This is a genomic window from Domibacillus sp. A3M-37 (genome assembly GCF_024213455.1).
Lineage (GTDB): Bacteria > Bacillota > Bacilli > Bacillales > Domibacillaceae > Domibacillus > Domibacillus tundrae.
Window position 1 is genome coordinate 1 of record NZ_JANAVL010000013.1, and the last position, 56,650, is coordinate 56,650.

The following is a 56,650-nucleotide window of genomic DNA, read 5'->3' on the forward strand; positions in this document are numbered from 1 at the left end:
CCGAACACGGCAGTTAAGCTCTTCAGCGCCGATGGTAGTTGGGGGTTTCCCCCTGTGAGAGCAGGACGCCGCCTGGCACGACAGGACAACTTGAATATTCAGGTTGTCTTTTTTTGTTCCAAACAAATCATTATGGTAATTTCGTTTATATGAAAAGGCGGTTGAAGCCGTGAATATGAAAATAATGATTAATGAAGCTTTATAATTTATAGAACGGATTTCGGCTGCACTTCGGCAAATAAATGAGCGTGTCGCTACGTTCAAGCGGACAGCAGACGTGATTGCCGAAACGGCAGAAGAAAGTGCCAGAAACACAGAGGGAGTATCAGCCGCAATAGAAGAGCAACTTGCATCGATGGAAGAAATTTCAGCTGCGGTTAAATCGATAGCGCAAACGGCGGATGATCTTCAATCGATGGTGCATCAATTTAAAATATAAAAACGATCCACCTTTCTGAAAAGACGGGTGGTTTTTTGTGGTTTGGCTGGTTTTTATTTAACGCCGTCCGTACTTTGGATGCGTCTAAGACATCACTTGCGTCAATTGCAATTAATACGGTACTTTCTGGGGCGAGCGGTTGTGCGGTTGTACTGTTCATGACACTGAAAAAGTTTGGCAAAACCGATCCAAGTATGACGATGAATGGTGTTCTGGCCGGGCCTATTTTCGATTAAAGCAGCCTGCGCGTTCCTCCCGCAGTGAAAAAACTCTCTCCCTTTTAACGGGGACAGGTTTTTTTGCGACAGAAAGTGTTTAAAGGTTTTTAGGCGTGGAAAACTCCTTATTATTGAGAGGAAGGAGGAGTTTCGTGATTATCCTTAGTTTAGTGTTTGCGATTGGTTTTGCGGCCATCCATTTTTCAGCAAAGTATATGGCATTTATTAGCCGCGTTTCAAGAAGCCGATTTTTATCCTTTGCGGGCGGCATAGCAGTTTCTTATGTGTTTGTACACCTTCTGCCAGACTTAAATACACACCAGCAAGTATTAGAAAAAGCTGATAATGGTGTGCTTCAATTTGTTGAAAATCACGCTTATTTGATGGCGCTTTTTGGACTTGCTCTGTTTTATGGACTTGAAAATGCGGTATCACGCGCTACAAAAGACAAACAGACGCATGTAGGTTCAGGCATCTTTTGGATTCATATCGGAATATTCCTTTTTTATAATATGCTGATTGGTTATCTGCTTATTCAAGAAGAGTTTGAGCATGTAATGGGGATGGTATTTTATTTTCTAGCCCTATCCGTTCATTTTGTGACGGTGGATCAAAGTATGCGGGAAACACACCAGCATGTTTATGACCGGTATGGACGCTGGATCCTCACGGCTGCGGTTTTGGTCGGCTGGAGTATCGGTGCTGTTACGCAGCTTGAGGAAGCGTTAATTTCTATGATGTTTGCTTTTTTATCTGGTGCACTCATTTTGAATGTCCTGAAAGAAGAGCTGCCGGAAGAAAGCGATAGTAGTTTCGGCGCTTTTGCCACAGGATTAACCGTATATTCTATTTTACTTTTAGTTGCATGATAAAGCTCCGGTGCTGACTGACCGGGTTTTTTCTTATTCATATGTATCGAAACAGACTTTTTCAAGTTATAAAAGAAGAGAATGGCAGGGAGGAGTTCATAAATCAGTATAAAAAGGAACGAAGGGGGAAGGGTAAAGAAAAAGAAAAGTGGGATGAGCATGCCGATTATTGTATCCATTAGTACATTTAACCCTCCGAATATAGTGGAACAAAAACAAACAGCCCAATTTGCCCATGAATTATTTAAAGATGATTTTCGAGATATCGAGCGGCTCTTAGCTGTTTTTCAAAATGGGCAGATTCAAAAACGTCATTTTGCGATGCCGTTAAAATGGTTTGAAAAGGATCACAGTCTGCAGGAGCGAAATTATTTATATGTTAAGAAGGCTGTTGATTATGGAATTGAAGTCATTTCGCGGTGTCTGGATAATGATCGATTTTTAATGAATCCACTGTCAGCTGATGAAGTTGAGGCTGTTTTTTTTATTTCCAGTTCGGGTATAGCGACCCCAAGCATTGAAGCGAGAATCATGAATCATCTGCCGTTTTTGGATAATACAAAACGCATACCGATCTGGGGGCTTGGATGTGCCGGGGGGGCAGCGGGTATTAGCCGGGCTTATGAGTATTGCTTAGCTTTTCCTAAAGCGAAAGTACTTGTTTTGTCGGTTGAGTTATGCAGTTTAACGTTCCAGCGAAACGACCGTTCTAAAAGTAATTTAATTGGCACATCGCTATTTGCGGATGGGGCTGCATGTGTATTGATGGCTGGTGACGAGGCGGGAGTAAAGACGAAAAAACTCATGCCTTCCGTTTTAAAAACAGAATCAAAACTACTTCCTGATTCTGAGGACGTTATGGGATGGGATTTGAAAGACAGTGGTCTTCATGTTGTTTTTTCCCGGGATATTCCGATGATCATTCGCAACTGGCTCGGGCATTTTGTGAACACTTTTTTAAAGAATCAAAAGCTATCTATTGAAGAAATTGCACATTTTGTAGCACATCCAGGCGGTAAAAAAGTGCTCGATGCCTATGAGGATACGTTGCAGCTTTCAAAGGAAAAAACATCACATTCTCGTGCTGTTCTTTCGGAATTTGGCAACATGTCGTCCCCTACCGTTTTATATGTACTTGAACATTTCATGATGGATGAAATGAAGAAAGGGGATTACGGATTAATGGCTGCTTTAGGACCGGGGTTTTCAGGAGAATTAGTTCTATTACAATGGGGGAAGGGAATATGAGAGAGTTGTTTTGGCTTTTTATCCTATTCGTTTGTGTACAGCGGATTTCAGAATTGATTATAGCCAAGCGAAATGAAAAATGGATGCTTAGTCAAGGCGGTTATGAAACGGGTGCGCGCCACTACCCGTTCATCGTCGCTCTTCATATTAGTTTTTTTATTAGCCTTATCATCGAAGTGGAACTCCTTCATAAGACAATTATTTCGGACTGGCCCTTGTGGCTGACTTTGTTTTTGCTTACCCAGCTAAGCAGAGTGTGGACTCTTCGTTCACTTGGAACCTTTTGGAATACGAAAATCATTGTACTGCCCGGAGCAAAAATTGTTAAAAAAGGACCGTATCGATGGGTTCGTCATCCAAACTATATCATTGTCACAATGGAATTTATCATTATTCCTTTTCTGTTCCAAGCATATTATACGGCGCTAATTTTCACTTTGCTTAATGCGTTCATGCTCACTGTGCGAATTGCGGCGGAAGAACAAGCGTTAATGAACGCCACCGATTTCAAGAAAGGGTATTAAGTTTACCTGGAAGTTGGACATTGATTTACAGGAGTGATCATTAGTCACCGCCACCGCCTCCACCGCCGTCGCCACCTCCACCATCGCTTCCGCCGCCGCTGTCTCCGAAGAAACCGCCGCCCCCATCAGATGAAGAGGAAGAACTTCCGGGAGGTGCGCTCCATTTCCATGTGTGTGCAACATAGTTGACTGGTTCTTGATCAGTCAGCATCAAATAAGCGAGCGGGGCTGTAGCAGCCATGGCCGGTTCTACTGGTGTTTCGGGTGCTGATCGTTTAGCGCGCAGCAACAGTGAACGGACCATCCATTTTTCTAAATCGCCTTCCGGAATTGACTTCATTTTTTGAAACTTATTTATATCTGATTTTGTGATGGCTGCTTCACTAGAAAGTAAAAAGCGTGGTGTCAGAGCATACAGCAGCGCATTCAGTAAAATGAACAAAAGGAGCCAAAGTGCGGCATCGGTATCGTACAACATGGCGACAGCAATGATAGATACGATATAAAAAAGAATGACCGGCCACCGTTTTTTCGGCTTCCGCCAAATGACAAGCAAAAGCACAAGGCCGATCACGCCGTAAACAATGCTTGTTGAAGCGGCTAAGGAGTCTACGGCGTACGCGTATAAAATAAAGGCATACACGGTTAGCAGCATCAATTTTTTTAAAAAGGATGGGATCCCGCTGCTGAAAAAGCCATCATTTTTTAATTCCTGTACAATGCAGTCTGCCCATTCTTCTTGTTGCTCTTGGTAATAACGGACTTTCTTGTGCAGATGGCTGCCCTTTTTTAATATTTTTTCACGTTTTGTCACCCCAGCAAGATCATGTATGGTAAACGTTTTTCGGTTTTTAAACAACATCTTTATCAATTTCTGGTCGCATGCCGGAACTTTTCTCAGCTTAACGTTTAGTGTAAATTGAAGCGTTTCATCCGGCGCTTCCGGGTCTTTTTGGAAGCGTCCTTTTGATTGAACAGTCTCCACTGTTGCCATTCCTCGTTCAACCAGTGAATAAAGACCGGCCAGAAAAGCATATTCATCAGAACGTCCATTGCGGTCAATCATATATAAATAAAGTGGATCGTGGTGCAACAAGGAAGAGGAATCGCCCGGACCGCCGCGAAAGCGCAGTAAAAAAACAACAAGAATGCCAAGGGAGGCAGCGGCCGACAGCACTTTCAAAATCGTTTCCAGCTTCTGTTTTTGGTCTTCTTTTTTATAAAATGACTGGGCCAATGTATTTTCTTTTTCCACCGCTTTTGTCAATGTCACAGGCGCAGCCGGTTTGTCCTGTATCATCATCACGGAAGACGGAAACAGGACACGCACTTCCGTTAAAGAATAAAACGGCGACTTCGGCGTTATAAAGCGGACTACTTCCGCTCCTTTTTCCTCCACAACTCCGAACCGGTCATGCATAAACGCATAATAGCGGGAAGGTTCGATAGACTCTGGAAAAACGACGTCGATTGTGACGTTTTCGAGTGTTTTATCATGGTGGTCGTCCGTTCCGAAAAAAGGAATCGTTAAATCGCTGTAAGCTTCATAAGAACGGACGGCATTGACAAGTTCATATGTAAAAAAAACGGACTTTTCTTCGTCCTCTGAGAGAAGGTCGGCACTGTACGTGTTTTCATCCCGGCTGACCGTCAGTGATTGCAAATCAGCTTGATTAACGAAGCCGGGCTCCGCTGATTTGTTGGTCAGCTCATAAGCTTCAAAGTTCTGTACACCGTTATGCCCGTCTGTATGAATAGATCGAATTGCATGGTCGTATTTTCCGTTAAATGTATAATGGAAAATTTCGTTTACTAGAACATTGCCATTTGTCTGGATCCAAGCGCGGATCTGCACTTCATCAATATTGTACGACCTGGCCATAGCCGGTGTGGCAAACGTAAAAAGAAAAAGAATAAAAAATAGCAATTGTTTTTTCATTATTGCAACCTCCTTTATTATCCATACGAATAATAAAAAAGAAAAGATTCGAAAAGAAGGGAAATAATACAAAAGACCCGCCATTTATCGAATTGTGGCGAGTCTTTCATATACTTGAGAAAGGGTCGTAACACCCATTTTTTGAAGTTTTTCAACATATACAGCCCAAAGAGCCGCAGTAAGGCGTGCATCACCAAGTGCATGATGGCGGCCGACAACGGGAATCTTGTTATGTTCGCAGCAATCTTCGAGGCGGACATAAGGATTGTCCGGTTCGGCAATCCGATACATAAAAGACGTATCAATTAGACGATGTGAAAAAGGCGCACGGAAATATTTACGGCTTGCGTACGTCATAAACGCTTTTTCATGGCTGGCATGATGGGCAACGAGCGGGGAAGCGCCACTGAACTTAAAAAACTGTTCAATTGCTTCAGCAGGCTCTGGCGCGTTAACCAATTCTGATTCATCAAGGCCGGTCAGTTCTTTGACGAGAGGCGGAATTTCTTCGATAAAGCGAACGAGTGAATAATATTCATCTTCTACGCGGCGGCCCGTTACCTTCACGGCGCCAATTGACAAAATTTGATCGCCTTTATCCGGATGAAACCCTGTTGTTTCCAAGTCGAACACAATTACCTGTAATTCATTGAGCGGAATCGATGTTGTTTGTTTCGTTTTTAAGTCCCGCTGAAGACTGCGCATAAACGCCATATCGTGGCGGCCGCCTTGCAGCCCTGTAAAACGGTTCCCGCTTAAATTTTTCATAAAATCGTTAAAGCCCATTGTGCATCATCCCTTTGCTGTAAATCGCTGCACGTAATGATGAAGGGATTCCGCAGTTTTTAAAATATGGCGCAGCTCCCGCTTGCGTACCGGTCCGAGTGAATCAATATTCACAAAATGGGAACTGTCATAATCCGGTGCATTTTTTAATGCGCGGAGCCTGAACTCGAGCAGCGTCCGGAAAGCTTCTTCATAATCATCGATGCGGCCGTCATAAGCAGGAATCTTTTTTAATGCTTTCATACGCATTAACGTGGAGGAAGGTTCGATTCCTTCTTTCATTGCAAGTACCCGAATAGCATTGACATATGGCAGGAACGCAGATTGTTTTAAATTTAACGACCCCGCATGCTGTCCGTTTTGTTCAGTGAAAATCTGTCCGAATAAGCCGACTGACTTTTTCATGAATTGAATGTTTTCGAAAAAACGTTTCAGCTTGTGCGAATCTTGTTGTAGTGCAGTGGTTATTTGCTTTTTCAAAGCGGAAACCGGTGCTTTTTTTCCGTGCAGTACCCGGGCGTCGCAAATCATATGAAGTGAGCGGATCGTATCTAGTGTTTCGGCATCAATCCATGAAGCAATCTGTTCTTTCCAGCCCGCTGACGAACGGCACCAAACAGGATTAGAACTCATGACCTTCCCTTCGCAATACGGGTAGCCGGTCTCATTTAAGCCATCTGAAAATGTTTGGCCTAACTTGAGAAAATAGCCAGCAGCTTCTTCTGTATCCAGCTCGAATACGATGCCATGGTCCTGATCGCTGATTATGCCCTGTTCAAAACGTCCGGCGCTGCCGAGCAAAAACAAGGAGTATGGGCAGGGGGGGGAACCATATTGATTTTCATGGTTCTGCAGGGCGATGGTGAACACCTGCTTCATAATATTGTCATGAAAGGTATTCAAGTGCTGTGTTGAATGGAGATGCTGATCGATCGTTCCATCTTTTTCCTGGCGGATGTCCGCGTATATCTGTTCTCGGGTCGTCATCGTACTCACTTCCTTTTTACATTAATAATACGCAAAGCGGCTTCGCTTTGCGTATTATTAATATTATTTTCCTGCTGCTTTCGATGGATTATCAGCGAATACTTCCGGATAGCCATAAGTACCGTGTTCGCTGATGTCGAGACCCATGATTTCTTCTTCTTCAGAAACACGCAGTCCGCCAAGAAGCTTTTTGATGATGAAAAGAATCACGAATGATGCAACGAAAGCGAATGCGCCTGAAACGAATACGCCCATTGCCTGAACGCCAAGCTGTGCAAAACCGCCGCCATAGAAAAGACCAGGCTGTCCGACTGTTGCAAGTTCAGGTGTTGCGAAGAAACCAGTTGACAACGTACCCCAAATTCCAGGAATACCGTGAACGGAAAGAGCGAAGATTGGATCATCAATACCGAGTTTCTCCATTAGTTTCGCACCGTAGAAAACAAGAACACCGGCGATTAAACCGATCACAACGGCTGCCCATGTATCAACGAATGCACAAGATGCTGTGATTGCAACAAGGCCGGCAAGTGCGCCGTTTAAAATCGTTGGAATGTCTGATTTACCGAGAACAACCCATGAAATAATCAAGGCCGCAACAGCACCTGCACCAGCAGCAAGCTGTGTATTTAATGCAACGAAGCCGAAGAATCCAGCATCAACTGATACTGTACTGCCTGCGTTAAAGCCGAACCAGCCAACCCATAAAATCAATACACCGAGTGATGTGAAAACCTGATTATGTCCGTGAATCGCATTAGCAGAACCATCTTTATTAAAGCGGCCAATCCGCGGTTTAAGCAAGATGGTGGCAGCAAGAGCAGCCATCGCGCCGGTTAAGTGAACAACGGTTGATCCGGCGAAATCCTGCTTGCCGTGTTCTGCAAGCCAGCCGCCGCCCCAAATCCAGTGTGCGACAACTGGATAAACAAATGCTGAGAAAAGAATTGTGAACAAAACGTATACAGATAACTTTGCACGTTCCGCGAAACCGCCAAGAGCGATCGTGATCGCGATCCCTGCGAATGCCAGCTGGAATACGAAAAACACAGTGGATGAAAGGCCTAAATCTAATTCAGCACCGGAATAGAAAAAGTTCGATAATCCAACGAAAAAGTTTGCGTTATCACCGAAAATAAATGCGAATCCGACAGCCCAGAAAACGAGGGAAGCAAGTCCGAATGTGAAAGCGGTTTTCCCGGCAATATGACCGGCGTTCTTCATGCGAGTTGATCCAGCCTCTAGCATAATAAATCCGGCAATCATGAAAATAACTAAAATAGCACTAACCATGACCCAGAGGCTGTTCATCAAGTACAACATATCTTCCATGTTAAAACCCTCCCGAACGTTATTTTTAGTAACTTTTAATGTTATGTTTTATAACATGTACTTATCTTATGCGGAAAAAGAAGATTCGTCAATAGTTTTTTAGGGGTTTTTCAACTTATGTAAAGAAATATGACATTAAAAAAGCAGAACAATCATTTTGAAAAGAGGATTAATGTACGGCTTAGAAGGGTTTTGGAGTCATTAGACCTGTGACATTAGCCTGCTCATGTTTTGCTGAAAAAGTTCATAAAATGAAAAAAGGATGACTAAATCTATGACAAAAAAAGGATGATTGCACCTCAAATATGATACACTGGCAAAAAAGAGGGGGGCGGGAAGATGAACTGGTTTGGCGGAAGCTATGAGGAATATGATTTCAGCATGTTTTCAGGAAGCCACCTTAGTGTGTTAGCAGTTATTTGTGCCGCGCTCATTGGAATATATGCCTTTCGCCGTCAATTAATTGCACATATCGGTCGGAAAACAGAAATCAGTATCGCTTTCTTCTTATTATTAATAGAAGCACTCTATCATATTTGGATGCTGACAACCGACAGCTGGAAGATCCGGCATGCCATTCCACTGGAGCTATGCAGCATTAGTTTGTTTTTAGCTGTGGCACTATTACTAACGCAAAAGAAAGTCATTTATGAAATTTTATTGTTTACCGGTTTGCTCGGAACATCGCAGGCGCTGCTGACTCCTTATTTAAATTACGATTTTCCGCATTTTCGCTTTTTTCATTTTTTTACAGTCCATGCATTTATAATGATTGTGCCGCTTTATTTTACCTGGATAAAAGGATATAGACCGACCATTTATTCTATTCTGAAAACGATGCTGTTTTTAAATCTATTAATTCCTGTCGTCATAAGTGTGAATAAGTGGACAGGCGGCAACTACTTATATTTAAGCCATAAGCCGGATAGTGCCAGCCTGCTTGATCTGCTCGGTCCGCATCCTTGGTACATTTTTTCACTTGAAGCGTTGGCACTCGTACTGAGTTTGCTGATTTGGCTGCTGTTCCGTGAGAAAGAGACCGCCGGACAGCTGTTGGAAAAGCCATTTCGACGCAGAGCATGAAAAAAAGCGGATTATAACAAATCCGCTTCAGAGTGTAGACAAATAAAACCTTTTGTCAGCACATTTGATTTTTCTTCTTCATCCTTGTTCTTTGGTGATGGCGGTGTATAGCTTTCTGATTGGAGCCAAAATGCGGCGGGCTCGCGACTTCGCGTTCCGCGGGCAGGCGCTGAGCTCGTTTCCGTCGCTGCGCGCCTCCACCGGTCTCACCTGGCCTGCTAGTCCCGCAGGATTCTTCGCCGCAAGCCCGCCGCCGCTGTTTCTATAAAAACAGCGGCCGGTTCATGGGGACATGCTCTGCTGGCGACAGCGCCAAAATGGGACCGTTACGATGCCCCATTCGTTTTCGTGAATAAAAGCCAGCCAAAAAACGGCACGAACATTCGCAGCTCTTTTAAAAAATGGTGTGAAGCAAAAAGGACGCAGACTCCTGCGGGAACAGCGGTGAACGTGAGACCCCGCAGGAGCGGTGAACGTGAGACCCCGCAGGAGCGGGAGCAACGAGGAGGCTCACGCACTGCCCGCGGAAAGCGAAGTCCTTTTTGCTTCACCTATCAGCCCCTTCAAAAAAAAGACTGACGATTTTGTCGACAGCTTGAAGCGGATTACAACAAATCCGCTTTTTTCATTCATCAAGGTCTTTGTTTCAATAAAAAGAAAAAGAGACCAATTAATAGTAAGAATGCCGCCGATTGCAATGAACAGCGGCAGCCCAATGGAACGCTTCTCTATTACCGTTCGAACAGCTCAATCCATTCGCCGTCCGGTCCGTAGAAAAAGATGTATTTGGATCCGTTCGGAAGTGTTGTCACGACTTCATCCACAAATATGACATTATGTGTTTTCACCCGCGCAATTTCCTCTTCGATATTGTCCACAGTAAACGCGATATGATGCACTTTGCCTTCTGCGGGCAAGGCCGGATTGTATCCTTCAATTAATTCAATTAATGTTTCATCTGTCTGATGAAAACCGAGAAAAGCAATTTTTAAGCTTGGGTCGGGGTGTCCTTGTTTTTCAAGTAATTCAAGTCCGATTACCTTCGTATAAAAATCAATTGTTACATCTAAATTTTTCACTTGAATGCCAACATGCTCAAGTTTTGAAATAGCCATTATGTATGTCTCCTTTTTTCTTTATTATCACCCTGCCTTGACAAATTCACCAGCAAAAATAATGATAAAAGGAAAATGCAGAAAAGAGAGAAGGATTTTTTTGTTACTCTACATATTGATTGGATTGGCCGGAATGATCGGCGCATTACTGCGGTACACAGTCTCTATTACAACAGCCTTTTGGTGGGAAGGGAATTTTCCGCTGGCTACTCTTTTGACGAACTATATCGGCTGCTTTTTATTGCCGTTTCTGACGCTTCAATTAACTGATCGTATGATTGTATCGATGCAAAAAGCGATCACTGCGGGCTTAATTGGTTCGTTTACAACTTTTTCTACATTCAGTGTCGAAACAATAGCCCTTTTGGAAACAGGTGAAACGATAACAGCGTTTGGTTATGTTCTGTTAAGCATTGCCGGCGGGCTTTTTTTTGTTCACCTCGGTTATAAAAGGGGGCGCGGGTTATGATGTTCGTTGCAATTGGCGGTTTTTTCGGCGCGATCGCCCGTTTTTGGGTAAGCAATCAGCTGAATAAAAAACCTTTCCCATTTGGGACCCTTCTAGTGAATGTACTTGGAGCTTTTTTACTTGGGCTGCTTATTGGAAGCGAAACAGGTGAAAATAGCCGTCTTTTATTCGGTACTGGATTTCTTGGTGCATTCACGACGTTTTCAACGTGGCTTTTTGAGGTAAAGAAAATGGATGTGAAAAAGGCGGTGTTTTATACAGCGATTACAGTGGCTGCAGGTTTTTTGGGCACATGGATCGTCATGTAAGTCGTCTGAAAGGAAATGAAAGTATGGACTATGCTATACTTTCAACGTGAATAATTTACCAGGAAGGGAAGCGGGAGAATGCAATTTGTTACATTAAATAATGGACTCCAAATGCCACAGCTTGGCTACGGCGTCTGGCAGGTTGAAGATGAAAAAGCAACGCCAGCTGTGCTAAAAGCAATCGAAACAGGCTACCACTCCATTGATACGGCGGCTGTGTACGGCAACGAGCGTGGTGTCGGACAAGCGATTAAAGAATGCGGCGTGCCGCGTGAAGAGCTGTTCATTACGACAAAAGTGTGGAATGCGGACCAGGGGTATGATGCAACATTAAAAGCATTTGATGAAAGTATTGAAAAGCTTGGTCTTGATTACGTTGACTTGTATTTGATTCACTGGCCAACGCCGGCGGAAGATACGTATGTGGACACGTACAAAGCACTTGAAAAATTGTATGCGGATGGACGCGTGAAAGCGATCGGCGTATGTAATTTTGATATCGACCACTTGCAGCGTTTACTGGATGAGTGCGAAGTGAAGCCAGTTTTGAACCAGGTGGAGTGCCACCCACATCTTGTACAAAAAGAATTAAAAGCGTTCTGTAAGGAAAATGATATTTATGTGGAAGCGTGGAGCCCGCTTATGCAGGGTGGCATCGTGCTTGAAAACGACATCGTAAAAGCAATCGCCGACAAGCACGGTAAAACACCGGCACAGGTAATTTTACGCTGGCACCTGCAAAACGACTCCATCGTGATCCCGAAATCAGTTACACCATCCCGCATTGAAGAAAACTTCAATGTGTTTGATTTTGAATTAACAGAAGAAGACATGGAGCAAATTACGTCGCTTGATAAAGGCGAACGCACAGGTCCTGTTCCAGCTGAATTCAACCGTAAATAAACAGAAACTGCCGGCGGCTTTGCCCGCCCGGCAGTTTTTTGATTTTTTTGAAGCGGAATGTTCACGCTCAAGCACTTCCACGCTTGATCAATCGAAAGGGCACTTCCATATGTGAGATTTCGACTGAAATGACTTGCTGAAATGCGATTTCCCCAAGCTGCTGCAAGGGAAGCTCAACCGTAGTCATGTTGAGCGCACTGGAAATCGGATGATTGTCAAAACCGACAACAGACACATCTCCCGGCACGGAAAAGCCGATCCGGCGGCATTCAAGCAGAAATCCCGCTGCCACAAAATCATTGGTAATAACCATGGCGTCCGGGCGGTCATGGAGTGCCGCCCACTCTCCAGCGATCCTTGTTCCATCCTCAATCGTCAGCGCCTGGTCAAAGACCCAATGACGGCGCATTTCACCAAATTGTTCTTCATACGCTTTCTTCCGGGCAGAACTGCTTTTTCCTTCCATTCTTAAGGTTGTGTAACCAATATTTGTTTTTCCTTTCTCTTTCAAAAAAGACAAAGCAGATTTAAATGCTTCATATTGATTCACAAAAACGGAAGACAAAAGATTCCCAGACAGCGCTTCACACAAGACGATTCGTCCATATTCGCTGTAATCTTCTACAAGTTCAATCGGGCATTCGCGTGACGTGATGATCAGTCCATCCACTTGCTTCAGTTTTAACATGTCAAGCGCGTCCATTTCCTGCATGACATTATAATTGGTCTGCACAATCATCAGCTTATAACCATTTTTTTCGGCCGCTGACGCAATCCCGCTTAAAATGATCCCGAAATACGGATGGCTTACAAATGGTAAAATAACGCCGATAGTTTCGGTTTTGCCGCGAGCTAAATGGACAGCGTTAATATTTTTTTCATAATGCAACTGATCAGCTGCGTCTAACACAGCTTGCCTTTTTTCATAGCTTACATATGGATGACCATTTAGTACTCGTGAAACAGTCGCGGCGGAAACACCGGCGACCCGGGCAATGTCGTGAATATTTGCCATTATCATTCCTCTTTTTTTAACAAATGCTTGCACTGAAATGGGTTTCATACTTTACATTGTAAAAAATGAATGGAGGGGTGGCAACTATGTCGGGTATTTTATCAATTCTCTTTTTATGTGCCGTAGAAATTTTGTTGGCCAATGCCGCGGTGAATGAGCGGGAAAAGCATTGGCACTGGGAATAAATAATATCGTTTGCTTAGATTGAGCAGGGGGAATATAAAAATAATTCAGAAAAACCGGCTGGATAAAGCCGGTTTTTTCTTGCAAAATAAACAAGCAGTCGATATAATTAGTAATTATAAAATTAGTAATTAGAAAAGAGGGGATAAAATGAATCAATATGACTCCTCGAAATACCGAACACCCGACGGATACACTGCGGATATCGCTGTTTTTACAATTTTGTCTGAAAAAAAAGAAGAAAAAGCGCCGCCGGATATGAAGCTGCATATGATGCTTATTCAGCGGGCCGCAAAAGACAGGGAAGGAAACCCTAATATTGAAGCAGAAAAGTGGGCGATCCCCGGCGGATTTATACAGCCCAATGAAAAGGGAATCGAAGCAGCAGCACGGGAACTGGCGGAAGAAACCGGCGTTAAAGGGCTGCATATTCGTCATTTCGGTATGTATGATACACCGGGACGCGACCCGCGCGGCTGGATTATTTCCAATGCTTTTTATGCCATTGTACCGGAAGCAGCTCTTCTTAACCGGACGGCTTCGGATGATGCGGCGGACGTTCAGCTGTTTCCAATAGAAGATGTGCTGAACTTGGATCTTGCATTTGACCATCGGCAAATTGTCAACGATGCACTCGTTCTTATTCAATCAGATATGCTGCGGACGACGATGGCGAAAAACTTTTTACCGGCTGAATTTACACTGTCAGAATTGCAGCGGGTGCTCCTGACTGTCACAAATGATGCAAAAATCGCGTCTGACCCGGGTTTTTTTTCCCGAACGCCGAAGCTCCCGTTTCTGGAGCTGGCGCTTGATGAAGCCGGACAGCCGAAAAAAACGACGCGGCATTCATATCGGCCGTCCCGCTTGTACACATTTAACGACATTGAAGTAATCGAATCCATTTACGGATAAGAAAGGCGGATGTTTTATGAAAGCATTGCTAAATATCGATTATACGTATGATTTTGTTGCCGATGACGGGAAATTGACGTGCGGCAAGCCTGGCCAAGTGCTTGAAAGAGAAATTGTGAGGTTGACAGAACAGTTTATTGAAAACGGCGATTATGTTGTGTTTGCGATTGATGTGCATGACGAAAAAGATCCGTACCACCCTGAAACAAAGCTGTTTCCACCTCATAATATTCGTGCCACTAAAGGGCGCGATTTGTACGGGAAGCTTCAATCTGTGTATGAGGAAAATAAAACACGTGAAAACGTTTATTACATGGATAAAACCCGTTATTCGGCGTTTGCCGGAACGGACCTCGACATGAAACTGCGGACGCGTGAAATTACAGAAGTGCATCTTGTGGGTGTGTGTACTGATATTTGCATTTTGCATACAGCAGTTGATGCGTATAATAAAGGATATGATATTGTCGTTTATGAAAAAGCGGTCGCATCGTTTAATGAAGCAGGGCACGAATGGGCACTCAGCCATTTCGTGAATACGCTTGGGGCCAAAGGGGGGAAATGAAGAATGACGAAACATCAAGACGACAGCTTAATGTTGCACACTGATTTGTATCAAATTAATATGGCAGAAACGTACTGGCGTGATGGCATTCACGACCGCAATGCTGTTTTTGACTTGTATTTCCGGCGGCTGCCGTTTGGAAACGGGTATGGTGTGTTTGCCGGTCTGGAACGGGTCATTTCCCTTGTTGAAAAATTCGGCTTTACAAATAGTGATATTGATTATTTGCGAGAACTCGGCTACGGGGAAGATTATTTAGCATTTTTAAAAGAAATGACATTTACAGGTACTATTCGCTCGATGCGTGAAGGGGAAACCGTCTTCGGCAATGAGCCGATAATGCGTATTGAAGCGCCGCTTGCTCAGGCACAGCTGTTAGAAACGCTTCTGCTAAATGTCGTCAATTATCAAACGCTTATTGCGACGAAAGCGTCGCGTATGATGCAAGTCGTCGGGAGTGGAACGGCGCTTGAGTTTGGTACAAGACGGGCACAGGAAACTGAAGCAGCCATTTGGGGAGCGCGGGCCGCTTACTTGACCGGGTTTGCCGGCACGAGCAACGTCCGTGCAGGGAAACTGTTTGGCATTCCCGTATCCGGCACGCATGCCCATGCGATGGTACAGGCTTATCAGGACGAATATGTTGCGTTTACAAAATATGCCGAGACGCATAAAGATTGTGTATTTCTTGTGGATACATATGACACGCTTCGGTCCGGTGTGCCGAATGCGATTCGTGTCGCCAAAGAATTTGGGGATGAAATAAATTTTGTCGGCATTCGTCTCGACAGTGGTGACCTTGCATATTTATCTAAAAAAGCCCGTGTGATGCTTGATGAAGCAGGATTTCCAGATGCGCAGATCATCGCATCCAATGATCTTGATGAAGAAACCATTATGAGCTTGAACGCACAAGGCGCAAAAATCACCGTCTGGGGCATCGGTACAAAACTCATTACCGCATTTGACCAGCCGGCACTTGGAGCAGTGTTTAAGCTGGTTGCCATTGAAAATGAACAGGGCGATATGGTCGATACCATTAAAATTTCCGGCAATCCGGAGAAAGTGACGACCCCGGGGAAAAAGAATGTCTACCGTATTATTAACAATGCGAATGGAAAAGCAGAAGGGGACTACATCGCCCTGCAGGAAGAAAATCCGCGGGAACAGGAAAAGCTGAAAATGTTCCATCCTATTCATACGTATATCAGCAAATTCGTGACTGATTTTACAGCCGTTGACCTGCATGTGGACATTTTTGCAGATGGGAAATTGGTTTATACACAGCCGCCGCTCGCGGACATCCGGCAGCATGTGGAACAAGGCTTGTCGGTTTTATGGGACGAATATAAACGGCCGATCAATCCGGAACAATACCCGGTCGATTTAAGCCCGTCCTGCTGGGAGCATAAAATGAAAAAAATTGAAGAAATGATGCCGCCGTCTGCGCGGTGAAAAAAGCTTGCCTGAAAAGTGACGAAACACTTCTTGGGCAAGCTTTATTTATTGGCCGGATTTTTATCCATGACAGTAAAAAAAAGAAAGAATTCGACCGTCAGCCATTTTTTTGAATTTTTTTGTATTGAATATAATAATTACTGGATATGAATATTTTAGAAGAGACGTGCGGAATCAAAGTGGCTCAGAAAATTCGAATCGCTTAAAGATGCGGCACCTTTTCAATGCATTGATTCAGCATATATCAGTAAAAACGCCGCCATTAAAGCTGCTTTACGCGGGCAGTATGGCGGCGCTGATAAGACAGTTTAGCACAGCGGGAAAATGCTCCTGTTTAAAGCTTGCTGTAGGCTTTTTCATCACAAATAATAAAAAGCCGGGCATTTTTTGGAATCGGGTCATCGAGTTTTCCCATAATGGAAAAATCATGATGATTGGCGACGAGAAGAATGCCTTTTTCATCAAGCACCCGTTTCGCATCGCGGTATGTCTGCCAGCCGGCTTTGTTGTCAATATGATAAAGATCGTATCCGTCGTGACACGTCAGCTGTCGGATAATTTCGCTTGAACCGTTAAATAAAATCGAGCGGGCGGCTAAATGGGCAGCCGTATCATTCGGTGTAATAAATTCCTCTACATTTGCGTGCGAAAATGCATTTAAATGGGTGGAGTCGGCCACTTCGCAAATTGTGTACACGTTCCGGCCATATTTTTGTGCAGCGGCTTCGATGCCGGATGCAATCAAAAGTGTCAGCCCATCAGCTGTTGATGCATTCAAAGCGTGATCCGGCGAGAAAATCATGATTGATTTCACTTTTAAAAAATTCGCTTGCTTTAGCGTTTGCTCAGAAGCCGGGGCTCCTTTCACAAAATCAACTCGTTCGTGTAAAAAAGGGATTTTTTCCACAGCTTCATCAATGATAACTGCGTGCACATCGGGAAATGTTTCGAGCAATTCCGTCAGTGTAATGCGCGCACGGCTTGTCCAGTTAATGAGAATAATGTGCTGTTCACGTGTAATTGTCAACAGTCCTTCCTCCTTCATCCGTTTCCGCATACTCAATGCATCAATAATTTTACCAATCAGCACGGTCATCAGCCCAATTCCAAAAATATACAGAAGCATCGCGAATAGCTTCCCAGGCACCGTGGCCGGCGACACATCCCCGTACCCAACTGTGACAACTGTTGTCATCGTCCACCATAATCCTTCAAAAGGCGATACAAACGTTTCTGGTTCGATGTAGTACATGAAAAAACTGCTGAACAAAATGAGTGAACACGTGGCGAAAAAGAGGGTCCAGTTGCTCATATGGATCGCTTTGAAAAAGAGTTTGCGAAAAAAGATCATCGAATGACAACTCCTGACCGGAAGACTTCTTCCTTATTATTATACAAGAATAAGAGAAAAAGAAAAACCTTCCTGCAGCAGGCAGACAGGAGAATGAATGCATGGATTCTTGCAAATTCTGTTTTTGGGCCAGTTCACGGCAAATAGGATGGGAATGAAATAAATTAATGTGTGCCAGTGCTGGTTGTTTCACCATGTTCAAGACCAATGATTTGATACGCGTGAACAGCGGTCGAAAGCCGATAAACGATGACAAAGATTGTTTGTCCTTTCATTATCTCTTTTAACAAACAAAGAAATTGTGATAGTTTGATTTACTTTTATCTGAATATTAGGTATTTTTAAATTAAGTGTAAAAGAAACAGGAGGATGATAGGGATGCTGTTTCAAAAAGGGAAATTAAAAGTAAGACCGCTGGAACAAAAAGACGAGAATCTGCTTGTTAAATGGCTGTCAGATCCTGTCGTACTGGAATTTTATGAAGGACGGGACAACGCATTTGATCTTGAAAAAGTAAAAAAAGAATTTTACACGGAAGAAGAAGGTATGGTGCGGGGCATTATTGAGTTTGATAGAAATGAGATCGGTTACATTCAATATTACCCATTGAGCGCAGAAGACCGTGAATTGTACGGCTATGGAACAAGTGACATTGTTTACGGCACGGATCAGCTGATCGGAGAAGTCGACTATTGGAATAAAGGCATCGGGAAAGTGCTTGTGAAATCAGTCGTTGAACATCTTGTGAAAACAAAACAGGCACAAAAAGTAGTTATGGACCCGCAGGAATGGAATGTCCGAGCGATTCGCTGCTACGAAAAGTGCGGTTTTGAAAAAGTGAAGCTGCTGCCTGAACATGAGTGGCATGAAGGGAAACATCATAATTGCTGGCTTCTGGAGTACACAAAATAAAGAAACGAAAAGCGAATATCGCTTTTCGTTTCTTTCACTGCTTTTTCAAGACGATAAAGTGTTTAAGTTAATTCGCCATTTTTGATTTCGTCACTTTAAGATCGGCAGGGGGGGTAAACTCTTTTTCTACTTTAGCAATAACAACAGTTGCCACGCCGTTTCCAATCAAGTTTGTAATGGCGCGTGCTTCTGACATAAACCGGTCTACCCCAAGAAGAAGGGCAATTCCTTCAACAGGAATCATCGGGAAAGCCGCCAGTGTTGCTGCAAGTGTGATAAATCCGGAACCGGTAACACCTGCTGCTCCTTTAGATGTCAGCATAAGAACGCCCAACAGCGTAAGTTCCTGCCAGATTGTTAAATCTATCCCATAAGCCTGGGCAATGAAGATCGCGGCCATTGAAAGATAAATAGACGTTCCATCAAGGTTAAAGGAATAGCCGGTTGGCACAACAAGTCCCACAACAGGTTTTGAACATCCATAGTCTTCAAGCTTTTTCATCAATTTTGGAAGTGCTGATTCTGAAGATGATGTTCCCAAAACAAGCAAGATTTCTTCTTTAATGAACGCGATAAATTTGAAAATGTTGAAGCCAAAAAGCTTGGCAATACTGCCCAGAATCACGATAACAAAAAGGGCACATGTAATGTAGACGCCAAGCATTAACTGGCCAAGTGATACGAGTGACCCAAGACCAAACTTTCCGATTGTGTACGCCATTGCGCCGAATGCGGCAACAGGAGACACTTTCATGATCATGTTTACAATGCCAAAGAAAATATCAGCTAAACGCTCAAATAAGTCGACAACCGGTTTTCCGCGCTCTCCAAGAGAAGCAAGAGCAAGTCCGAAGAAAATGGCAAAGAACAAAATAGGAAGCAAGTCGCCGCCTGCAAGTGCCGCCATTGCGTTATCTGGAACAACGCCGAGAACAAATTCCATTAATCCGTGGCTCGATTCTTCAGCGCCTTTTGTATATTCTGAAATATCTCCGCCTTCAACAGAACTCGTATTAAATCCTGCACCAGGTTGAAGAATATTAACGACTAAAATACCAATAGCAAGTGCGAATGTTGTGACAATTTCAAAGTAAAGGAGCGCTTTACCGCCAATCCGTCCAACTTTTTTCAAATCCCCCATGCTGCCGATTCCAATGACGACAGTAAGGAAAATAATTGGGGCAATGACCATTTTGATCATTTTAATAAAAATATCAGCCAGTACTTTCAGATCTTCTCCAAAAGCCGGAAAGGCAAATCCGACTGCAATACCTAAAAGAATCCCTATAATGACACGAACGGTTAAATTATTTAGTGCTTTACGCATCTGAAAACCTCCTTATTTATTAATTGATAGCGGTTTCATGACCTTGATTGAAATATTAACAGACTATTTACGAAATAAATATTTTTGGTGATAATGGTTTTTTTGGTCTTTATGGTCAAAAAAAAGAACGCTTTTTAGCGTTCCTCATCAGATGGAAATTGAATTTGTTTTATTAATTTATTTCCAACTTCATTTTCTGCTTTTTGATAAAGCGGCTGAAATGTTTGCAGCCATTTTTGTTTTTGTTGTTCTGTTAAGTAGTGGATCTGAATAGGAGAATTTTTTTGGATTTCCTGAAGCTGCTGTGCATTCATGTGAACAGACTCTTTCATATTCCATTTTGTTGTTTCAATCATCGCTTGTCGAATTTTTTTCTGAATGTCGTCGGGCAGGCTCTCCCAGAATTCCTCATTTACCATAACGGCATACCCGAGATATCCATGATTGCTGATCGTCAAATGCTGCTGCACTTTATACAGTCTATTGGAATAAATATTGGAAAGCGTGTTTTCCTGCCCATCAATTTTTTTCGTTTCAAGTACTTGATACACTTCATTAAAAGACATCACGAGCGTATTTGCTTTTAAGAGGCGGAACTGCTCGGCAATAATGGGTCCGGGCATAACACGAAATGTTTGTCCTTGAAAGTCGTCCGGCTCAAGCAAAGCAGTTTCATTGCTGGTCATTTGCTTAAAGCCGTTGCTCCAAAAGCCTAACCCTGTTACTTTCGGGTCAGTAACCATAGAAAGAAGCTGCTCACTTGTTTGACCTGTAAAAACGGCTTCCGCCTGAGTTTCACGTTCGAAAATAAACGGGAGATCAAGTACCTTCCATTCAGGCACGGTATCAATAAGCTTCGAGAATGAGGGCGCTATCATTTGAACATCGCCTTTTTGAAGCGCTTCGTACTCATCATCATCTGAATAAAGAATCCCATTTTGATAAATCTCCACTTCCACTTGGCCTTTCGTCTTTTCACTGACCAGTTCAGCAAATTTTTGAGCAGCAAGTCCTTTTGGCGTGTTTTCCGCGACAACATGAGAGAATCGGATGGTAATATGTGATTTGAGCTCTTCCTGTTCGTCATCATATGAGAGAGATTGAGATCCATTATACTGATAAAAATAATAGCCGGTAAGCAGTGCAAGGGTCAAAAGACAGAAGCTAATATATTTTGTCATAAGCGTCACCTGTTTAAAAGTCTTTCTTTTTATCATATCATTTTTTGGACGGAGTGCTTGTTCTCGCTTACGTGGTAAAATGATAGAAATGGTTGATTATTTTTTAGAATGGCGGCGTTATGAATGGTGCGAGTTCCGATCCAATGGAAAATAACCGGACTTATTATCTTTATTTTAATGTTTTCATTCTTAGTGCTTGGCATTGTATTAACGGGAAACTATCTGGAGACAACGGAAAGCGAACTGAGGGAACGGGCTATTTTAACGGCTCGTACGGTAGCTGAACTGCCAGGTGTGTCTGATCAATTATCGTCCTCGGGCAATGTGGCCGAAGAAGCTGCAGAAGCCGTTGAAGAGCTCAGGGTCATCAATAAAGCGGATTATATTGTTATCCTTAACATGGATCGTGTCAGGTTAACGCATCCTGTTAGAAGTCAGATCGGCAAAATATCAGGAGGAGATGATGAGGGGCCGGCGTTTGCAGAGCATGCGTATACAGCCAAAGGTGTGGGAGAAGAAGGAACGCTGATCCGTGCATTCGTACCGATTATGGACGAGGCACACAATCAGGCGGGGGTTGTGATTGCGGGTTATAAGCTGCCTCAGGTTATGGAAACGCTGCTGTCTTTAAAAAGAGAAATTTTTATTACAACAGGAATTGCTCTTTTGATTTCATGCTGGGGAGCTTATATGATGGCGCGGAATATTAAGCGGCAAATGTTTACACTTGAACCGCATGAAATCGCGCAGCTTGTTGTGGAGCGGACAGAAGCCTTTAATGCGATGCACGAAGGAATTATCGCCATCGATAAGTTTGAACGAATCACGATTTTTAATCATAAAGCAAAAGAGATGCTGGCTATTAACGGAGATGTGATCGGAAAGCAAATAAGAGACGTGCTTCCTGATACTTATTTGCCGGAAATTTTAACATTGGATCGTCCGATTTTAAACAAAGATCTGAATATTCGAAACAGGGCCATCCTTTCAACACGCGTCCCGATTCGTATTGAAGGATCAACAGTAGGGGCGATTGCTGTTTTCCAGGACAGGACGCAGGTAAAGCAGCTTGCGGAAGAGCTGACAGGTGTAAAAGCTTTTGTCAGCGCACTCCGTGTGCAAAATCATGAACATATGAATAAACTTCATACGATCGCTGGTTTGATTCAGCTTGGCAACCGTGAAAAAGCGCTTGAATATGTTTTTCAAGTATCAGAGGAGCAGGAAGAACTAACACGCTTTTTAACGAAAAGCATACAGGATGACAGTGTATCTGGATTGCTGCTGAGTAAAGTAAGCCGTGGAAAAGAATTGGGTGTTCAAGTAACAATCGACCGGCATAGCTCTTTGCACGCATTTCCTCCTTATATGGATCATCATGATTTTGTTTTGGCACTTGGAAATTTAATAGAAAATGCATTTGATTCATTTAAACAGCCAGGAGAAGACAATCAAATTTATGTCAGCATTCAGCAAACAGATGACGTATTATCTATTTTAGTAGAAGACAATGGCGAGGGAATAAAAGAAAAAGATCAGCCATTTGTTTTTCAGCAGGGGTATTCCACAAAAGCGGATACAGGAAGAGGTATAGGGCTGTATTTAATCAAAGATATTGCTGAAAAAGGAAACGGAGACATTCAAATGGAGTCAATTGCTGGTGAAGGGACGACGTTTCAGCTTGTATTTCCGATGAATCATGAAAAAGAATAGAGGTGGATGATAGGATGATTAAGGTGCTGCTTGTTGAAGATGACCTGATGGTTCAGGAAGTGAATAAGGAATTTATTAACAGAGTGGATGGGTTTGAGGTCATTGGGCTTGCCGGAAATGGAATTGAAGGGATGGAACAGATCCGTCGTTTGTCACCGGACCTTGTTATCATCGATTTATATATGCCTATGATGGATGGCCTTGAAACATTGCATCTTCTGCGAAAAGAAAGTCATCCAGTAGATGTCATTGTCATAACAGCTGCAAGTGATATACATACAGTGCGCCAATTCATCCAGCAAGGGGCATTTGATTATATTATGAAACCGTTTAAATTCGAACGGATAAAGCAAGCGCTTGAAAATTACCGGTCCTTTCGGAATCGCCTGCGTGATGATGGAACGATCAGCCAAAGAGAACTGGATGAACTGCTACTCCAAAAAGAACGCGATGAGGATCTGGATAATTTGCCGAAAGGATTAAATGCAGTGACATTGCAAAAAATCATCTCTTATTTGAATCAAATAGATAAATCTGTTTCGGCGGAAGAAGTAGCGGAAGGGGTCGGCGCCGCAAGAGTTACCGTACGAAGATATTTAGATTATTTAGAGAAACGTGGAAAAGTACAAATCGATATCCAGTACGGGGGCATTGGGCGGCCGATCAACAGATATAGATTAGCATAGCTGCTGTGCCCAAGAATACATACAGCCGGTCCGGCCATAATGATACAATAGGGCTAAAAAGAAAGAATGGAGTCTTTTTACATGCTTCAAGCAATTAATCTATTTTTAACAAGGTGGATGCCGATTTTGACACCACTCAGCGTACTTTTCGGTGTTCTTTTGGCTGAATACATTCATTTATGGGTTATTATCGTTCCGTGGGTGTTTGCCTTTATGACATTTACCGGAAGCTTGAATTCAAATTTCCGCATGTTTTACCATACAATGACGCATCCTTTTCCTATCTTTTTAGCGTTGGCGATTCTTCATTTGATTACCCCGGTTTTTGCCTGGACAGTTGGTCACTTTATGTTTCCGGATGACCCGCTGACGGTGACCGGGTTTACGCTCGCACTGGTCATTCCGACCGGCATCACAAGTGTGATTTGGGTGACGATATATAAAGGAAGTGTGCCGCTTGCACTTGTGATCATTTTAATTGATACGATGCTTTCGCCACTTGTCGTTCCATTCAGCATGTCAGTTTTTGCAGGAAGTAAAGTGGAAATGGATGTGCCGGCAATGGTCAGCGGTTTGTTTTGGATGATTGTCCTTCCATCGTTGCTCGGCATGATCGTTAACGAGTGGCTGAAAGCAGAAAAAGCAAGCCGGATCAGTCAGGCACTGTCACCATTTTCAAAGCTGTCACTCCCCGTTGTCATTGTGATTAATAGCGCAGTTATTGCTCCATACTTTCGCGACATTGACGCGAAGTTTATCCGGATTTTACTGACGATTTTATTCGTCGTATTGTGCGGGTATTTGATTTCGTGGGGGCTCGCCATTGCATTCAGGCAGCCAAGAGAGAATATTGTGACGCTCCTGTACATAGGCGGGATGCGGAATATTAGTGCCGGTGCCGTTATTGCCGTCAACTTTTTCCCGCCGCAAGCAGCGGTGCCAGTCGTTGTGTGTATGCTGTTTCAGCAAATGCTGGCCGCGTTTCATGGATTCCTGCTGATAAAAGCGTACCCACGGGAGGTACGCGCATGAAAAAACGCCTATCCAATCGGATGGGCGTTTTTTCACTTCTTTTTATTTTCCTGCCTGTCCCGGTGAGCGGCTGCTAAATTTTCGGCATCGCCTTTCATAAGGAAAAAGGTAATTATGCCGGACAAAACGGCAGCGCCGGCGGAAATAAGCAGGCGGATGTCGCGTTCAATCATCGCATAGTCTTTATTCAGCATCCACGTTGCAACGGAAAACACGATCACCATGATCGGGATGATGAAAACAAATCGCTTTATCATTCTAACGGTTCCTTTCGTGGCTGTTTGTTTTAGTGTAGCATATTTCTCATTTAAGGAACGCCAGTGATTTTTCAACTTTGTGAAATGGAAGAAATTCAAGTGTTATTTCGGCATCGCCGTTACGCATTCAGCCTGCTGCTAAGTTCCGTTATGTCGGTTGGGCTATCTGCCGATTACGAATATATTTTATTGGCTTTACGGCAGTGCCGCCATTTCTGCTACTGAAAATAGTGATAATATACTTTCTTGCTTTCTTCAATCGAAGACACGCCTTGAATAAATATGCGTCCATCTCCAAAAGCAGTAACAGTATAGGGTTCCTGTTGAAACGAAAGCAAAAAGCCATTTTGATGGGTAATGGCCGCTGTATTCCTTACGTGTTCAGCAAGTTCACCTAAATTGCGTTTTGAAATGCCGGCGGGACGGATCTGTACCGTATCGCGGCCGCACAGCACGGCGAATTTTGTTGTATGTTCGTACGATAAAAACGGATAAATCGGATGTGCTCCGCAGGAAGGACAGTCCGGTTTTTTCATGCGCTGCACGTCAACGGATGAAAATTGATTTTTCCATAAGTCGAATGAAAAAATGGTTCCGCGCAGTGTGTCCGTGCTGCCTGTCAGCCATTTTAGTGCTTCGGTCGTCTGGATGGAAGCGGTCATTTGCACAGCAGGCGAAATAATACCGGCTGTGTCGCATGTCGCTCCCGCCCCTGGCATTGTGTCCATTAAGCAGTGCAGGCACGGTGTTTTCCCAGGCAAAACAAACATCGACAAACCGCCGGATGCGACACATGCGCCGTATACCCAAGGCACGTGATATTTTTGTGCGACGTCGTTTATCACAAATCGAATATCGAAATTATCTGTACCATCGATAATTAAATCGATTTTTTCTTCTATTATAATGTGTTCCAAAAAAGCGGCATCGACGTCTTGTGTAAATGCAGAAATAATCACATTTGAATTGATTGCTGTCAGTCTTTTACGCGCTGCTTCTGCTTTTGGCATTCTGTCAATCGCATCCTGCTCCGTGTATAAATTTTGCCGATGCAAATTGGAAAAATCGACATAGTCTCTGTCCACAATCGTGACCCGGCCAATACCGGCACGGACGATCATTTCCGCATTCGCTGCACCGAGCGCGCCGGCACCAATAATGAGAACATTTTTTTTCTGCAAGGCGGCCTGTCCGCTTCGGCCAATGCCGGGGAACAGAACTTGCCGTGAATAACGATCTGTCAAAGCACGCTCATCCCTTCAAGCGGGCTTGACGCATTCGCATGAAGCTTTTTCGGGATACGTCCCGCTTCAAAGCCGCCCCGTCCTGCCAGTACAGCATGCTTCATCGCTTCCGCCATTTTAACCGGATTGTTTGCACCGGAAACCGCTGTATTCAAGAGGACACCATCCGCGCCAAGTTCCATTGCTTTCGCCGCGTCAGACGGCACGCCAATTCCCGCATCAACGATAACCGGCACATTCGACTGTTCAATAATGTAGTGGATATTCAGCGGATTGACAATGCCAAGCCCGGTTCCGATCGGAGACGCCCCCGGCATAATCGCATGGCAGCCGAGATCTTCAAGCCGTTTTGCCAACAGCACGTCATCGGATGTATACGGCAGCACGATAAACCCTTCTTCTAAAAGCATTTCAGACGCCCGCAATGTTTCAACTGGGTCAGGCAAAAGGGTTTTATCACAGCCGATCACTTCTACTTTAATCATGTCACATAAGCCGGACGCTTTGGCAAGCTTGGCGATCCGGACCGCTTCCTCCGCTGTTTTGGCACCTGCTGTATTAGGCAGCAGTGTATACTTTTTCACATCGATTTTTTCTAAAAAATTCGGCTGATCTGGTTCGAACATGTTCATCCGGCGCACCGCAAACGTTAAAATTTCTGTTTCAGATGCTTCAATCGCTGCTTTTTGCGTATCAAAGTCGGGAAATTTCCCGGTTCCGAGCAGTAAACGCGAGTTAAATGAGTAAGGTCCAATCTTCAACATATTATCCGCCTCCTACAAATTGTACAATTTCCACACGGTCGCCATTCGTCAGTTTTTTATCATCCCGCGTCGCTTTATCTAAAATCGATTGGTTTAATTCCACAATGGCAAGTTCTTTATTCAACTGAAAATGGTCCAGCAGGTCGCGAACTGTCGCGACGTTTTCCGGAAGATCGACTTCTCTTCCATTTACAATCATATTCATACAGGTGATGCCTCCTTTTTTCTATTGAAAAGTGTCACTTCAAGAATGAGATCGACTTTTAAAAGAGTTTATTCATATCTAGCTCCAGCACCCTAACGCCTAGTGTACTTCGCTTTCCTCCTTGCGATAAGTCAACATCGAATCGCGGGCCCACAGGATGTGGGTCACGAAGGCGTTGCGGCACGATGCCGCGTTCCTAGCCTTTGATCTTCTTTATCTCGAACGGATCGCTCCAGTCCATACGGTGCTAAACAGGGTGCTTACGCTTTTATTTTTAAAAAACGCGCCGGTGAAAAGGGTGCAAGGCGCTCCGCTGTTTTTGGGCAGCCGCTTAAATATTTTTCCATCAAGACACCGGTAATAGGACTGAGCAAAATGCCGTTCCGATAATGTCCGGTGCATAAGTAAAGCCCATCGATAAAGGGATGGGGACCGATGACGGGAAGGTGATCCGCTGCCAGTGGGCGCACACCAGACCAAGTCCGTTCAATCGTGCCCGTGTCTAAAATCGGCAAAAGACATGCGGCCCGGTTCAACAAAGACCGGATGCCGCCAGCTGTGACAGATGGATCAAATGAATCCGGTGTTGACGTGGCACCGATCAGCATTTCGTTGTTTCGTTTCGGTACGATATAGCAGCCGTCGACCGCAAACACTGTTTTGACTGGCGCATCGTTTTTTAATTTGACGGAGACACATTCTCCTTTAACGGGAGTCACTGGTGGTGCAAAGCCTGTTTCTGTCAAAAGAGAAGAGCTCCATGCGCCAGCAGCATTGATGATTCGTTCCGCAAAAAAAGTACCCAGCTCCGTTTTTACACCAAAAGCTTGTCCATTTTCGATCAGAAGACCTTGAACTTTGGAATGCTCATAAACATGGACACCGGCATTAACCGCAGCCTGCAGCAAGGCGTGAGCGAGCAGCGGTGCTTTTACTTGATTGTCTTTTTCCAAATAAATTGCGCCAGCTGTATGGGCGGTCATTTTTGGTTCAGCACTTGGCACTTCGTCTGGCTCCAGCCACAAAACAGATGAATCTTTTCGGGATAAAAATTGGTGTTGAGCCATAAGGGCCGGGCGGTCTTCAACAGATACGGCAACTTTCAGCAAGCCGGCTTTCCGAAATTCAATATCGATTCCGGACTCTTCCAGCAATTCATCACGCAAATCAGGGAACAAATCCCGGCTCTCCAGCGCGATCTCCATGAGCGGATTTTCACGTTCAAATTCATTTTGAGCGCCAAGCATTCCGCCCGCCGCCACAGACGCTTTTCCAGCAGTGCCGGAATCAAAAAGTGCAACCGCGTAACCCGCCTGGGCCAGCCGATAAGCGATGGAGCAGCCAATCACCCCTCCGCCGATTAACAAATAATCGTATGTGTTCATGAACCAATTCACACCTTTCATTTAAAAAAAGCAGAGATCATCGCGGAACCAGAGGCGCCTGCCCGCCGAACTGACGAAATATTTCCCTCGTGAATACCGCCAATCGCAATAACCGGAATCGAAACGGCTCCAGCGACCTCAGACAGCGCGGCAAGACCGCGGCCGGGCAGGCCTTTTTTGGATTTCGTCGCAAACACATGACCAAAATAAAGGTAATCGGCTCCGTCCGCTTCCGCTTTTTGAGCAGATGCGGCCGAGTGTACAGACTGACCGGCAAGCTTGTCTGAATTCGCTTTTTTAAATGGTGCAAGCCGATTATCAAATTCCGTAAAATGAACGCCTCGCACCGGTAAAAAATGCGCCAGTTCAGGTGCTGAATGAAGAATCAATTTTTCGGGTGGAACGCCCTGTTGGATGAGCTCTGCCACTTTAACCGATAATTCCTTAACCGACAGCTGTTTTTCGCGGAGACAGACTGCGTCAACATTCTGAAAGATGAAAAGAATCGTTTCTTGAACGTACCAAGGCAGGCCAGCCCCATCTGTTACAGCGTGAATCATCCTGCTTCACCTCCTAAATCCTAAAAAAAACAAAATAAAAAGCGCTGCCTTCCAAAAAGGAAAGCAGCGCTGTAAGAATACAGTTCAGGTGTAATAAACGTCTTCGCCACTTTCCTACGCCAGTATGAACTGGATCAGGTTCCAGGAATCCCAAAGTCAATCACTTTGATCTCAGCCCTTTTAAAGGGCACCTCCAGTGTATGAATATTCAGTTTTTTAAAGCCTATCATAAAAAAAGCTGAGTGTCACGATAATTTCTTTCGACAGAACAAGACAAAATGACCGAATTATTTTATTATTAAGATAACTATATAAGTTGACCTTATCATTTTGCCTTCTGCCACTCGGGTGAACGATCCACCCTCTAAAGAGTGGCCTGCCTGACAAAAACTAGCTTCATACCCACTGTTACGGTCTCTTTTGTGTGAGGAGCGTTTTGGCTTGCTTCTTTTAACGAGAGCCGAAATGGCAGCGGGCGCACGGCTTCGCGCACCATAGGGCAGACGCTGAGCTCGTTTCCGCCGCTCTCACCTGGCCGGCTAGTCCCACTGGAGTCTGCGCCGCACACCTGCCGCCTCTGCTTTTTCATGAGTGAATGTAAAAATGAAGCCGGCGAATGTGGCGGCTGGAAATCATTATCTCTTTTTCTTGTAAATATTTGTCGTAAAGTATGTTTCATAAAGTACTTATGCGGGGAATATACTAAAGGCAACAAGAAAAAAAGGGGAAGTACATCATGCACACGACAGAAAATGAACAAATGATTTGGATTGAAAGGCTTATGGCGCAGGGGATTTTTAAGTATGGCGACCGTCAGCTTTATGAATTATCAATGGAAGAATTAATGTATTTAAGTGATGAAGATGAAACAATAAATAACTAAAAAATGCTCAAGCGCTATCCATAGCGCTTGAGCATTTTTGTTTTTTTAGCGAGCAGTAAACACCTGGCCGGTGGCACTCTGCATAGAAAATGAGTGGGATGGTGATGGTAAGAAGCAAGAGAATCAAGCCGATGACACCGACCCAATGAAAGTGCGTCCAAAACCAGCCTCCGAACGAACCGACGATGCTTGAGCCGAGGTAGTAAAGAAATAAATAGATAGATGAAGCCTGTGTTTTATTAAAGCCGGCATAATCACCCACCCACGTGCTTGCAATCGAATGAGCGGCGAAGAAACCGAATGTAAATAACGCGATCCCAATGATTTTGATGAAAAGTACGGCAGGCAAAGTCAGCATCGCTCCAGCAGCCATAATGCTGATCGACCATTTCAGCATAAGCGGATTGCCGTACGTATCAGCTTTTTTCCCCATATATACCGCGCTGAACGTCCCTGTTAAAAAAACGATGAAAATAAAACCGATGAGCGTCTGGCTGAGCGAGTACGGGGGCTCGCTCAAGAGAAAACCAATGTAGTTGTAGAGCGTAACAAAGCTGCCCATTAACAAAAAGCCAAATGACACAACAGCTAAAAGCGGCCGATTGTAAAAATGAATCCGGTATGTCATGATCATTTTTTTTAAAGAAGGTTGTTTTTTTGCGGAATGACGAGGCTCCGGCAGTGTAAATAAAAAAACGATGCTCGCAGCAAGCGCTATGCAGCCGATCAGAATGAGTGCCGCGCGCCAATTAAATATGTCAGTCAATAATCCGGTTAATATGCGGCCGGACATACCGCCGATTGTCGTACCGCTAATATAAAGCCCCATTGCTGAGCCGATCGCTTTCGGATTAAATTCTTCTGACACATATGCCATCGCAATCGCAGGCACCCCTGCCAAAAATATACCAAGCAGTGCCCGGAAAGCAAGCAATGTCCAAAACGTTGGACTGAGTGCTGTTAAAATACCGATAATAGAAGCGGCAAACATTGAAACAGCCATCAATTTTTTTTTCCCAAAAGCATCGGCATCGGATAAGGCTCCAGCGACAATCATGGCAATGGATAGTATGCCAGTTGATAAGGAAAGCGCGAGACTTGCGGCTGACGCAGACACGCCAAACTGCTCTGAAAAAAGCGGCATAAGGGGCTGTGTCGTATACAACGTCGCAAATGTGACAAAGCCTCCTAAAAAAAGGGCGAAACTGGCTTTTTTTTGTTCATCTGTTCCTTTTTCAATAAAAGACATCTTTATCCTTCTTTCTTCCTAATTCATACATTTACTATACGCTTTGAAAAATGATAATTCCAATTTATAATTAACATCATTATCATGCATTTATGTTATGGAGGAGATCGGATGGAATGGCATCAAATTGAAAATACAGTGGCTGTCGCCGAAACCCGAAATTTTACGAAAGCAGCGAAAAAAAAAGCGGTGTCGCAGCCCGCACTAAGCCGGTCTATCATAAAATTAGAAGAAGAGCTCGGTACGCTGCTTTTTATACGCGGCAAAAAAGACATTCGGCTGACACCATCGGGAGTGGTATTTGTTGAAAAAGCAAAGCAGATTCTTCAGCTGATGAAAGAAGCGAAGGAAGATGTTCAAGAAATGGCTTCACCTGATAAAGGAAATGTCTCCATTGCTTTTTTGCCGACATTCGGACCGCACGTACTGCCAAATTTGATCGCGGAATATAAGCAGCAGTTTCCGAATGTCTCCTTTGGGCTGTCACAGGGAGCCGGGGAAGTGAATATGAAAAAAGTGCAGGAAGGACAGGCGGATTTATGCATTACGGCGCCTCCTTATGACCGTCCGGATATTGAGTGGACAATCGTCCGGGAAGAGCAGCTCTATGTCACCGTGCCCATGCAGCATTCGTTTGCAGGTTTTAAAAACATTTCGTTTCGCGAAGCAGCGGCTGAGCCGTTTATTTCGTTTAAAAAAGGGTTCGGTCTCAGGTTTATGTTCGATGTGATGTGCGAAGAAATGGGACTTGAACCGGACATTACGTTCGAAGGAGAGGAGGTGTCCACCATTGCTGGGTTTGTCGCGGCCGGGCTTGGGATTTCCGTTTTGCCAAAAAAACCGGAAATCGCACATGAGCCGCTCATTTTTATTGAAATTAATGATTATCTGCTCATTCGGAAAGTGGCTATCGGCGTGAAAAAACAAGTGCCGTTATCACCTGCGGCCCGCCAATTTAAAGCGTTTGCAGAAAAGTATCTGCAACAAAATCAGGGCGGACATGTATGAAAAATGAAAAGACGGGGTAATAAGATAAAATAGAACGAAACGTAAATGGAGGGATTTATTGGTGAATCACACACTCTGGATTGGCAGTTATGCAAAAAAAGAAGAGCCGGGTATTTACAAGGTGATTGTTGATACGGATAACGAAACACTGGCGGTTAAAAATCGTTACAGCGGCGTGGAAAATCCATCTTTCTTGGCGGAGGCGGACAGTTATCTATATGCGGCGTCTGAATCGATGGATGGGAAAGCGGCTCTTTTTGCCATTGAATCTGACGGCCTTGTATTAAAAGGAACGGCTGATTCAGGGGAAATGGCTCCATGCCACATTTACGCTGAAGATACATATGCATGGACAGCAAATTACGGAGGTTCTGTAACGAAATATGAACGGAGCGGCGAAACACTTGCGAAAACGGCTTTTTCAAAACATGAAGGAAGCGGTCCAAATGAAGAACGCCAGGATGCGCCGCACGTCCACTCCATCACCCCTTTTCCGGATGGCAAGCATTTGCTCGTTTGCGATCTTGGCACCGACACACTTGCTGTTTACAATAAAGACACACTGGAAATTATAAAAGAAGTGAAGGCGGCACCGGGCGCCGGACCACGAATGACACTTTTTCATCCAAAGAAGCCGATTGTATATGTGATGAACGAGCTTGATTCAACTGTTTCGATTTACAAGGTGGGCGATCAAGGGTCGATTACGCATCTGGATACATTTGCTGGACTACCGTCTGCTTACAGCGGTGAACATACGGGGGCTGATTTGCAATTAAGCCCGGATCAGCAGTTTTTATACGCGACAATTCGCGGGTGGAATGGGCTGGCGGTTTTTGATGTTGGAGTAGATGGCAGCCTCTCAAAGCCGCGTCACGTAAAACTAGATGGAAAGACGCCACGTAGTTTTTATGCTTTAGAAAACGATCCTTATTTAGTGATTGCGTATCAAGATTCTAATGAAGTCTGCCTGCTTAAAATTGAAGAAAACGGCTTGCCTGTTTTCACGGGCCAGCGTGTGTCGGTGACAGAACCGGTCTGTGTTATTAAGAAAGGGGAGAATTGACATGAATACATCACTAAAGGGAAAAACAGCTCTTATTACAGGCGCAGGATCAGGAATTGGCCGGGCAGCCGTCATTAAAATGGCAGAAGCGGGAGCGAACGTTATTTTATTAGACCGGAGCCCGGAAGATTCAGATCAGCTTGTCCAAGAGATCGGCAAAGATCGCGCATTGCATGTAACGGCTGATGTATCAGATGCTGATCAAATGGAAAAAGCGATTCAAGAAGGCGCTGCGAAGTTTGGAGGCATCGATATTGTATTTGCAAATGCAGGGCAAAATGGAACATTCACGCCGCTTGAACATTTGGACCCGGATGACTGGAATTCGGTGATGATGACAAACTTAACAGGCACCTTTTTAACATTAAAATATTCGATTCCTTATTTGAAAAAGCAGGGCGGCAGCATCATTATCACCTCGTCCATTAACGGGACGCGCACCTTTAAAAATTTTGGCTTTTCCGCTTATGCCACAACAAAAGCTGGTCAGGTCGGTCTTGGCAAAATGGCCGCAGTGGAGCTTGCGCAATTTAAAATTCGGGTAAATGTAGTCTGTCCAGGTGCAATTGAAACAAACATTGACGACAGTACGAATATGGAAGAAGAAAAGCTGAAGGAGATTCGAATTCCAATTCATTATCCAGAAGGCAATCAGCCGCTTGCCGGCGGTTCCGGACAGCCAGAACAAGTGGCGGATCTCGTTCATTACTTAGCAAGCGATGCCGCCAGCCACGTAACAGGCTCTGTCGTCTACGTGGATGGCGTTGAGTCGCTTTTATAATGGGACATAAACCAGCGTTAATGGATAAAACTCTTTATAAGTAAACACAATGACAGTTAACTGGCGACAAATGCAGAAACAGGTTATGAATGCCGGTTACAGCAATTACACTGTAACGGAAGACATTGTAAATAGTGCACAGGAAATGCAACTTTAAAAATTAGCCCCGTTTAAAGCGGGGTTTTTATTTCGTTTCAACGGGAAAAAATGAGTAAAAAAGAAAGAAGCGATCGTATGAGAATTCCGGAAGAGCTTGCAGAGCTGGGTAAAAAAAGGATCGAGCCTTATCCTGTAGAAGGGTTTGTATATGGGAGTGGACCGAAACATCCAAGGTTGATGCTTGTCGGTGAAGCGCCCGGTGAAACGGAAATCGGCAATGGCATACCATTTAGCGGCCGGGCAGGTAAAGAATTAATGAAGTTTTTAGAAATGGCAGGTGTGATGCGGGAAGAGGTTTATATTACAAGTGCCGTCCGGAGCCGCCCTTACAAATGGGGAGAGAAAAACGGACCGGACGGCACGAAAATCATGCGGAAGTATAACCGGGCGCCGACAAGTAGTGAAATCCTGGCACACGCTCCGCTGCTCGATTATGAAATCGAGCATGTCCACGCGCCGATTATTGTCACGCTTGGCAATATCGGCTTAAATCGGCTGATCGGAAACAAGAAAAAAGTATCCGATCTTCACGGCGAGCTGCTTGTACAGCCGGTGCTGAGGTTAAAGTGTGACCAGTACGAATGGACAGAAAAACAATATCGTCTTTTTCCGACCTTTCATCCAGCTTCGATTTTTTATAACCGCAGCCTGCTTCAACTAATTCATGCGGATATGGAAAAGCTTCGTGATATTATGCAGGAATTTTCCGGTGAATGATCAAGCCGATCAAGACAAAAATCATTAACGACGAAAGAGCGGCCCGGCTGGCGATGTCTCCGTAATCGGCAAGCAGAAGCGTAATCGTTCCGTACATGAGCGGACCGACAATCGCTGATAATTTTCCCGAAAAAGCAAACAAGCCGAAAAACTGGCCGCGCTTATTTTCAGGAGACAACTCAATAATAAAAATACGGGATGTAACCCACACAGCACCCAGAGCGACGCCGAACAAGCTGCCGGTCACCCAGAACATCGGCCGGTTCATCGCAAACGTACCGAGTAGAAGCGCCACAAATAAAATGAGACCAACATAAAACACCGCTTTTTTTGCACCAGCTGCTCGTGTAATATAGCCAAAAATAAAGGAACCGATAATACTTGAAACAGTCGAAACGAGATAAAGCAAAATAAATTCGCCTGACGTGAAACCGACGATGGCTTTCGCGTACACAGCCATCATCGCGATCGCCGTCGCAATGGCATCATTAATGAAAAAGTACACGATCATAAATAAAAAGATCGCCCGGTATTGCTTCATGTCTTGAAACGTTTCCCATACATCGCGATAGCCGGCGAAAAAGGGCCGCTTCTCCTGTGTAGGGCCTGGTGTTTCTTTGTACAAAAACAGCATCGGCAGCGTAAAGAGGAAAAATAAAATCGCCGTCGGCAAAAACGCATCCGCATAATTGCCATCACTGACAAGCGGATAAACGGCAAGTCCGACAAGTGTCCCCATATAACCGACAGCCACGCCAAATCCCGACAGAACAGACATCGTATCTTTCGTGCCAATGTCTGGCAGCATCGCATCATAAAAAATTAAGCTCGACTGGTAAAAAAACTTGGCGGCAACAAACAATAAGACAACGACAGCAAACGCAGCCGGCAATCCGCCAAATTGGCCGAAATTTTGCGGCGCGATCAGTCCCATAAGTGCGGTGAAAAAAATCGCTGCGAGCGCAAAAGCAATCACGTAATGCTTTTTCCGTCCGCTCCGGTCGATCCACACGCCAAACAATGGTGAAAAAATAACAAGAAATAAGCTCGAAACCGCATTAGCATACGACAAAAAGGTGCTGGCCATCTGATCAAGCCGTTCATTACCGCCGGCCACTTCCTGAACATAAAATGGAAAGAAGATCGTCGTAATATTCGACGAAAAAATCGTATTCGCAAAATCGTACAATGCCCATGAAAGAACAGGCAGCGTGAAAAAAAGTTTCCATCCGTGCGTTTTTTGCATAAAAGCACCTCCATCTTATTAACAATTCGTACTTATTGGTCTATGTTCCTGCCCTTTACAATAATTTAACATTTAAACGAATTAACCTTATAGGAGTTTAACTTGATTTCCGTTATACTGTAATTAAGTAAGGAAACTTTTTTTGTTTTGCGTTAAAATGAAATGGAATACTCTACATAAAGCGAGGGAAAACAATTGGGAAAAACATTTATTTTTGGTCACAAAAACCCGGATACCGACACAATTTGCTCAGCGATCGTATATGCGGACTTGAAAACAAAGCTTGGTTTTGACGTGGAAGCGGTCCGCCTTGGCGACGTAAACGGCGAAACAGAATTTGCTTTAAAGAAATTTAACACGGAAGCCCCGCGCTTAATTGAAAAAGCGGCACCGGAAGTGGAAACGGTTATTTTAGTCGATCATAATGAGCGCCAGCAAAGTGTAGATGACATTGATGACGTAAACGTTCTTGAAGTCATTGACCATCACCGCATTGCAAACTTTGAAACTACAGACCCACTTTACTACCGTGCAGAACCGGTTGGCTGTACAACAACGATTTTAAACAAGCTTTATAAAGAACATGGCGTGGAGATCGAAAAAAACATCGCCGGCCTTATGCTGTCAGCGATTATTTCCGATTCATTATTGTTTAAATCGCCAACATGCACAGAAGAAGATATGAAAGCAGCGAAAGAATTGGCGGAAATCGCAGGTGTAAACACAGACGAGTACGGACTTGATATGCTTAAAGCGGGCGCGGACTTAAGCGGAAAAACAGCGGCTGAACTAATCGGCATCGACGCAAAAGTGTTCCCGATGGGCAGCAAAAAGGTCGAAATCGCGCAAATTAACGCGATTGATCCAGCGGACGTTTTAGCATTGAAAGCGGAACTTGAAGAAGCTGTCACTGAGGCAATCGTTGAAAAAACACTTGACTTGTTCCTTGTCGTTATTACAGACATCTTAAACAGTGATTCAGTTGCTGTGGCAATTGGTGCTGAAACATCAGCTGTTGAAGAAGCATTTAACGTGAAGCTTGAAGACAACCAGGCAGTGCTGAAAGGCGTCGTATCACGTAAAAAACAGATCGTTCCGATCCTTACAGAAATTTTACAGGCACGCTAAAAAAGAGGGACTGTCTCTTCGTTCAGAGAGACAGTCCCATTTTTTTAATTCATGACCCATTTGTCTTTTAAAAACAGCATTCGTCCGATGATCAAAAAGACGGCCACGCACAAAAGATTCGTGCCGAGCATGATCAGTAAATGTTCGTAATTAACAACACCGACGGTCAATTCTTTCAGTACACTGAACAAATTTAAAATCGGAATGGCGAAATGCTGAACAGTTAATTCATTTACGCCAATGAAATGAAAGCGGGAACGCCATTTTGAATATTTTCTGAAAACAAGCCATCTGTGACGAGTGCAGCATGGGCATCGCCGTCCGCGACCAACTTTTCGGGGTCTTGTGCTGCTTCAATTTCAATATTTGGAGAAGAAGTAAAGATGCGTTCTGCTTCCGCCTCAAACGTGTTATCTACAGCTAATGTATAGATTTCGTCGCTTCCATCTGAAACGAGGCTTTCATAAAATAAGGTCAGTCCGGTCATCATGACGATGGGCAGGAACACACTGAGCAAAAGCGTGCGCCGGTCTCTGAAACAATCCTTCAGCTCTTTTAAATAAATGTTAAGAAGCATAATGAGCTCCTCCTCTTACAAGCTTGGACATAAAGATATAGTTCAAGTCCTCGCTTCCTTCTAATGTGTAAAGTGTATCCAGCTTCTCGTGACAGATGAGTTCTCCTTTATGAATCATCGCGACCGAATCACAAAGCATGGCGACTTTCTCCATGTGCTTCTGTTACGCTTCAGTTTTCAAAGAGAAGTGGTCTTTTTTTGCTTTCCTGTACAAATGAATCATTGACGATCCCAGATCAAATGTTGGATCCCCTTTTTACTAAAACTGGTGTTACAACGAAAGGGGGGGGGGACATGCAGGAATCGGAACAAAGGCGATCCGGGATTATGTAAAAGAAAACCAGGGATATCTAGATTTTGTTCATAAAGGGGAGACGTTTGCTTTGAAAATAAAAGTACCCTCCATTCGGAATCAGAATGCGTGATTGAAAAAACATAATTCAGAAAAAAACAACTTTTTTATTTTAGTTGAATAATAATTAATAGTCTGATATCCTGTTAAACACCTTTTATATAAAAAGTTTAAGGATTCTGAAGATTTTCTAATATAATTTTCGGTGTGAGAGGATGCAGAGGGAATGGATAAAAGAGCAATTGTTGACAGTGTTCCGCAGCGAGGCTTTTTTGGTCATCCAAAAGGGCTATTTACGCTGTTTTTCACAGAGTTTTGGGAGAGATTCTCGTATTACGGCATGCGGGCGATTCTTCTTTATTATATGTATTATGAAGTGTCAGAAGGCGGACTTGGCTTAAGTGAAACAACAGCCGCTTCTATTATGGCGATTTACGGTTCTCTTGTGTATATGTCCGGCATTATTGGCGGCTGGATTGCGGACCGGTTAATTGGTACATCGAAAACGGTCTTTTATGGCGGCGTCTTGATAATGATCGGCCACATTGTGCTTGCATTGCCGTTTGGCGCATCCGGCCTGTTTGCTTCCATGGCGTTTATCATAATCGGAACTGGGCTCTTGAAGCCGAATGTTTCAAGCATTGTCGGTGATTTGTATGCAGAAACAGATGGACGCCGTGATTCAGGCTTCAGTATTTTTTACATGGGTATTAACATGGGCGCACTTATTGCCCCGTTTATCGTAGGAACCATTGGCCAGGAATACAACTTCCACCTTGGTTTCAGTATCGCCGCATTTGGGATGTTACTTGGCTTGGCTGTTTATTTGGCGACACAGAAGAAAAACCTTGGCCTGGCCGGGTCGTATGTACCAAATCCACTGTCACCGACGGAAAAGAAAAAAGTATTTACACAAATCGGTATTGGCGCTGCTGTGATTGCAGCGCTGGTTATTGCAGGCCTGGTGAAAGGGGTATTGACGCTCGGCGTTTTTACCATGACGATCAGCGTGCTTGGTATCGTGATTCCGGCTGCATACTTTTTCTTTATGTACCGCAGTCCAAAAACATCGGATACGGAAAAGTCCCGCCTGCTTGCGTATATCCCGCTGTTTATTGCGGCGGTTATGTTTTGGGCCATTCAGGAACAAGGCGCGATTATTTTGGCGCAATATGCGGATAAGCGCACAGAGCTTGCGTTTATGGGCATGGAACTTCAATCTTCTTGGTTTCAGTCGTTAAACCCGCTGTTTGTTGTCCTGCTGGCACCGGTTTTTGCCTGGCTATGGGTAAAGCTTGGCAGCCGTCAGCCATCAACCCCGGTTAAGTTTTCGCTTGGCTTGTTTTTTGCAGGTCTGTCCTTTCTCGTCATGATTATTCCGGCACTTGGAGAATCAGATACACTTGTCAGCCCAATATGGCTTGCGCTCAGCTTTTTCCTTGTTGTCCTTGGTGAGCTTTGCTTGTCACCAGTCGGATTGTCCGTGACAACGAAGCTCGCACCCTCGGCTTTTAGTGCACAGACAATGAGTCTTTGGTTTTTAACGAATGCATCCGCGCAGGCGATTAATGCCCAGCTCGTCCGTTTTTACAGCCAGGACACGGAAGTGATTTATTTTGGCGTGATCGGCGGCGTTTCGATTTTTATCGGTCTTGTATTGCTTGTTGTATCATCCAAAATCCGCAGCTTTATGCGTGGTGTAAATTAAGTGAAAGCGTCTCTCTAAGGAGGGACGCTTTTTTTGATAAGGAAAAATTGCTATAATAGGAAGAAACAGAATATGAGGGCGTGAGTTTGTGGACGAGGAACAAATGGCAAGACAGCAAGGATCTATCCAGAAGCAGCATCGAAAAACCAGCCTGAAGCGATTGCTGAAACGAACGCTGTTTATTTTTATTGGCGCAATTTTAATGGCTATTGGCATTGAAATTTTTCTTGTGCCAAATTTAATAATGGATGGCGGAATCGTTGGGATTTCCATTATTTTATCCAATTTAACTGGCATTAATCTCGGACTCTTTTTATTTCTGCTTAATATTCCTTTCTTTTTTCTCGGGTATAAGCAAATTGGAAAAACCTTTGCTATTTCAACGGTATTCGGCATTGCGATTTTGTCCGTCGCTGCGACGATTCTCCATCCGGTAGCGGCTTTTACGAGTGACATTATTTTAGCTGCGGTTTTTGGCGGAATCACTCTCGGTGCCGGTGTCGGCATTGTCATTCGCTACGGGGGATCATTAGACGGAACAGAGATTTTGGCCATTTTAATTAACAAAAAGCTGCCGTTTTCGGTAGGCGAAATTGTTATGTTTTTCAACATCTTTATTTTCATATGGGGCGGTTTCGTATTTGGCTGGGACCGGGCGATGTATTCCGTTCTAGCATACTTTGTGGCATTTAAAACGATCGATGTCGTCATTCAAGGACTGGATGAATCGAAATCAGCATGGATCATTAGTGACCAGTACCAGGAAATTGGCGAAGCAATTATTGCCCGTCTTGGCCGTGGTGTAACGTATTTAAACGGGGAAGGCGCATATACGGGTGACGACAAAAAAGTCATTTTTTGTGTGATTAACCGTCTGGAAGAAGCAAAATTAAAATCGATTGTGGAAGACATGGACGAAGGAGCCTTTCTCGCTGTAGCAGATATTGCCGAAGTGCGCGGCGGCCGATTTAAGAAAAAAGATATTCACTAAGAAGAACATTCCGGCTTAAACGCCGGGACGTTTTTCATTTACAAAAGATTAATAAACATTTATCTTGAATTCGAAATAAGTTTTGTGTATAGTAAGGTAAGTAAGTTACTTTTATAAATCGAGGAGGAATGAAACATGGCAACATTTACATTGGACAAAGTACACAGCGGGATCGCATTTCAAGTTAAACACATGATGGTAACAAAAACAAAGGGAGAGTTTAAAAACTTCGATGTGCAAATTGACGGCGACGTAAACAACCTTGAAGCAGCAAAATGGACGGTAACAATCGATGCAGCTTCAATTAGCACAAATAACGAAGACCGCGATAACCACCTTCGTTCAGGCGATTTCTTTGATGTGGAAAACCATCCTCAAATCACATTCGTCAGTGACTCCATCAAAAAAGCATCAGACGATGAATATGAAGTAACAGGTCAATTAACGATTAAAGGCGTAACAAATACAGAAACATTTAACGTGGAATACAACGGTACTTCTAAAAGCCCAATGGACGGCAGCACAATCGCCGGTTTTGACGGGGAAGGCAAAGTAAACCGTGAAGAATACGGCTTAACATGGAACGCACCACTTGAAACAGGCGGCGTACTTGTTGCGAAAGACGTGAAATTCAGCGCGAACTTTGAGTTTGTAGTTGGAGAATAATGATAAAAAAAACCTGTACCGGCTGAGAGCCGGTACAGGTTTTTTTATTTACAGCTTATCGTTTTCATCGTTTTGTGAAGGCGTGAATAACCAAATTGCCGAAAAATATTTTTTGAATTGAAAAATAGTCTGTTTTGCATAAATCCGTTATAATGTGACCGAAAAGGGAAAATGATGGCGAGTATACTTGTGTGGAGGGATGAGTGTGAGTGGAGAAGGCATTATCCGGTTCGACCGGGTGTCGAAAGCATATGACCGTAATGAGCGCGTACTTGATGAGGTCAGCTTTGAAATGGAAAGAGGCAAATTTTACACGCTGCTTGGACCGTCCGGGTGCGGGAAAACAACGATTTTACGGCTTATTGCAGGGTTTACAGAGCCGACGTCCGGTGATATTTTCTTCAACGGCAAGCGGATGAACAACGTGCCGGCTAATAAAAGGAAGGTGAATACAGTTTTTCAAGATTATGCATTATTTCCTCATTTAAATGTATATGAAAACATTGCCTTTGGACTGCGTATTAAAAAAATGAAAAAAACGGATATCGATGCAAAAGTAACGGAAGCGCTGAAATTCGTCAATTTATCCGGCTATGAAAAGCGGGAGCTGTTGGAAATGTCCGGCGGGCAAAAGCAGCGTGTAGCTATTGCACGGGCGATCGTAAATGAGCCAGAAGTGATCTTGCTTGATGAACCGCTGTCGGCGCTTGATTTGAAGCTGCGGACGGAGATGCAGTATGAGCTTCGCGAACTTCAGCAGCGGCTTGGCATTACGTTTATTTTTGTTACGCACGATCAAGAAGAGGCGCTTGCGATGAGTGACGAGATTTTCGTGTTAAATGAAGGCAGAATTCAACAGAGCGGCACACCGATGGATATTTATGATGAACCGATCAACCGGTTTGTGGCCGACTTTATCGGTGAGTCGAATATTATTGACGGCACTATGGTCCGTGACTACGAAGTAGAATTTGCCGGATGCCAGTTTGAATGTGTGGATAAAGGACTTAGACCAGATGAACCAGTGGAAGTCATCATCCGTCCGGAAGATTTGGCTTTAACAACACCGGGTGCCGGCAAAATCCAGGCGGATGTCGATTCCCAACTGTTTCGCGGCGTGCATTATGAAATTTGCTGCTATGATGCGGACGGAAACGAATGGCTCGTTCATTCGACGAAAAAAGCGGTTGTGGGCGAAAAAGTCGGGCTTAATTTTGATCCGGAAGCGATTCACGTGATGCGTCACAATGAAACGGAAGAAGAGTTTGATAAACGGCTTGAAAGCTATGAAACAGGAGGGATCATAAATGGACGCGAATAAACGGACATTTTACTCGATTCCATACATGCTATGGATCGGATTGTTCGTCGTCGCACCGATTTTGTTGGTTGTTTACTATTCCTTTTTTGATTTGAATGGAAATTTTACCTTTGCGAACTATCAAAACTTTTTTACGCCTGTGTATTTAATGATGACGCTCAGTTCGTTTTGGTATGCTTTTTTAATTACATTTTTCTGTTTAGTCATCGCGTATCCAGCCGCTTATTTTATTACCCAGTCTAAGTTTAAACAAATTTTGCTGTTATTGATCATTTTGCCCTCATGGGTAAATTTGTTATTAAAAGCATACGCTTTTCTTGGCATTTTCAGTACGTATGGAGCAGCCAACAGCTTTTTGAAAACAATCGGGATTGGATCAAAACAAATTTTATTTACCGATTTCAGCTTCGTTTTTGTATCAGTGTACATATTTATTCCATTTATGATTTTGCCTATTTTCAACGCGCTTGATAAGCTGAATCCGGCACTTGTGTATGCATCGCGCGACCTCGGCGCATCTTCATGGATGACGTTTCTGAAAGTCATTTTTCCCTTGACGTCATCCGGTGTCAAAGCGGGTGTGCAGGCTGTCTTTATTCCGGCTCTCTCACTGTTTATGATTACCCGCCTGATCGCCGGCAATCGGGTTATTACGCTTGGTACGGCGATTGAGCAGCACTTTCTCGTGACCCAGGACTGGGGGATGGGTGCGACGATTGCTGTTTTTTTAATTCTCATTATGGTGATTATTATGATTGTGACCGGTACGCGTAAGAAAGGGGTATTGTGACATGAAATCATTTTGGCCGCGCGCGTACTTAGCGTTTGTATTTCTGATTTTATATGCACCGATTTTTTATTTGATGTTTTACTCGTTTAATAGCGGAGGAACGATGAGCAGCTTTGATGGCTTTACACTTGATTGGTATAAAGAATTGTTTTCCGATACAAGGCTGCTCATTATTGTGTTAAATACTATCGTTATTGCTTTGTTGTCAGCCGCGATTTCAACGATAATTGGCGTGATTGGAGCGCTGGCTATCATCTACGCGAGAAAGCGAATCTATCAAAATACGCTTCTTTCATTAAACAATGTATTGATTGTCAGCCCGGATGTTATTATCGGCGCTTCTTTTTTGATTTTGTTTACGATCGTTGGCATTAAGCTCGGTTTTACGTCGGTACTTTTGGCACATATTGCTTTCTCGGTGCCGATTGTTGTTATTATGGTGCTGCCGAAACTGCAGGAAATGAGCAGTTCTTTAATTGATGCAGCGCATGACCTCGGCGCTTCCCGATTCGATGTTTTAACGAAAGTCATTTTACCGTATATTACACCCGGTATTTTTGCCGGCTTTTTTATGGCGCTGACGTACTCGCTTGATGATTTTGCGGTCACGTTTTTCGTGACAGGAAACGGATTTACAACACTTTCCGTTGAAATTTATTCGTTGGCGCGCCGGGGTATTTCATTAAATATTAACGCACTTTCGACGCTTTTATTCTTATTCACGATATTCCTTGTGATGGGCTACTATTTTATTCAACAACGAAATGAAAAACCGGCAGCGGGGGTGCGGAAATGAAAAAATTGATGCAGGCGCTCGTTGCGGTTTTCCTGATTTCTTTTCTTCTTTTGTATGTCGTTGACCGCTTAAATGCTTCGAGCGGGCAGACAGAAGGGAGCACGTTGACCGTCTATAACTGGGGCGATTATATTGATGCAGAACTGATCGACCGGTTTGAAAAAGAAACGGGTGTGAAGGTCATTTATGAAACGTTTGATTCTAACGAAGCAATGATGACAAAAATAGAGCAGGGCGGCACGACATATGATGTGGCGGTACCTTCTGAATATACGATAGAAAAAATGCGGGATCAGGATCTTCTTTATCCAATTAACCATTCGAAAGTGCCAAATCTGAAATATATTGACGATCGGTTTATGGATTTGTCATTTGATCCTGGAAACAAGTATTCAATTCCATACTTTTGGGGGACCGTCGGTATTTTATACAATACCGATGAAGTTAACGGAGAAATTACTGCTTGGAATGATTTATGGAAACCTGAGTTCCGCAATAAAATTTTAATGATTGACGGTGCGCGTGAAGTAATGGGAATGGGGCTGAACAGCCTTGGCTATTCATTAAATGATACAAATGAAGCGCACTTGCAGGAAGCAAAAGCCAAACTGGATGAATTGACGCCAAACATTAAGGCGATTGTCGGCGATGAAATCCGAATGCTGATGGAAAATGATGAAGCATCGATTGGCCTTGTCTGGTCCGGGACTGCCTCTGAACTGATGGGGACGAAAGATAATCTTGAATATGTCGTGCCGGAAGAAGGATCGAATCTTTGGTTCGACAACATGGTGATTCCGAAGACAGCAAAAAATATTGAAGCGGCTCATGCATTTATTAACTTTATGCTTGATCCTGAAGTGGCGGCGCAAAATACGGAATATGTCGGCTATTCGACACCGAATAAAAAAGCGCTGGAACTCATGCCGAAAGAAATGGTAGAAGACAAACGCTTTTATCCGCCTGCTGACATGACCGAGCGTCTGGAGGTGTACGAAAACCTTGGACCGGAAATGCTCGCTCGCTACAATGAACTATTTTTGAAATTTAAAATGCACCGCAAGTGACCCTGATGTACAGGGTTTCTTTTTTTGTAAAAAATTACATTATTGTTGTATTTTTCAGGGTGATTAGATGTATAATAAAAAAGAAGAATTAAAAAAGTCTTTTTTAAGACAGCACGACTGGCTCGTGAGAAGAGACTGCTATCGGATTCAAGGATATTATTACCATCCGCTTCTAAAAAAAGAGGTAGTAGCTCTTTTTGAAAAAAATGAAACTTTTAAAGAAAGAAGATCGTATTCATTCATATACTTCGTTAAAAAGGGAGATGGGATTATGTTTGGAAAGGTCGCGGCAGACGTATTAGGATTAAGCGATGTTGGAGCAGTCATCAAGCCAGCTGATTATGACAAAGTAGATGCGGATGATTACATTATGCATGAAGATAATGAGAAAATTTATTTTCTCATTAAATCGAAAGCAGATGAATATTGCTTTACGAACATTGGGCTTGTGCATGTAGATGGGGCGAATGCTGTCAGCAAAAAACGGATGCTTCGCCGGTTTAACTACGTGACAAACCGTATTTCGAACGTATACCTCGAAACAGCGGGTACAGTGGACCTCGATGTGGAAATTAAGTTTACACTTGGCAGTGAAACGTACTCCATTGACGTGCACAAAAGACATCTGGAAGAATTAAAAGACTTGTACAAGGCATTATGGCAAATTGCAGAAATGCAAAGGGAAAACGAAATGCATCTCGGTTATGCCCAGCAAAGCCTGGATATATCAGCAAATTCGATTAAAAACATTACGAAGGCGCAAATTGATTTATCAGCTGAATTTGAAAAAGTGAATGCTTACGCATTTGACTGGTTCAAAAAATCAAGCGATGAATATCGTGTAAAAGATTTTGGTGCCGTTTACGAAAAATATATTAATAACTAACGTGAATAAATATTAAAAAACGGCACCTGTTTATTTTAAACAGGTGCCGTTTTTTAATATTCTACAATTACAGATTTAAGGTCATCTGGTTCACAAGGAAGGATCGTATAGCCAAGCTGCTTGACTTTCCCTTTCATGCTTTCGGAGCAATCCGGTCCAACAACTAAGAAAGTTCGATCGCGCTGCACTTTTTCACGAAATGATGACAGCATGCCGAAAAGAGCAGATGTTTTTTCTTCAGACAATGATTGGGTGAAAGAGGACGTGGACTCCGTTACGGGAACAATCCATAATTCGCACGCATCTTCTGTTTGAAGCAGCTTTTCAAACACATCTGCTTTTTCAAGCGGTGTCCGCATCGTTTCATCATGAAGCTCATATACCTCTTTATCTTCGGGCGGCGTTTCCGCAAACGGGCGGCTATTTTTCTTATCAAAAATTTTAATGTCCAATTTGGACGGTTCAAAATGCTTTTCCATTGAAGTCTCTCCTCTTATCTTCGAAACAGGCAACTGTTCTTTTTCACATTTGTTTACCCGTTCTTGATAAGTATAAACCTATTCAATAAGTGAAAGAATGTCTTTTAGCCGGCTGAGTGTGTGAACTGGATTTGCGCCTTCGATTACTTTTCCTTCACCGTGGTCGATCCAGGCGGATTCAATGCCGGTACGGGTTGCACCTAAAATATCCGTTCCTTGGTTGTCGCCCACCATTAGGACATCACTCGGTTTAAGATCCATCAACCTTAAAGCGTGCTCAAAAATTGCTTTTTCCGGTTTTCCGAAGCCGAAATGTCCAGAAATTAACACATGCTCAAAATAAGGAACGAGCTCCGGTGTCATCGTCAATTTTTCTAATTGAAGAGAAGGGGCACCATTTGTTAAGAGCAAGAGACGAATTCCTTTATCGCGCAGTGTATTCAGCACATCGTATGTTTCTTCGTAAACAAAAGCGGAATTGCGGCGAACGCTGCGGAACCGCTCACGTGCCCAGTCCGCTTCAGAAGATGGAATGCTTGCTGCGGTTAAACCGTTTTCCCATGTTTTTAATTGGTAGTCGGCAATTTGGTCTCCCATGGAACGGAAACCATTATGGTGCACGTCGCCAAAGTCTCCCCACAGTCCTTCAAACGGGTTAATGCCAATTGAAATAGTGACCGGATAAAAGTCATATGTTTCATATTGCGCGCGGGCAGCAGCGCGAACGTGTTCTTCGATATCAGCCGCATTTTTTTTGAATTTTTCTGCCAGTTCACCACATGTAACATCAAAAGCCGTTTGAATACTTTTTTTATCATCTAAGAGTGTGTCATCGAGGTCAAAAAAGATTGCTTTTTTCAAAATAGAGTTCTCCTTCTTTTTCACATAGTCTGACTTGAACAGGATGTTCTGGGTTCTCCGTTGCACACAGGACGTGTACGGTTTTAGGAGAAGTTCCTTTAGAACAGGATGTTCTGGGTTCTCCGTTGCACACAGGACGTGTGCAGTTTTAGGAGAAGTTCCTTCAACATTCTATCCTATTTCGACAAAAAGCTTAAAAATCCTGCTTTTCGGCGCGGTGAAAATAAAAAAGAAGGCGGCGAGTAGTCGGGAATATGATGAACAGGAAGGCGGGCCAGTTTAGAAGACAGATCTTCATACAAATTCATTAAATGATCCTGCCGCTGTTCAATAGCAGAGAGACGTTCTTCAATTAAAGAAAAATAAGCGTTTTGTCCGATCGCATTGGCTGCCTGGCCGGGAGGAAGGTTTTGAGCGGCTGCAGTGTCAATCATCTGACGGATTGTAGCCATTTCTTTTTCATCAAACAACCTGCCATTGCGTTTTCCTGTCTCAAACCGGAAGCCTGCTCCTTCAAGTGCCATGACATATTTGTTTAGCGTTGACGGACTGATGTCTAAGGCGGCGGCTGCTTCTTTTGTTGTGTGCATAGAAACCCCTCCTTTGTCTTCTTTAATACATTCAATACCGCTCGCTTTTTTCCTTTCACTGTTTTTGCCGAAAAAGCGTGCATGGCCATGTTCTTTTCGTCAAAATTCGGGTATACAACCGTTAGGTGAAGGATCATGAAATTAGTCAGCTGGACATATACGAAACGCTATAACATTAAAGCGGTTTACGAGCGTTTCCCACATTCGAATGTCATCTTTCGGCTTATTCATACGTATTATTTTATTTACATCGTGAATTGGTCCGAGAAAGACCCGCCGGTTACGAAAATAGATTTAGAACGAATGGAGCTGCTGCTGAATGACGAACTGGGTACCGGACAGTTTTACCGGAACCGCCGATCAAGAAAACAAGGAGGGTCAATACGCATGAAAAAAGCTATGATTATCGCAAATCCATCTTCAGGGAAAGAAGAAGCTGAAGAACACATTGACCAAATTAAAGGACAGCTTGAGAAGTCCGGATACCATGTAGAAACGCGCTTAACCGAAGGAGAAGGAGATGCAATGCGTTTTGCGAAGGAGGCATGCGAACGAAAGCTTGATGCCGTAATTGCGATGGGCGGCGATGGTACGATGAATGAAACGGTAAACGGTCTTGCCGAACAGTCGCACCGCCCTGTAATGGGGGTCATCCCGCTTGGTACTGTCAATGATTTTGCGCGCGCGTTAAATATACCGCTTGAACCTAAAGAAGCGATCGCTTCTTTAGGCCAAAACACAAGACCAGCTGACATCGGCAAAATAAATGACCGTTATTTCCTGAACATTTTAGCAATTGGCGGGATTGCCGAAGCGACTGGAGAAGTCACCTCGAAACAAAAAACAACGCTTGGTGCGCTTGCTTACTTGGTGGAAGGTTTGAAAACATTAAAAGAAAAAACACCATTTCACCTTACCGTAGAAGCGGATGACCGAGTATATGAAGAAAAATCACTTCTTTTTCTGGCTGCACTGACCAATTCAGTTGGTGGATTTGAGAAGTTAGCACCAGATGCAGAAGCGGCAGATGGCTTTTTTCACTGCTTTATTGTACAAGATGTGGGGCTGCCGAAATTGCTGCGTATCGGTGCAAATTTATTGAAAGGTGACTTTCAGGAAGATCCGGACGTTTTATATTTCCGTACAAGAAAAGCGAGTATCCGGTCGACAATGGAGCTTACAGCCAATGTGGATGGCGATCTGGGTGACCCGGTTCCATTTGATCTTGAGGTGCTTAAAGGTCACATTAATGTATTTATTCCATAAAAGACTGCTTTGGGCTGTTTTTTCCAACAAACAAACGCTTTCTTAAGTTTTCCATTTAATAAAAGCCATTCTTCGTTATACAAAAAATGAAACTTTACTATAAATAGTTCGTATATGGCATTGAGGTGAAAAATACATGAGTTTTTGGAAGCGGCTTTTCGGCGGAGCCGAAGAAAGTGTGCCGGAAGCGAAAGAACGGACGCTGCTTAATTTACGTGTAGGTGATTTTGTCACGTACGATTTGGCTGACTACGAAGTAACAGGTAAAATCCATTACAACGACAGTGGTTATTTTTGGGATACGTATCAGCTGGCTGCTGATGGTAAAATCCGCTGGCTCAGCGTAGAGCTTGATGATGAACTCGAAGTCGGCATGTACGAGACCGTTCGTGTGCCAGGCCTTGAACCGGGCTCAAAAAAAGTTACTTACGACGGCAGAACCTATTATTTAGAAGAGCAAGGCCGGGCGTATGTAAAAGCAGAAGGCCGCAGTGAAAATGTTCATGGCAAAAACGTGGACTACTATGACTACATGGATGATTCAGAAGAGCATTTCCTATCTGTTGAAGTATGGGGCGGCGATGTGGAAGTCAGTTACGGGTATGAAATTGAGGAATATGAAATCACCGTTTTAGCGGGAAGCTAACCAACATTGGAGGAGAGAAAATGTTTCAATTTTTTAAGCGTGTGCAGACGTATGTAGGATCTGAGTTGAATGCAACACTTGATAAAGCGGAAGATCCGGTTAAAATGCTGGACCAGTTTATGCGGGAAATGTCTGCGGATATTCGCGATGCGGAAACAGCGGTAGCAAAACAGCTGGCAAACGAAAAAATGTTAAAAAAGAAATATGACGATGCAGACAGCATGGTGGAAAAACGCCAGCAGCAAGCCGTTGACGCCATTGAAGCAGGGAATGAAGACTTGGCTCGCCGCGCGCTTGAAGATAAAAACAATCATGCAAAACAAGCGGAATCAATGAAAGAAGCCCACGCACAGGCAGCGGCGGATGCAGCGGTTCTTCGAGAAAAATTGTCAGAAATGAAACGCGAGTATGAAGAAATGCAGCTGAAAAAAGATTCGTTAAAAGCACGCGCAGAATCCGCAAAAACACGGACGAAAATGAACCGGGCGATGTCCTCTGTCGGCAATGATGAATCAAAACGCGGCTTTGAACGGATGGAAGAAAAAGTGATGCAGTATGAAGCAGAAGCAGAAACATCAGAAGATTTACGGGCAGGTTCGCGCAGCCTGGATGATGAATTAGCTGCAATAAAGAAAAACAGTGCAGTGGATGATGAACTGGCCGCACTTAAGCAAAAGCTCGGAAAAGAATAAGGAACCGCGGTCCGCCCGGTGCGGCGGGCCGTTTCTGTTCATTTGGAGTGTTTTCATATGAGAAAAAAGAAATGGCTGACAATGACCATTGCAGCGGCCGTTTTCCTGGCTGCATGCGGCTTACAGGAAGCGGATGACTATATCGATGAAAACTATACATTTATCGATGCCGTACAAAACAGCTCGAATACAAATGATCGGGCGATGGTCTACCGTACAAATAAAAGTGTGGCAGATACATCGACTGAGCTTGTCGATATACAAGAACCGGAACAAGTCGGTGAAGAAGTGGACGGACGCCAGGTGCTTGTGTATGATAATGAATTTATTATCTTAACAGAAGATCCGGACAACCCTGGATCCACACTTGTTGAAGTAGCCGAAGATGAATTTGTCCGTACACACTATAGTCCAGGCTTTTTTACGGGGATGTTTCTTGGCTCCATGTTAAGTGGGCGGTTTGGCTCAGGGTGGGAGCGGACGCAGACAAATAAGTGCCGAAATAATAAGGATAGATGTTATTCCGGCGGCGGCTACTATGGGACAGGCACTTTTTCATCAGGTTCTTATGGCCGGGGTTCTACATTCCGCGGCGGTGGTCCGGGGGAAGGAAAATAATGAAACGAAATGAGGGAATGCAGCTGTGAATCCATTTTTACTGACATTTTTGTATTATGCAGTGGCCATTGCGGTGGTGATTGTCGGGCTGGTTATTTTTGAACTGATGACCAAAAAGTATAAAGATTGGGATGAAATAAAAGGAAGCAATGCAGCCGTTGCGCTGTCGATCGGCGGGAAAATTATCGGTATTTGCATTATTATTACATTTTCTATTTTCCACAATGATACAATTGGTGAAACGATCATTTGGGGCTTGTTTGGTATGGTGCTTCAGCTTGTGGCATATGTATTGTTTGAAGTACTAACAAGAAGCTTTTCGGTTGAGGAGCAGCTCAAACAAGGAAATTTGGCTGTCGGGATCGTTTCGTTTTCCGTTTCGATCGGTCTGGCGTTTGTTATCGGCGCTTCGATTTCGTAAGGCGGTGTTTTGATGACTGAACAGGAATCTCTCCGGCAAAGCCGGTCAATTTATTACGCATCGGGTATTGTCTCGATTTGCGGAATCATTTTTGAAGTGCTGTTCGGTGCACTTGGTTCATACATTTTAGGAGATGGAGTGAAGCAGTATACGCTCACCATCTCCCTTTTTTTAACCGGTATGGGCATCGGGGCATACATAAGCGAAAAAATGACAAGGCATTTAATTGCTTCTTTTATTTGGATTGAGTACAGCATTGGTCTCATCGGCGGGTTTTCCGCCATGCTTCTGTTCGGGGTGACGGCGTATTTGCCAGACGGAACGGACGCTTTGTTTTTATATAGCGTCACATTGTTAGTCGGAACGTTGACAGGTGTTGAGCTGCCTATTTTAATTCGGAAAGCAAATGAAATTGGTGTGTCTCTTGAAAAAAGTGCGGCTAAGGTTCTGTTTTCAGATTACGCCGGCGGTCTTATAGGCGGTCTTTTGTTTTTATTTTTGCTTCGTCCGTATTTCGGTCTTGTGAAAACATCATTTCTCGTTGCCCTCATTAATATAGCAGTGGCGATCTGGATTGTGTTTCGATTCCGTCATGAACTGAAACGGTTTCGGCTTCATGCGATATCCGGCGTTGCTTTTCTATGTATTTTAATTGCTGGTGCGCTTTTTGGGGAAGAAGCGGCGTTTCATTTCGAGCAAAAGCTGTACAAAGACCCGGTCGTTTTTTCTGAGCAAACCGCTTATCAGCAAATTATTTTAACGAGAGAGCAAGGGGATACACGTTTGTATTTAGATGGCCAGCTGCAATTCAGCTCATCTGATGAACATAGGTACCATGAAATTCTCGTTCACCCTGCGATGGCAGCGGCTGCACGGCATGACCGGTTGCTTGTGTTAGGTGGCGGAGACGGTCTCGCTGTTCGTGAACTATTAAAGTATGAAGATCTTGGAACCGTAACACTTGTCGATCTTGATCCCGCGATGACGGAAACGGCACGAACGAACCATTTATTAACCGATTTAAATGAGGGAGCACTGGATGATCCGCGTGTGGACATCGTGAATGAGGACGCGTTTCAGTTTTTAGAAAAAGCTGAAGGTTTTTATGATGTGGTCATTATCGATTTACCCGATCCGAACAATGAGTCATTGAATAAATTATACACGCAGGAATTTTACTCCCTTGCCCGCAATCATCTGCAGCCGGACGGGGCAATGATTGTGCAGGCGACCAGTCCCGTATTTGCGCCAAAAGTGTACTGGACGATCGACCGGACCGTGCAGGCGGCCGGACTAAAAACGGAAAACCTTCATGCGGATATTCCGAGTTTTGGCGGCTGGGGTTATGTCATGGCATCGCGAAACGGTATTAAGCTGGAAGAGCTAACTCTTTTAAAAGATACACGGTATTTAACCGCCGATGTATTACCGGCGCTGGCGAAGTTCGGAAAAGATGAAGATGCGGTGATGGAGGATGGAGCAACACTCCAGCCGAACACATTAATTCGCCCGAATTTAATTGAAGTGTACGAAAAATCATGGCGTTACTACTAAACGAAACAAGCCGCCCCTGAAAAGGAGGCAGCTTGTCAGAGTGTAGACAAATAAAACCTTTTGTCAGCACATCTGTTTTTTCTTACGTACCATTGTTCTTTGGTTAGGGCGGTTTAGGGCGTTCTGATTGGAGCCGACATGCGGCGGGCTCGCGACTTCGCGTTCCGCGGGCAGGCGCTGAGCTCGTTTCCGTCGCTGCGCGCCTCCACCGATCTCACCTGGCCTGCTAGTCCCGCAGGAGTCTTCGCCGCAAGCCCGCCGCCGCTGTTTCTATAAAAGCAGCGCATAAAAGAGCCGGTTCATGGGGACATGCTCCTCTGGCGACAGCGCCAAAATGGGACCGTTACAGTGCCCACTCGTTTTTGCGAATAACAGCCAGCCAAAAAACGGCACGAATATTCGCTGCTCTTCTAAAAAACGGGGTGAAGCAAAAAGGACGCAGACTCCTGCGGGAACAGCGGTGAACGTGAGGCCCCGCAGGAGCGGGAGCGACGAGGAGGCTCACGCACTGCCCGCGGAAAGCGAAGTCCTTTTTGCTTCATCTATCGGCTCTTTCAAAAAAACTGACGACTTTGTCGACAGCCTGACAAGCCGCCCCTGAAAAGGAGGCGGCTTGTTTCGTGACCAAAACCAATGATTTAATTACTTTTCAAATGAAAGAAGCTGTTTATTCAGCTCTTTTAATTCGTTTTCCATTTCAACCAGCATTTCTTCTGCTTTAGACGTGCCGTGTCCAGTCGATTCCAACTTTTCAATGTCACCTTGCACACGAATGTAATCCATTTTCAATTCTCTAATCTTGTATTCAATTTGTGACTTATTCATATATGTACCGCCTTTTTCTTTTATTTTACCAAATGAAAAAGCCGTCTGCACGTGGCAGACGGCTTTTGTTTATTACCGGGAAACGATAAATTCAATGACGAGGTTTAAGAAAAACACGGTATGGACCGCTGCGAAAATAAGTCCTTGTTTGTTTAAACGCTGCATTAATACTTGATCCATATCAATCACCTCATAGGTTAGTTTGTAAATATAATATAACACATGTTCACAAAATGTTCAAAAAGAATTTACGAAATTGCAACAAATTAAAAAGAAGCAGAATGTCTGCTTCTTTAAAGGATCGGCGACAGGAGCCGAGAAATAGATTCTTTAAACTTAATCCAATTAGACCGCTGCTGGTATAGCGCTGGCGTCAATTCATAGGAAACTGTCATGTCATGCCAGAAAATCTTTGCCAGCCGGCTGCCAGTTTCATAGTCATACATAAAGGCGTTCACTTCAAAGTTTAAGCGGAAGCTCCGTACATCAATGTTCGCTGTCCCCACTGAACTTAATTTTTCATCTACGACAATCGTTTTCGCATGAATAAAGCCATCGTTATAAATATAAATTTTCGCTCCTGCTTTCAATAATTCGCCTGCATACGAATACGTTGCCCAATAGACAAATGGATGATCAGGTTTATTCGGAATCATAATTTTTACATCAATTCCCGACAAGGCCGCTATTCGAAGTGCGTCTAAAATACTCGCGTCTGGAATAAAATAAGGAGTCTGAATATAAATCGATTTCTTTGCTGTCGTAATAAGCTTAAAGTAGCCGCTTTTGATTTGATCCCACTCTGAATCCGGCCCGCTCGTAACAATTTGCATAGCAGTGCTGCCTGTATGGTCTGGAACAGGGAACAGCCGCTCATCATACACAAAGTCATGCCGCTTTGATGCTTGATTCCAGTCCAAAATAAAACGAGTTTGAAGTGCATGTACAGCACTGCCTTCGACGCGAAGATGCGTATCGCGCCAGTAGCCAAATGACGGGTTCTTTCCTAAATATTCGTCACCGACATTAAAGCCGCCTACGTAACCGATTTGCCCATCAATAATAACAATTTTCCGGTGGTTCCGGTAATTAAGGCGCAAATTAATAAATGGAATGCTGGAAGGAAAAAAGGTTTCAACCACACCACCCGCTTCCGTTAATAATTTAAAATCCTTGCGACGGAGCGTTCTAGAGCCCATGTCATCATAAAGCATACATACTTCAACACCTGTGAGTGCTTTTTCCGTTAATAATGTAATGAGTTTTTTCCCAAGCTCGTCGTTCCGGAAAATATAATACTGAATATGAATGTGGTTTTTTGCCTTGCGTATGTCATTCATAAGCGCCTCAAACTTTTCAACACCATCTGTATAAATATATACGTTGTTGTCTTCAGACAGGACCGCATCATTATGACTGAGCAGCATGTAAACGAGCTTCGCATTTTTTTTCGTATGTGGATTGGCAAACGGATAGAGGCCGCTTTTAATTGCTTTTTTCTGATGTGCAATTTGTTTCTCAATGCCGATTTTTTTCTTATCTTCCCAATCAAAAAGCCGCTGCCTGCTTAAATTTTGCCCGAAAACGAGGTAAAGAATAAAGCCGAGAAGCGGAATGAAAAAGAGCACCATCAGCCAGGCCCATGTTGCGCCTGGATCGCGCCGTTCAAGAAAAATAACAGCAGATGCCGATACAATATTCAGTGCAAACAGCACGTAGGCAGCCGATGGGAAAAGACTCAATTCAATGAACACGTTTATCACCGATCCGTTCTAATAAAATACTTGCTTTAACTATACACGAAAAAGTGTGAATGATCTGGATTGAAAAAGCTAAAATGGGGAAAATAAAAAAGGATGATAAAAAAAAATGAAACACTTTTTTATAAAGAACGTATAGACAAATAAAAGCGAAAAGGATGGATCGCGATGAAGAGTAAGGACCGGACAAGACAAATTGTCGATAATATTGCCAGGCTTGGTGTAAAAGCAAAGGTAACAAAATCAAGAGCGGCTCTATGGAGCGCGCTACAAGGCAGCGGAGAAGTGAAGGGTCAGCTGAAAGTGGTGACTTCCTGCCATCCTGGATAAGGAAGGGGCGTATGACGATGCATTTTAACAAAGGGCTTCTTTTATACAATGAACAAGCAGGCAAAGGAAAAGTGCCGATTAATGAACAAATTGTCCCTGTTTTAAAAGAAGCAGTAGAACACTTAGAGGAACAGGTCATTTCAGCGCCAGGAGAAGGAGAAAAAATTTGTTTTGAGCGAGGAAGTGATTATGATATTATCATCCTCTACGGTGGCGATGGGACGATTCATGAATGTGTCAATGG

62 protein-coding genes, 1 rRNA gene, 1 pseudogene and 1 riboswitch (1 of these 65 cut by a window edge) are annotated in these 56,650 nt (G+C 43.8%); of the genes and pseudogenes, 39 read left to right on the top strand and 25 right to left on the bottom strand.

What is annotated here, in order from left to right; genetic code table 11:
* The 6 genes from rrf to NLX67_RS16460 all read left to right on the top strand — a co-directional run.
* A 5S ribosomal RNA gene (gene rrf / locus NLX67_RS23445) occupies positions 1–77 on the top strand; the annotation flags it as partial.
* A 200-nt stretch (positions 78–277) separates the two neighbouring features.
* A complete protein-coding gene (locus tag NLX67_RS16440; RefSeq protein ID WP_254312602.1) occupies positions 278–439 on the top strand; it encodes a hypothetical protein in 162 nt (53 codons plus the stop codon).
* A gap of 35 nt (positions 440–474) precedes the next feature.
* Complete coding sequence (locus NLX67_RS16445; protein WP_254312603.1) at positions 475–675, top strand: hypothetical protein; 201 nt, start codon at positions 475–477, stop codon at positions 673–675.
* A gap of 134 nt (positions 676–809) precedes the next feature.
* Positions 810–1,526, top strand: coding sequence for a hypothetical protein (locus NLX67_RS16450; protein ID WP_254312604.1), 717 nt, complete (start codon positions 810–812; stop codon positions 1,524–1,526).
* A 159-nt stretch (positions 1,527–1,685) separates the two neighbouring features.
* Positions 1,686–2,774: a type III polyketide synthase gene (locus tag NLX67_RS16455; protein ID WP_254312605.1), complete on the top strand. Its 1,089-nt coding sequence runs from the start codon at positions 1,686–1,688 to the stop codon at positions 2,772–2,774.
* Positions 2,771–3,298, top strand: a complete 528-nt coding sequence (locus NLX67_RS16460) for an isoprenylcysteine carboxyl methyltransferase family protein (protein WP_254312606.1) — start codon at positions 2,771–2,773, stop codon at positions 3,296–3,298. The genes NLX67_RS16455 and NLX67_RS16460 overlap by 4 nt, the downstream gene beginning before the upstream one ends.
* A 40-nt stretch (positions 3,299–3,338) precedes the next feature.
* On the opposite strand, the gene NLX67_RS16465 is transcribed toward NLX67_RS16460, so the two are convergent.
* The 4 genes from NLX67_RS16465 to NLX67_RS16480 form a co-directional block, all read right to left on the bottom strand.
* Positions 3,339–5,237, bottom strand: a complete 1,899-nt coding sequence (locus tag NLX67_RS16465) for a DUF2207 domain-containing protein (protein ID WP_254312607.1) — start codon at positions 5,235–5,237, stop codon at positions 3,339–3,341.
* 84 nt (positions 5,238–5,321) lie between these two features.
* Entirely contained in the window at positions 5,322–6,023 is a 702-nt protein-coding gene (locus tag NLX67_RS16470; RefSeq protein WP_254312608.1) for an exonuclease domain-containing protein, read from the bottom strand.
* 6 nt (positions 6,024–6,029) lie between these two features.
* Positions 6,030–7,010: a DUF294 nucleotidyltransferase-like domain-containing protein gene (locus NLX67_RS16475; RefSeq protein ID WP_254312609.1), complete on the bottom strand. Its 981-nt coding sequence runs from the start codon at positions 7,008–7,010 to the stop codon at positions 6,030–6,032.
* A gap of 63 nt (positions 7,011–7,073) precedes the next feature.
* Positions 7,074–8,342, bottom strand: coding sequence for an ammonium transporter (locus NLX67_RS16480; RefSeq protein ID WP_254312610.1), 1,269 nt, complete (start codon positions 8,340–8,342; stop codon positions 7,074–7,076).
* Positions 8,343–8,681: 339 nt separating this feature from the next.
* Between NLX67_RS16480 and NLX67_RS16485 the strand changes: the two genes are divergently transcribed.
* Positions 8,682–9,425 carry a YwaF family protein gene (locus NLX67_RS16485; RefSeq protein WP_254312611.1) on the top strand — a complete coding sequence of 248 codons (744 nt, stop codon included), beginning with the start codon at positions 8,682–8,684 and terminating at the stop codon, positions 9,423–9,425.
* 326 nt (positions 9,426–9,751) lie between these two features.
* On the opposite strand, the gene NLX67_RS16490 is transcribed toward NLX67_RS16485, so the two are convergent.
* A complete protein-coding gene (locus NLX67_RS16490; protein WP_254312612.1) occupies positions 9,752–9,976 on the bottom strand; it encodes a hypothetical protein in 225 nt (74 codons plus the stop codon).
* Between the two features lie 180 nt (positions 9,977–10,156).
* On the bottom strand, positions 10,157–10,540 hold the full coding sequence (locus NLX67_RS16495) for a VOC family protein (RefSeq protein ID WP_046181131.1): 384 nt from the start codon (positions 10,538–10,540) through the stop codon (positions 10,157–10,159).
* Between the two features lie 100 nt (positions 10,541–10,640).
* On the opposite strand from NLX67_RS16495, the gene NLX67_RS16500 reads away from it, so the two are divergent.
* The 3 genes from NLX67_RS16500 to NLX67_RS16510 all read left to right on the top strand — a co-directional run bounded on the left by NLX67_RS16500 (position 10,641) and on the right by NLX67_RS16510 (position 12,220).
* Positions 10,641–11,009 carry a fluoride efflux transporter FluC gene (locus NLX67_RS16500; RefSeq protein ID WP_254312613.1) on the top strand — a complete coding sequence of 123 codons (369 nt, stop codon included), beginning with the start codon at positions 10,641–10,643 and terminating at the stop codon, positions 11,007–11,009.
* Complete coding sequence (locus NLX67_RS16505) at positions 11,009–11,317, top strand: fluoride efflux transporter FluC (protein ID WP_254312666.1); 309 nt, start codon at positions 11,009–11,011, stop codon at positions 11,315–11,317. The genes NLX67_RS16500 and NLX67_RS16505 overlap by 1 nt, the downstream gene beginning before the upstream one ends.
* A gap of 78 nt (positions 11,318–11,395) precedes the next feature.
* Positions 11,396–12,220: an aldo/keto reductase gene (locus NLX67_RS16510; protein WP_254312614.1), complete on the top strand. Its 825-nt coding sequence runs from the start codon at positions 11,396–11,398 to the stop codon at positions 12,218–12,220.
* A 67-nt stretch (positions 12,221–12,287) separates the two neighbouring features.
* Here the strand turns inward: NLX67_RS16510 and NLX67_RS16515 are convergent, their stop codons facing one another.
* Positions 12,288–13,235, bottom strand: coding sequence for a LacI family DNA-binding transcriptional regulator (locus tag NLX67_RS16515; protein ID WP_254312615.1), 948 nt, complete (start codon positions 13,233–13,235; stop codon positions 12,288–12,290).
* 333 nt (positions 13,236–13,568) lie between these two features.
* Here NLX67_RS16515 and NLX67_RS16520 point away from each other — a divergent pair, with 333 nt between their 5' ends.
* Genes NLX67_RS16520 through NLX67_RS16530 form a run of 3 tightly spaced genes read left to right on the top strand, consistent with a single transcriptional unit; the run spans position 13,569 to position 16,353 of the window.
* Positions 13,569–14,333, top strand: coding sequence for an NUDIX domain-containing protein (locus tag NLX67_RS16520; protein ID WP_254312616.1), 765 nt, complete (start codon positions 13,569–13,571; stop codon positions 14,331–14,333).
* Between the two features lie 16 nt (positions 14,334–14,349).
* Entirely contained in the window at positions 14,350–14,898 is a 549-nt protein-coding gene (locus NLX67_RS16525) for a cysteine hydrolase family protein (RefSeq protein WP_254312617.1), read from the top strand.
* Positions 14,899–14,901: 3 nt separating this feature from the next.
* Positions 14,902–16,353, top strand: a complete 1,452-nt coding sequence (locus NLX67_RS16530) for a nicotinate phosphoribosyltransferase (protein WP_254312618.1) — start codon at positions 14,902–14,904, stop codon at positions 16,351–16,353.
* 337 nt (positions 16,354–16,690) lie between these two features.
* Here the strand turns inward: NLX67_RS16530 and NLX67_RS16535 are convergent, their stop codons facing one another.
* On the bottom strand, positions 16,691–17,707 hold the full coding sequence (locus NLX67_RS16535) for a potassium channel family protein (protein ID WP_256519943.1): 1,017 nt from the start codon (positions 17,705–17,707) through the stop codon (positions 16,691–16,693).
* Positions 17,708–18,085: 378 nt separating this feature from the next.
* Here NLX67_RS16535 and NLX67_RS16540 point away from each other — a divergent pair, with 378 nt between their 5' ends.
* A complete protein-coding gene (locus tag NLX67_RS16540) occupies positions 18,086–18,619 on the top strand; it encodes a GNAT family N-acetyltransferase (protein ID WP_254312620.1) in 534 nt (177 codons plus the stop codon).
* Between the two features lie 67 nt (positions 18,620–18,686).
* Here NLX67_RS16540 and NLX67_RS16545 read toward each other — a convergent pair whose 3' ends face one another.
* The gene (locus NLX67_RS16545) at positions 18,687–19,946 is read right to left on the bottom strand and encodes a dicarboxylate/amino acid:cation symporter (protein ID WP_046181139.1); all 1,260 of its coding nucleotides are present in this window, start codon (positions 19,944–19,946) and stop codon (positions 18,687–18,689) included.
* A 134-nt stretch (positions 19,947–20,080) separates the two neighbouring features.
* Positions 20,081–21,127, bottom strand: coding sequence for a DctP family TRAP transporter solute-binding subunit (locus NLX67_RS16550; protein WP_254312621.1), 1,047 nt, complete (start codon positions 21,125–21,127; stop codon positions 20,081–20,083).
* Positions 21,128–21,250: 123 nt separating this feature from the next.
* On the opposite strand from NLX67_RS16550, the gene NLX67_RS16555 reads away from it, so the two are divergent.
* The 3 genes from NLX67_RS16555 (at position 21,251) to NLX67_RS16565 (ending at position 24,558) form a co-directional block, all read left to right on the top strand.
* Positions 21,251–22,840 carry an ATP-binding protein gene (locus tag NLX67_RS16555; RefSeq protein WP_046181141.1) on the top strand — a complete coding sequence of 530 codons (1,590 nt, stop codon included), beginning with the start codon at positions 21,251–21,253 and terminating at the stop codon, positions 22,838–22,840.
* Positions 22,841–22,854: 14 nt separating this feature from the next.
* Positions 22,855–23,526 carry a response regulator gene (locus NLX67_RS16560; protein WP_254312622.1) on the top strand — a complete coding sequence of 224 codons (672 nt, stop codon included), beginning with the start codon at positions 22,855–22,857 and terminating at the stop codon, positions 23,524–23,526.
* 81 nt (positions 23,527–23,607) lie between these two features.
* Complete coding sequence (locus NLX67_RS16565; RefSeq protein ID WP_254312623.1) at positions 23,608–24,558, top strand: bile acid:sodium symporter family protein; 951 nt, start codon at positions 23,608–23,610, stop codon at positions 24,556–24,558.
* Between the two features lie 32 nt (positions 24,559–24,590).
* On the opposite strand, the gene NLX67_RS16570 is transcribed toward NLX67_RS16565, so the two are convergent.
* The 6 genes from NLX67_RS16570 to NLX67_RS16595 all read right to left on the bottom strand — a co-directional run bounded on the left by NLX67_RS16570 (position 24,591) and on the right by NLX67_RS16595 (position 28,973).
* A complete protein-coding gene (locus NLX67_RS16570) occupies positions 24,591–24,815 on the bottom strand; it encodes a hypothetical protein (RefSeq protein WP_046181144.1) in 225 nt (74 codons plus the stop codon).
* Between the two features lie 218 nt (positions 24,816–25,033).
* On the bottom strand, positions 25,034–26,059 hold the full coding sequence (locus NLX67_RS16575; protein WP_254312624.1) for a ThiF family adenylyltransferase: 1,026 nt from the start codon (positions 26,057–26,059) through the stop codon (positions 25,034–25,036).
* On the bottom strand, positions 26,056–26,823 hold the full coding sequence (locus tag NLX67_RS16580) for a thiazole synthase (protein ID WP_254312625.1): 768 nt from the start codon (positions 26,821–26,823) through the stop codon (positions 26,056–26,058). The genes NLX67_RS16575 and NLX67_RS16580 overlap by 4 nt, the downstream gene beginning before the upstream one ends.
* Before the next feature lies 1 nt (position 26,824).
* Positions 26,825–27,028, bottom strand: a complete 204-nt coding sequence (gene thiS, locus NLX67_RS16585; RefSeq protein WP_046181148.1) for a sulfur carrier protein ThiS — start codon at positions 27,026–27,028, stop codon at positions 26,825–26,827.
* Positions 27,029–27,288: 260 nt separating this feature from the next.
* On the bottom strand, positions 27,289–28,413 hold the full coding sequence (gene thiO, locus NLX67_RS16590; RefSeq protein ID WP_254312626.1) for a glycine oxidase ThiO: 1,125 nt from the start codon (positions 28,411–28,413) through the stop codon (positions 27,289–27,291).
* Between the two features lie 17 nt (positions 28,414–28,430).
* The gene (locus tag NLX67_RS16595) at positions 28,431–28,973 is read right to left on the bottom strand and encodes a thiamine phosphate synthase (RefSeq protein WP_254312627.1); all 543 of its coding nucleotides are present in this window, start codon (positions 28,971–28,973) and stop codon (positions 28,431–28,433) included.
* 94 nt (positions 28,974–29,067) lie between these two features.
* Positions 29,068–29,178, bottom strand: a riboswitch (TPP riboswitch).
* Between the two features lie 531 nt (positions 29,179–29,709).
* On the opposite strand from NLX67_RS16595, the gene NLX67_RS16600 reads away from it, so the two are divergent.
* Positions 29,710–29,856 (top strand): Fur-regulated basic protein FbpA, encoded by a 147-nt coding sequence (locus NLX67_RS16600; RefSeq protein WP_082091619.1) that lies wholly within the window; start codon positions 29,710–29,712, stop codon positions 29,854–29,856.
* Positions 29,857–29,863: 7 nt separating this feature from the next.
* Here NLX67_RS16600 and NLX67_RS16605 read toward each other — a convergent pair whose 3' ends face one another.
* Positions 29,864–31,105, bottom strand: a complete 1,242-nt coding sequence (locus tag NLX67_RS16605; RefSeq protein WP_254312628.1) for an MFS transporter — start codon at positions 31,103–31,105, stop codon at positions 29,864–29,866.
* Positions 31,106–31,216: 111 nt separating this feature from the next.
* On the opposite strand from NLX67_RS16605, the gene NLX67_RS16610 reads away from it, so the two are divergent.
* The 4 genes from NLX67_RS16610 to NLX67_RS16625 all read left to right on the top strand — a co-directional run bounded on the left by NLX67_RS16610 (position 31,217) and on the right by NLX67_RS16625 (position 34,836).
* Positions 31,217–32,113, top strand: coding sequence for a LysR family transcriptional regulator (locus NLX67_RS16610; protein WP_254312629.1), 897 nt, complete (start codon positions 31,217–31,219; stop codon positions 32,111–32,113).
* A 61-nt stretch (positions 32,114–32,174) separates the two neighbouring features.
* Positions 32,175–33,179, top strand: a complete 1,005-nt coding sequence (locus NLX67_RS16615; protein WP_254312630.1) for a lactonase family protein — start codon at positions 32,175–32,177, stop codon at positions 33,177–33,179.
* A 1-nt stretch (position 33,180) separates the two neighbouring features.
* Positions 33,181–33,960, top strand: a complete 780-nt coding sequence (locus tag NLX67_RS16620; protein WP_046181154.1) for an SDR family oxidoreductase — start codon at positions 33,181–33,183, stop codon at positions 33,958–33,960.
* A gap of 234 nt (positions 33,961–34,194) precedes the next feature.
* Entirely contained in the window at positions 34,195–34,836 is a 642-nt protein-coding gene (locus NLX67_RS16625) for a uracil-DNA glycosylase (protein ID WP_254312631.1), read from the top strand.
* Here the strand turns inward: NLX67_RS16625 and NLX67_RS16630 are convergent.
* The gene (locus NLX67_RS16630; protein WP_254312632.1) at positions 34,811–36,082 is read right to left on the bottom strand and encodes an MFS transporter; all 1,272 of its coding nucleotides are present in this window, start codon (positions 36,080–36,082) and stop codon (positions 34,811–34,813) included. The genes NLX67_RS16625 and NLX67_RS16630 overlap by 26 nt on opposite strands.
* A 195-nt stretch (positions 36,083–36,277) precedes the next feature.
* Here NLX67_RS16630 and NLX67_RS16635 point away from each other — a divergent pair, with 195 nt between their 5' ends.
* Positions 36,278–37,210 (top strand): manganese-dependent inorganic pyrophosphatase, encoded by a 933-nt coding sequence (locus NLX67_RS16635; RefSeq protein WP_046181157.1) that lies wholly within the window; start codon positions 36,278–36,280, stop codon positions 37,208–37,210.
* Positions 37,211–37,442: 232 nt separating this feature from the next.
* Here the strand turns inward: NLX67_RS16635 and NLX67_RS16640 are convergent, their stop codons facing one another.
* Positions 37,443–37,787 (bottom strand): ABC transporter permease family protein, encoded by a 345-nt coding sequence (locus tag NLX67_RS16640; RefSeq protein WP_254312633.1) that lies wholly within the window; start codon positions 37,785–37,787, stop codon positions 37,443–37,445.
* Positions 37,777–37,941, bottom strand: a pseudogene (locus tag NLX67_RS16645) (ABC transporter ATP-binding protein); the annotation flags it as partial. The gene NLX67_RS16640 and the pseudogene NLX67_RS16645, both read right to left, overlap by 11 nt.
* Positions 37,942–38,365: 424 nt before the next feature.
* Here NLX67_RS16645 and NLX67_RS16650 point away from each other — a divergent pair.
* From NLX67_RS16650 to NLX67_RS16685, 8 genes are all read left to right on the top strand, one after another.
* Positions 38,366–39,847 carry a peptide MFS transporter gene (locus NLX67_RS16650; RefSeq protein ID WP_254312634.1) on the top strand — a complete coding sequence of 494 codons (1,482 nt, stop codon included), beginning with the start codon at positions 38,366–38,368 and terminating at the stop codon, positions 39,845–39,847.
* A gap of 103 nt (positions 39,848–39,950) precedes the next feature.
* Positions 39,951–40,838, top strand: coding sequence for a YitT family protein (locus NLX67_RS16655; protein WP_254312667.1), 888 nt, complete (start codon positions 39,951–39,953; stop codon positions 40,836–40,838).
* Between the two features lie 135 nt (positions 40,839–40,973).
* Positions 40,974–41,504 carry a YceI family protein gene (locus NLX67_RS16660; RefSeq protein ID WP_254312635.1) on the top strand — a complete coding sequence of 177 codons (531 nt, stop codon included), beginning with the start codon at positions 40,974–40,976 and terminating at the stop codon, positions 41,502–41,504.
* 205 nt (positions 41,505–41,709) lie between these two features.
* Entirely contained in the window at positions 41,710–42,825 is a 1,116-nt protein-coding gene (locus tag NLX67_RS16665) for an ABC transporter ATP-binding protein (RefSeq protein WP_254312636.1), read from the top strand.
* Positions 42,812–43,615: an ABC transporter permease gene (locus tag NLX67_RS16670; RefSeq protein WP_254312637.1), complete on the top strand. Its 804-nt coding sequence runs from the start codon at positions 42,812–42,814 to the stop codon at positions 43,613–43,615. Before NLX67_RS16665 ends, NLX67_RS16670 begins: the two co-directional genes overlap by 14 nt.
* A 1-nt stretch (position 43,616) precedes the next feature.
* The gene (locus NLX67_RS16675) at positions 43,617–44,411 is read left to right on the top strand and encodes an ABC transporter permease (protein WP_254312638.1); all 795 of its coding nucleotides are present in this window, start codon (positions 43,617–43,619) and stop codon (positions 44,409–44,411) included.
* On the top strand, positions 44,408–45,478 hold the full coding sequence (locus NLX67_RS16680) for an ABC transporter substrate-binding protein (RefSeq protein ID WP_254312639.1): 1,071 nt from the start codon (positions 44,408–44,410) through the stop codon (positions 45,476–45,478). The genes NLX67_RS16675 and NLX67_RS16680 overlap by 4 nt, the downstream gene beginning before the upstream one ends.
* Positions 45,479–45,749: 271 nt before the next feature.
* Positions 45,750–46,364, top strand: coding sequence for a PH domain-containing protein (locus NLX67_RS16685; protein WP_046180904.1), 615 nt, complete (start codon positions 45,750–45,752; stop codon positions 46,362–46,364).
* A 53-nt stretch (positions 46,365–46,417) separates the two neighbouring features.
* Here NLX67_RS16685 and NLX67_RS16690 read toward each other — a convergent pair whose 3' ends face one another.
* The 3 genes from NLX67_RS16690 to NLX67_RS16700 form a co-directional block, all read right to left on the bottom strand.
* The gene (locus NLX67_RS16690; protein WP_046179961.1) at positions 46,418–46,843 is read right to left on the bottom strand and encodes a hypothetical protein; all 426 of its coding nucleotides are present in this window, start codon (positions 46,841–46,843) and stop codon (positions 46,418–46,420) included.
* Between the two features lie 78 nt (positions 46,844–46,921).
* Entirely contained in the window at positions 46,922–47,704 is a 783-nt protein-coding gene (locus NLX67_RS16695; RefSeq protein ID WP_254312640.1) for an HAD family hydrolase, read from the bottom strand.
* Positions 47,705–47,880: 176 nt separating this feature from the next.
* Positions 47,881–48,294: a MerR family transcriptional regulator gene (locus NLX67_RS16700; RefSeq protein WP_046179963.1), complete on the bottom strand. Its 414-nt coding sequence runs from the start codon at positions 48,292–48,294 to the stop codon at positions 47,881–47,883.
* 135 nt (positions 48,295–48,429) lie between these two features.
* Between NLX67_RS16700 and NLX67_RS16705 the strand changes: the two genes are divergently transcribed.
* The 6 genes from NLX67_RS16705 (at position 48,430) to NLX67_RS16730 (ending at position 53,491) form a co-directional block, all read left to right on the top strand.
* A complete protein-coding gene (locus NLX67_RS16705) occupies positions 48,430–49,560 on the top strand; it encodes a diacylglycerol/lipid kinase family protein (RefSeq protein ID WP_254312641.1) in 1,131 nt (376 codons plus the stop codon).
* A gap of 136 nt (positions 49,561–49,696) precedes the next feature.
* Entirely contained in the window at positions 49,697–50,206 is a 510-nt protein-coding gene (locus tag NLX67_RS16710; protein WP_254312642.1) for a DUF4178 domain-containing protein, read from the top strand.
* A 20-nt stretch (positions 50,207–50,226) separates the two neighbouring features.
* Positions 50,227–50,898 carry a PspA/IM30 family protein gene (locus NLX67_RS16715; RefSeq protein ID WP_046179965.1) on the top strand — a complete coding sequence of 224 codons (672 nt, stop codon included), beginning with the start codon at positions 50,227–50,229 and terminating at the stop codon, positions 50,896–50,898.
* A 57-nt stretch (positions 50,899–50,955) separates the two neighbouring features.
* Positions 50,956–51,516, top strand: coding sequence for a DUF4247 domain-containing protein (locus tag NLX67_RS16720; protein WP_254312643.1), 561 nt, complete (start codon positions 50,956–50,958; stop codon positions 51,514–51,516).
* A gap of 25 nt (positions 51,517–51,541) precedes the next feature.
* A complete protein-coding gene (locus tag NLX67_RS16725; RefSeq protein ID WP_046179966.1) occupies positions 51,542–51,937 on the top strand; it encodes a DUF350 domain-containing protein in 396 nt (131 codons plus the stop codon).
* 12 nt (positions 51,938–51,949) lie between these two features.
* Entirely contained in the window at positions 51,950–53,491 is a 1,542-nt protein-coding gene (locus NLX67_RS16730; protein ID WP_254312644.1) for a polyamine aminopropyltransferase, read from the top strand.
* Between the two features lie 642 nt (positions 53,492–54,133).
* On the opposite strand, the gene NLX67_RS16735 is transcribed toward NLX67_RS16730, so the two are convergent.
* Both NLX67_RS16735 and cls read right to left on the bottom strand, forming a co-directional pair.
* The gene (locus NLX67_RS16735; protein ID WP_254312645.1) at positions 54,134–54,316 is read right to left on the bottom strand and encodes an SE1832 family protein; all 183 of its coding nucleotides are present in this window, start codon (positions 54,314–54,316) and stop codon (positions 54,134–54,136) included.
* Positions 54,317–54,609: 293 nt separating this feature from the next.
* Complete coding sequence (gene cls, locus NLX67_RS16740; RefSeq protein WP_256519946.1) at positions 54,610–56,058, bottom strand: cardiolipin synthase; 1,449 nt, start codon at positions 56,056–56,058, stop codon at positions 54,610–54,612.
* 186 nt (positions 56,059–56,244) lie between these two features.
* Here cls and NLX67_RS16745 point away from each other — a divergent pair, with 186 nt between their 5' ends.
* A complete protein-coding gene (locus tag NLX67_RS16745; RefSeq protein WP_169818478.1) occupies positions 56,245–56,406 on the top strand; it encodes an Lmo0850 family protein in 162 nt (53 codons plus the stop codon).
* 11 nt (positions 56,407–56,417) lie between these two features.
* Positions 56,418–56,650, top strand: the start of a protein-coding gene (locus NLX67_RS16750) for a diacylglycerol/lipid kinase family protein (protein WP_254312647.1). The gene runs 658 nt beyond the window's last position; only the first 233 of its 891 coding nucleotides appear in the window; it begins with the start codon at positions 56,418–56,420; the stop codon falls past the right edge of the window.

Excerpts from the sequence above, each read along its gene's own strand:
- NLX67_RS16670 (WP_254312637.1), top strand. The coding sequence starts at position 42,812 with ATGGACGCGAATAAACGGACATTTTACTCGATTCCATACATGCTATGG.
- NLX67_RS16560 (WP_254312622.1), top strand. The coding sequence starts at position 22,855 with ATGATTAAGGTGCTGCTTGTTGAAGATGACCTGATGGTTCAGGAAGTG.
- NLX67_RS16455 (WP_254312605.1), top strand. The coding sequence starts at position 1,686 with ATGCCGATTATTGTATCCATTAGTACATTTAACCCTCCGAATATAGTG.
- NLX67_RS16605 (WP_254312628.1), bottom strand. The coding sequence starts at position 31,105 with ATGTCTTTTATTGAAAAAGGAACAGATGAACAAAAAAAAGCCAGTTTC.
- NLX67_RS16715 (WP_046179965.1), top strand. The coding sequence starts at position 50,227 with ATGTTTCAATTTTTTAAGCGTGTGCAGACGTATGTAGGATCTGAGTTG.
- NLX67_RS16580 (WP_254312625.1), bottom strand. The coding sequence starts at position 26,823 with ATGTTGAAGATTGGACCTTACTCATTTAACTCGCGTTTACTGCTCGGA.
- NLX67_RS16495 (WP_046181131.1), bottom strand. The coding sequence starts at position 10,540 with ATGGCTATTTCAAAACTTGAGCATGTTGGCATTCAAGTGAAAAATTTA.
- NLX67_RS16625 (WP_254312631.1), top strand. The coding sequence starts at position 34,195 with ATGAGAATTCCGGAAGAGCTTGCAGAGCTGGGTAAAAAAAGGATCGAG.
- NLX67_RS16485 (WP_254312611.1), top strand. The coding sequence starts at position 8,682 with ATGAACTGGTTTGGCGGAAGCTATGAGGAATATGATTTCAGCATGTTT.
- NLX67_RS16570 (WP_046181144.1), bottom strand. The coding sequence starts at position 24,815 with ATGATAAAGCGATTTGTTTTCATCATCCCGATCATGGTGATCGTGTTT.
- NLX67_RS16520 (WP_254312616.1), top strand. The coding sequence starts at position 13,569 with ATGAATCAATATGACTCCTCGAAATACCGAACACCCGACGGATACACT.
- thiS (WP_046181148.1), bottom strand. The coding sequence starts at position 27,028 with ATGAATATGATTGTAAATGGAAGAGAAGTCGATCTTCCGGAAAACGTC.
- NLX67_RS16680 (WP_254312639.1), top strand. The coding sequence starts at position 44,408 with ATGAAAAAATTGATGCAGGCGCTCGTTGCGGTTTTCCTGATTTCTTTT.
- NLX67_RS16685 (WP_046180904.1), top strand. The coding sequence starts at position 45,750 with ATGTTTGGAAAGGTCGCGGCAGACGTATTAGGATTAAGCGATGTTGGA.
- NLX67_RS16595 (WP_254312627.1), bottom strand. The coding sequence starts at position 28,973 with ATGATTCACGCTGTAACAGATGGGGCTGGCCTGCCTTGGTACGTTCAA.
- NLX67_RS16745 (WP_169818478.1), top strand. The coding sequence starts at position 56,245 with ATGAAGAGTAAGGACCGGACAAGACAAATTGTCGATAATATTGCCAGG.
- NLX67_RS16540 (WP_254312620.1), top strand. The coding sequence starts at position 18,086 with ATGCTGTTTCAAAAAGGGAAATTAAAAGTAAGACCGCTGGAACAAAAA.
- thiO (WP_254312626.1), bottom strand. The coding sequence starts at position 28,413 with ATGAACACATACGATTATTTGTTAATCGGCGGAGGGGTGATTGGCTGC.
- NLX67_RS16610 (WP_254312629.1), top strand. The coding sequence starts at position 31,217 with ATGGAATGGCATCAAATTGAAAATACAGTGGCTGTCGCCGAAACCCGA.
- NLX67_RS16660 (WP_254312635.1), top strand. The coding sequence starts at position 40,974 with ATGGCAACATTTACATTGGACAAAGTACACAGCGGGATCGCATTTCAA.
- NLX67_RS16525 (WP_254312617.1), top strand. The coding sequence starts at position 14,350 with ATGAAAGCATTGCTAAATATCGATTATACGTATGATTTTGTTGCCGAT.
- NLX67_RS16730 (WP_254312644.1), top strand. The coding sequence starts at position 51,950 with ATGACTGAACAGGAATCTCTCCGGCAAAGCCGGTCAATTTATTACGCA.
- NLX67_RS16565 (WP_254312623.1), top strand. The coding sequence starts at position 23,608 with ATGCTTCAAGCAATTAATCTATTTTTAACAAGGTGGATGCCGATTTTG.
- NLX67_RS16700 (WP_046179963.1), bottom strand. The coding sequence starts at position 48,294 with ATGCACACAACAAAAGAAGCAGCCGCCGCCTTAGACATCAGTCCGTCA.
- NLX67_RS16630 (WP_254312632.1), bottom strand. The coding sequence starts at position 36,082 with ATGCAAAAAACGCACGGATGGAAACTTTTTTTCACGCTGCCTGTTCTT.
- NLX67_RS16535 (WP_256519943.1), bottom strand. The coding sequence starts at position 17,707 with ATGATCTTTTTTCGCAAACTCTTTTTCAAAGCGATCCATATGAGCAAC.
- NLX67_RS16475 (WP_254312609.1), bottom strand. The coding sequence starts at position 7,010 with ATGACGACCCGAGAACAGATATACGCGGACATCCGCCAGGAAAAAGAT.
- NLX67_RS16735 (WP_254312645.1), bottom strand. The coding sequence starts at position 54,316 with ATGAATAAGTCACAAATTGAATACAAGATTAGAGAATTGAAAATGGAT.
- NLX67_RS16705 (WP_254312641.1), top strand. The coding sequence starts at position 48,430 with ATGAAATTAGTCAGCTGGACATATACGAAACGCTATAACATTAAAGCG.
- NLX67_RS16530 (WP_254312618.1), top strand. The coding sequence starts at position 14,902 with ATGACGAAACATCAAGACGACAGCTTAATGTTGCACACTGATTTGTAT.
- NLX67_RS16640 (WP_254312633.1), bottom strand. The coding sequence starts at position 37,787 with ATGCTTCTTAACATTTATTTAAAAGAGCTGAAGGATTGTTTCAGAGAC.
- NLX67_RS16465 (WP_254312607.1), bottom strand. The coding sequence starts at position 5,237 with ATGAAAAAACAATTGCTATTTTTTATTCTTTTTCTTTTTACGTTTGCC.
- NLX67_RS16515 (WP_254312615.1), bottom strand. The coding sequence starts at position 13,235 with ATGGCAAATATTCACGACATTGCCCGGGTCGCCGGTGTTTCCGCCGCG.
- NLX67_RS16655 (WP_254312667.1), top strand. The coding sequence starts at position 39,951 with ATGGCAAGACAGCAAGGATCTATCCAGAAGCAGCATCGAAAAACCAGC.
- NLX67_RS16460 (WP_254312606.1), top strand. The coding sequence starts at position 2,771 with ATGAGAGAGTTGTTTTGGCTTTTTATCCTATTCGTTTGTGTACAGCGG.
- NLX67_RS16600 (WP_082091619.1), top strand. The coding sequence starts at position 29,710 with ATGCACACGACAGAAAATGAACAAATGATTTGGATTGAAAGGCTTATG.
- NLX67_RS16675 (WP_254312638.1), top strand. The coding sequence starts at position 43,617 with ATGAAATCATTTTGGCCGCGCGCGTACTTAGCGTTTGTATTTCTGATT.
- NLX67_RS16620 (WP_046181154.1), top strand. The coding sequence starts at position 33,181 with ATGAATACATCACTAAAGGGAAAAACAGCTCTTATTACAGGCGCAGGA.
- NLX67_RS16550 (WP_254312621.1), bottom strand. The coding sequence starts at position 21,127 with ATGACAAAATATATTAGCTTCTGTCTTTTGACCCTTGCACTGCTTACC.
- NLX67_RS16720 (WP_254312643.1), top strand. The coding sequence starts at position 50,956 with ATGAGAAAAAAGAAATGGCTGACAATGACCATTGCAGCGGCCGTTTTC.
- NLX67_RS16555 (WP_046181141.1), top strand. The coding sequence starts at position 21,251 with ATGGTGCGAGTTCCGATCCAATGGAAAATAACCGGACTTATTATCTTT.
- NLX67_RS16545 (WP_046181139.1), bottom strand. The coding sequence starts at position 19,946 with ATGCGTAAAGCACTAAATAATTTAACCGTTCGTGTCATTATAGGGATT.
- NLX67_RS16480 (WP_254312610.1), bottom strand. The coding sequence starts at position 8,342 with ATGGAAGATATGTTGTACTTGATGAACAGCCTCTGGGTCATGGTTAGT.
- NLX67_RS16650 (WP_254312634.1), top strand. The coding sequence starts at position 38,366 with ATGGATAAAAGAGCAATTGTTGACAGTGTTCCGCAGCGAGGCTTTTTT.
- NLX67_RS16505 (WP_254312666.1), top strand. The coding sequence starts at position 11,009 with ATGTTCGTTGCAATTGGCGGTTTTTTCGGCGCGATCGCCCGTTTTTGG.
- NLX67_RS16470 (WP_254312608.1), bottom strand. The coding sequence starts at position 6,023 with ATGGGCTTTAACGATTTTATGAAAAATTTAAGCGGGAACCGTTTTACA.
- NLX67_RS16690 (WP_046179961.1), bottom strand. The coding sequence starts at position 46,843 with ATGGAAAAGCATTTTGAACCGTCCAAATTGGACATTAAAATTTTTGAT.
- NLX67_RS16710 (WP_254312642.1), top strand. The coding sequence starts at position 49,697 with ATGAGTTTTTGGAAGCGGCTTTTCGGCGGAGCCGAAGAAAGTGTGCCG.
- NLX67_RS16510 (WP_254312614.1), top strand. The coding sequence starts at position 11,396 with ATGCAATTTGTTACATTAAATAATGGACTCCAAATGCCACAGCTTGGC.